This is a genomic window from Pseudomonas sp. 5P_5.1_Bac1 (genome assembly GCF_025466015.1).
Lineage (GTDB): Bacteria > Pseudomonadota > Gammaproteobacteria > Pseudomonadales > Pseudomonadaceae > Aquipseudomonas.
Window position 1 is genome coordinate 1 of record NZ_JANLNX010000008.1, and the last position, 45,494, is coordinate 45,494.

41 protein-coding genes and 2 pseudogenes are annotated in these 45,494 nt (G+C 64.2%); 22 read left to right on the forward strand and 21 right to left on the reverse strand.

Annotated elements, in window-relative coordinates:
* The 3 genes from NTD82_RS01650 to lexA form a co-directional block, all read right to left on the reverse strand.
* On the reverse strand, window positions 1-1,138 hold a 1,138-nt coding region (locus NTD82_RS01650; protein ID WP_262127535.1), incomplete at its 3' end, for a Y-family DNA polymerase.
* Between the two features lie 6 nt (window positions 1,139-1,144).
* Window positions 1,145-1,765: a translesion DNA synthesis-associated protein ImuA gene (gene imuA, locus NTD82_RS01655; RefSeq protein ID WP_095157221.1), complete on the reverse strand. Its 621-nt coding sequence runs from the start codon at window positions 1,763-1,765 to the stop codon at window positions 1,145-1,147.
* Window positions 1,765-2,382: a transcriptional repressor LexA gene (gene lexA / locus NTD82_RS01660; protein ID WP_177454448.1), complete on the reverse strand. Its 618-nt coding sequence runs from the start codon at window positions 2,380-2,382 to the stop codon at window positions 1,765-1,767. The genes imuA and lexA overlap by 1 nt, the downstream gene beginning before the upstream one ends.
* Before the next feature lie 91 nt (window positions 2,383-2,473).
* On the opposite strand from lexA, the gene NTD82_RS01665 reads away from it, so the two are divergent.
* The 3 genes from NTD82_RS01665 (at window position 2,474) to NTD82_RS01675 (ending at window position 4,554) form a co-directional block, all read left to right on the forward strand.
* Window positions 2,474-3,130 (forward strand): HAD family hydrolase, encoded by a 657-nt coding sequence (locus NTD82_RS01665; protein ID WP_262127536.1) that lies wholly within the window; start codon window positions 2,474-2,476, stop codon window positions 3,128-3,130.
* A 99-nt stretch (window positions 3,131-3,229) separates the two neighbouring features.
* Complete coding sequence (locus NTD82_RS01670; protein ID WP_095157219.1) at window positions 3,230-3,631, forward strand: MerR family transcriptional regulator; 402 nt, start codon at window positions 3,230-3,232, stop codon at window positions 3,629-3,631.
* A 23-nt stretch (window positions 3,632-3,654) separates the two neighbouring features.
* Window positions 3,655-4,554 (forward strand): hydroxymethylglutaryl-CoA lyase, encoded by a 900-nt coding sequence (locus NTD82_RS01675; RefSeq protein ID WP_262127537.1) that lies wholly within the window; start codon window positions 3,655-3,657, stop codon window positions 4,552-4,554.
* A 559-nt stretch (window positions 4,555-5,113) separates the two neighbouring features.
* Here NTD82_RS01675 and NTD82_RS01680 read toward each other — a convergent pair.
* On the reverse strand, window positions 5,114-5,629 hold the full coding sequence (locus tag NTD82_RS01680) for an MgtC/SapB family protein (protein WP_262127538.1): 516 nt from the start codon (window positions 5,627-5,629) through the stop codon (window positions 5,114-5,116).
* Between the two features lie 170 nt (window positions 5,630-5,799).
* On the opposite strand from NTD82_RS01680, the gene NTD82_RS01685 reads away from it, so the two are divergent.
* The 5 genes from NTD82_RS01685 to NTD82_RS01705 all read left to right on the forward strand — a co-directional run bounded on the left by NTD82_RS01685 (window position 5,800) and on the right by NTD82_RS01705 (window position 12,971).
* Window positions 5,800-6,039, forward strand: coding sequence for a DUF3203 family protein (locus NTD82_RS01685; RefSeq protein ID WP_095157216.1), 240 nt, complete (start codon window positions 5,800-5,802; stop codon window positions 6,037-6,039).
* A gap of 121 nt (window positions 6,040-6,160) precedes the next feature.
* Entirely contained in the window at window positions 6,161-7,573 is a 1,413-nt protein-coding gene (ccoG, locus tag NTD82_RS01690; RefSeq protein ID WP_262127539.1) for a cytochrome c oxidase accessory protein CcoG, read from the forward strand.
* 40 nt (window positions 7,574-7,613) lie between these two features.
* A complete protein-coding gene (gene mapR / locus NTD82_RS01695; RefSeq protein WP_095157214.1) occupies window positions 7,614-9,023 on the forward strand; it encodes a GntR family transcriptional regulator MpaR in 1,410 nt (469 codons plus the stop codon).
* A 56-nt stretch (window positions 9,024-9,079) separates the two neighbouring features.
* Window positions 9,080-11,164: a PAS domain-containing sensor histidine kinase gene (locus NTD82_RS01700; protein WP_262127540.1), complete on the forward strand. Its 2,085-nt coding sequence runs from the start codon at window positions 9,080-9,082 to the stop codon at window positions 11,162-11,164.
* 28 nt (window positions 11,165-11,192) lie between these two features.
* The gene (locus NTD82_RS01705; protein WP_262127541.1) at window positions 11,193-12,971 is read left to right on the forward strand and encodes an AAA family ATPase; all 1,779 of its coding nucleotides are present in this window, start codon (window positions 11,193-11,195) and stop codon (window positions 12,969-12,971) included.
* On the opposite strand, the gene NTD82_RS01710 is transcribed toward NTD82_RS01705, so the two are convergent.
* Window positions 12,968-13,714 (reverse strand): SDR family oxidoreductase, encoded by a 747-nt coding sequence (locus tag NTD82_RS01710; RefSeq protein WP_110972257.1) that lies wholly within the window; start codon window positions 13,712-13,714, stop codon window positions 12,968-12,970. The two genes, NTD82_RS01705 and NTD82_RS01710, sit on opposite strands and share 4 nt — an antisense overlap.
* A gap of 163 nt (window positions 13,715-13,877) precedes the next feature.
* Here NTD82_RS01710 and NTD82_RS01715 point away from each other — a divergent pair, with 163 nt between their 5' ends.
* From NTD82_RS01715 to NTD82_RS01735, 5 genes are all read left to right on the forward strand, one after another.
* Window positions 13,878-15,590, forward strand: coding sequence for a copper resistance system multicopper oxidase (locus NTD82_RS01715; protein WP_262127542.1), 1,713 nt, complete (start codon window positions 13,878-13,880; stop codon window positions 15,588-15,590).
* Window positions 15,583-16,488 (forward strand): copper resistance protein B, encoded by a 906-nt coding sequence (locus NTD82_RS01720; RefSeq protein WP_262127543.1) that lies wholly within the window; start codon window positions 15,583-15,585, stop codon window positions 16,486-16,488. Before NTD82_RS01715 ends, NTD82_RS01720 begins: the two co-directional genes overlap by 8 nt.
* 43 nt (window positions 16,489-16,531) lie before the next feature.
* Window positions 16,532-16,963, forward strand: coding sequence for a DUF411 domain-containing protein (locus tag NTD82_RS01725; RefSeq protein WP_110972254.1), 432 nt, complete (start codon window positions 16,532-16,534; stop codon window positions 16,961-16,963).
* A 133-nt stretch (window positions 16,964-17,096) separates the two neighbouring features.
* Window positions 17,097-18,884 (forward strand): monovalent cation:proton antiporter-2 (CPA2) family protein, encoded by a 1,788-nt coding sequence (locus NTD82_RS01730; protein WP_262127544.1) that lies wholly within the window; start codon window positions 17,097-17,099, stop codon window positions 18,882-18,884.
* A gap of 75 nt (window positions 18,885-18,959) precedes the next feature.
* Entirely contained in the window at window positions 18,960-19,871 is a 912-nt protein-coding gene (locus NTD82_RS01735; protein WP_262127545.1) for a LysR substrate-binding domain-containing protein, read from the forward strand.
* 253 nt (window positions 19,872-20,124) lie between these two features.
* Here the strand turns inward: NTD82_RS01735 and NTD82_RS01740 are convergent, their stop codons facing one another.
* Window positions 20,125-20,943: an alpha/beta fold hydrolase gene (locus tag NTD82_RS01740; RefSeq protein WP_262127546.1), complete on the reverse strand. Its 819-nt coding sequence runs from the start codon at window positions 20,941-20,943 to the stop codon at window positions 20,125-20,127.
* Window positions 20,944-21,001: 58 nt separating this feature from the next.
* Window positions 21,002-21,568, reverse strand: a complete 567-nt coding sequence (locus NTD82_RS01745; RefSeq protein ID WP_175649541.1) for an antibiotic biosynthesis monooxygenase — start codon at window positions 21,566-21,568, stop codon at window positions 21,002-21,004.
* 233 nt (window positions 21,569-21,801) lie between these two features.
* Between NTD82_RS01745 and NTD82_RS01750 the strand changes: the two genes are divergently transcribed.
* The gene (locus NTD82_RS01750) at window positions 21,802-22,236 is read left to right on the forward strand and encodes a YqaA family protein (protein WP_095157204.1); all 435 of its coding nucleotides are present in this window, start codon (window positions 21,802-21,804) and stop codon (window positions 22,234-22,236) included.
* 18 nt (window positions 22,237-22,254) lie between these two features.
* Here NTD82_RS01750 and zapE read toward each other — a convergent pair whose 3' ends face one another.
* The 7 genes and pseudogenes from zapE to NTD82_RS01785 all read right to left on the reverse strand — a co-directional run bounded on the left by zapE (window position 22,255) and on the right by NTD82_RS01785 (window position 29,514).
* Window positions 22,255-23,394 (reverse strand): cell division protein ZapE, encoded by a 1,140-nt coding sequence (gene zapE / locus NTD82_RS01755; protein ID WP_262127547.1) that lies wholly within the window; start codon window positions 23,392-23,394, stop codon window positions 22,255-22,257.
* A gap of 85 nt (window positions 23,395-23,479) precedes the next feature.
* Window positions 23,480-24,628: a PQQ-dependent sugar dehydrogenase gene (locus NTD82_RS01760; protein WP_262127548.1), complete on the reverse strand. Its 1,149-nt coding sequence runs from the start codon at window positions 24,626-24,628 to the stop codon at window positions 23,480-23,482.
* Window positions 24,629-24,651: 23 nt separating this feature from the next.
* On the reverse strand, window positions 24,652-24,933 hold the full coding sequence (locus NTD82_RS01765; RefSeq protein ID WP_410017017.1) for a hypothetical protein: 282 nt from the start codon (window positions 24,931-24,933) through the stop codon (window positions 24,652-24,654).
* Between the two features lie 178 nt (window positions 24,934-25,111).
* Window positions 25,112-27,553 (reverse strand): TonB-dependent siderophore receptor, encoded by a 2,442-nt coding sequence (locus NTD82_RS01770; protein ID WP_262127549.1) that lies wholly within the window; start codon window positions 27,551-27,553, stop codon window positions 25,112-25,114.
* Window positions 27,554-27,671: 118 nt separating this feature from the next.
* Window positions 27,672-28,544: a FecR family protein gene (locus NTD82_RS01775; RefSeq protein WP_262127550.1), complete on the reverse strand. Its 873-nt coding sequence runs from the start codon at window positions 28,542-28,544 to the stop codon at window positions 27,672-27,674.
* Window positions 28,545-28,548: 4 nt separating this feature from the next.
* Window positions 28,549-29,055 (reverse strand): annotated as a pseudogene (locus NTD82_RS01780) (RNA polymerase sigma factor); the annotation flags it as partial.
* A 192-nt stretch (window positions 29,056-29,247) separates the two neighbouring features.
* Window positions 29,248-29,514: a hypothetical protein gene (locus NTD82_RS01785; RefSeq protein ID WP_095157150.1), complete on the reverse strand. Its 267-nt coding sequence runs from the start codon at window positions 29,512-29,514 to the stop codon at window positions 29,248-29,250.
* 132 nt (window positions 29,515-29,646) lie between these two features.
* Between NTD82_RS01785 and NTD82_RS01790 the strand changes: the two genes are divergently transcribed.
* Window positions 29,647-29,967, forward strand: a complete 321-nt coding sequence (locus tag NTD82_RS01790; protein WP_095157149.1) for a YqjD family protein — start codon at window positions 29,647-29,649, stop codon at window positions 29,965-29,967.
* Between the two features lie 64 nt (window positions 29,968-30,031).
* On the opposite strand, the gene NTD82_RS01795 is transcribed toward NTD82_RS01790, so the two are convergent.
* Together NTD82_RS01795 and NTD82_RS01800 are read right to left on the reverse strand one after the other, a co-directional pair.
* Window positions 30,032-30,658 (reverse strand): response regulator transcription factor, encoded by a 627-nt coding sequence (locus NTD82_RS01795; protein ID WP_262127551.1) that lies wholly within the window; start codon window positions 30,656-30,658, stop codon window positions 30,032-30,034.
* A 14-nt stretch (window positions 30,659-30,672) separates the two neighbouring features.
* Complete coding sequence (locus NTD82_RS01800; RefSeq protein WP_262127552.1) at window positions 30,673-32,469, reverse strand: PAS domain S-box protein; 1,797 nt, start codon at window positions 32,467-32,469, stop codon at window positions 30,673-30,675.
* Window positions 32,470-32,675: 206 nt separating this feature from the next.
* Between NTD82_RS01800 and NTD82_RS01805 the strand changes: the two genes are divergently transcribed.
* The 3 genes from NTD82_RS01805 (at window position 32,676) to NTD82_RS01815 (ending at window position 37,298) form a co-directional block, all read left to right on the forward strand.
* A complete protein-coding gene (locus NTD82_RS01805) occupies window positions 32,676-34,298 on the forward strand; it encodes an acyl-CoA synthetase (RefSeq protein WP_262127553.1) in 1,623 nt (540 codons plus the stop codon).
* Window positions 34,299-34,328: 30 nt separating this feature from the next.
* Window positions 34,329-36,098: an acyl-CoA dehydrogenase C-terminal domain-containing protein gene (locus NTD82_RS01810; RefSeq protein WP_262127554.1), complete on the forward strand. Its 1,770-nt coding sequence runs from the start codon at window positions 34,329-34,331 to the stop codon at window positions 36,096-36,098.
* A 186-nt stretch (window positions 36,099-36,284) separates the two neighbouring features.
* Entirely contained in the window at window positions 36,285-37,298 is a 1,014-nt protein-coding gene (locus tag NTD82_RS01815; RefSeq protein WP_095157144.1) for a FecR family protein, read from the forward strand.
* 31 nt (window positions 37,299-37,329) lie between these two features.
* Here the strand turns inward: NTD82_RS01815 and NTD82_RS01820 are convergent, their stop codons facing one another.
* Window positions 37,330-38,649, reverse strand: coding sequence for a Na+/H+ antiporter family protein (locus NTD82_RS01820; RefSeq protein ID WP_095157143.1), 1,320 nt, complete (start codon window positions 38,647-38,649; stop codon window positions 37,330-37,332).
* Window positions 38,650-39,238: 589 nt separating this feature from the next.
* Between NTD82_RS01820 and NTD82_RS29190 the strand changes: the two are divergent.
* Window positions 39,239-40,207, forward strand: a pseudogene (locus tag NTD82_RS29190) (HAMP domain-containing protein); the annotation flags it as partial.
* Window positions 40,208-40,309: 102 nt separating this feature from the next.
* Window positions 40,310-41,065: a methyl-accepting chemotaxis protein gene (locus tag NTD82_RS29195; RefSeq protein WP_371864307.1), complete on the forward strand. Its 756-nt coding sequence runs from the start codon at window positions 40,310-40,312 to the stop codon at window positions 41,063-41,065.
* 24 nt (window positions 41,066-41,089) lie between these two features.
* Here the strand turns inward: NTD82_RS29195 and NTD82_RS01830 are convergent, their stop codons facing one another.
* From NTD82_RS01830 to NTD82_RS01845, 4 genes are read right to left on the reverse strand one after another with little or no spacing between them, the layout of a single operon-like run.
* The gene (locus NTD82_RS01830) at window positions 41,090-42,412 is read right to left on the reverse strand and encodes a sensor histidine kinase (RefSeq protein ID WP_262127557.1); all 1,323 of its coding nucleotides are present in this window, start codon (window positions 42,410-42,412) and stop codon (window positions 41,090-41,092) included.
* Window positions 42,409-43,074 (reverse strand): response regulator transcription factor, encoded by a 666-nt coding sequence (locus NTD82_RS01835; protein ID WP_095157140.1) that lies wholly within the window; start codon window positions 43,072-43,074, stop codon window positions 42,409-42,411. Before NTD82_RS01835 ends, NTD82_RS01830 begins: the two co-directional genes overlap by 4 nt.
* Window positions 43,074-43,388, reverse strand: a complete 315-nt coding sequence (locus tag NTD82_RS01840; RefSeq protein WP_095157139.1) for a PepSY domain-containing protein — start codon at window positions 43,386-43,388, stop codon at window positions 43,074-43,076. Before NTD82_RS01840 ends, NTD82_RS01835 begins: the two co-directional genes overlap by 1 nt.
* Window positions 43,388-43,696: a PepSY domain-containing protein gene (locus NTD82_RS01845; protein WP_095157138.1), complete on the reverse strand. Its 309-nt coding sequence runs from the start codon at window positions 43,694-43,696 to the stop codon at window positions 43,388-43,390. Before NTD82_RS01845 ends, NTD82_RS01840 begins: the two co-directional genes overlap by 1 nt.
* Window positions 43,697-43,865: 169 nt before the next feature.
* On the opposite strand from NTD82_RS01845, the gene NTD82_RS01850 reads away from it, so the two are divergent.
* Together NTD82_RS01850 and queD are read left to right on the forward strand one after the other, a co-directional pair.
* Entirely contained in the window at window positions 43,866-44,948 is a 1,083-nt protein-coding gene (locus NTD82_RS01850) for a hypothetical protein (RefSeq protein WP_095157137.1), read from the forward strand.
* Between the two features lie 50 nt (window positions 44,949-44,998).
* Complete coding sequence (gene queD, locus NTD82_RS01855; protein WP_095157136.1) at window positions 44,999-45,355, forward strand: 6-carboxytetrahydropterin synthase QueD; 357 nt, start codon at window positions 44,999-45,001, stop codon at window positions 45,353-45,355.
* Window positions 45,356-45,494: the final 139 nt, after the last annotated feature.

A 45,494-nucleotide genomic window follows, 5' to 3' on the forward strand; every position in this document is an offset into this window, starting at 1 on the left:
GGTGGTCGGCCACCAGCCCGACACCGCGCACGGCTTCGTCACCGAGCCGCGCACGCAGGCGTTCGCGCAACTGCTCCCAACTGTGCTGCTGTTGAGGGCGGGCCGAAAACAGTTCGCTGGCCTGGGGCACGAATGTCGGCAGTTCTTCGGCGGTCAGACGCAGGGTACGTACCGGGGCTCTCAGGGTCAGTTGCTCAAGACGGCCGCGCGCCAGTTCCAGCAAACGCCCGGCATCGCGTTCGGCGGCGAGCAGGCCGACCTGCAACAAGGTGTCCGGGCCTTCGGCGTGTTGCAGAAACAGGTTGAAGCGCTGCACGCCAGCATCGCGCCCGGCGAGAAAGGCCGCCAGATCGCCGACCAGACGACGCAACGGAAACAGCAGCGCCTGGCTGGATTCCACATCGAAATTCAGCTCCAGGCGGGCCTCGAAACGGTCGGGCGGCAGGTAACAGTCAAGGGCCATGGCGCGCTGCCCCAGCAGCCGGTCAAGGTGCAACTGCACGGCTGCGGCGAAACGCCGGGCCAGGGTTTCGCGGGGCAGCGCCAGCACTTGGTCGAGCTGGCGCAGGCCCATGCGGCCGAACGCCGTGGCCGCCTCCGCGGGCAGGCCGAGGCGGTCAATGGGCATGGCAGCCAGGGCGGCGCGTGTCGTCTCGGCATCGGTCGCGGCCAGACCGTCGTAGGCATTGGCCAACATGCGCGCCGCCACCGGGTTGCTGGCCAGCACGATCCGGTGACGAAAGCCAAGCGCCGTCAGCTCCGCCCGCAAGCGCGCCTCGAATTGCGGCCAGGGGCCGAACAGGCCGAGGCTGGATTCGACCTCCAGCAACACGGCCCGCGGGTAATGCAGGCTGACCTGGGAACTGAAGCGGTAGGCCCAGGCGGCGAGCAGTTGTTGCTGCTGCTCGGTGGCCGCCGCGTCGTGCTCGACCATGTTGAAGCCCTGGGCCAAGGCCTGCGCGGCAGTCAGGCTCTGGCCTGCACGCAGGCCAAGGGCGCGGGCGGCCGGGTTGACCGCCTGCAGAACCCGGCGCGTGGCCGGGCCGCTGAGCAGCACCAGCGGCTGCTCGGCGTCGTCACGTCCGCGCAGCACGCAGTCGAGCGCCAGTTGTGGCAAGAGAATGCAGGCCCAGAGCATGGCACGTCAGCCCACACGGCCGGGTGCGGCAATCGGGGTATTCGGCGCCAGCCCGCCACGGCACTTGAGCACCCGCCAGCGTGCCGGACTGGCATCGATGGCGATCCGCAAGGCAGCGGGCGACGGGTTGAGCGCCGCCGACTGATCGCGACAGGCGAACGCCAGCGCCTGGCCGGTTTCCGCCGCCACCTGCAACCGCCGCAGCGCACGGTCGTCAGCACGCCGGGGCCAGCACAGCACGGCGCCACAACTGCCGGAGCGCAGGCATTGCTCCGCGGCCCAAAGACTTTCCGCGGTGCTCGCCTCAACCACCGACAGCCAACGCAGATCGACACCCGCCGCCTGCCAGGCCGGTGGATAGGGAATGAAGGGCGGCGCCACCAGGACGATACGCTCGCCCGCCGAACTCAACCGCGCAAGGCTGGGCCAGAGCAGGTGCAGTTCGCCCGCGCCCTCTTCACTCAGCAGCAATTCGCTGAGCGCCGCCGGTGGCCAGCCGCCGCCCGGCAACAGCGCATCCAGGGCGGCATGCCCGGTGGGCTGCAGGCCGTGGGACTCGGCGAGCGGCCGGCCCTTCCAGACCCGCCGTGTGTCGAGCAGCCCGTCGAGACTGACCACCGCGCCCATCAGTCGCGCCTCACCAGGCCGCAGAACACGCCTTCGATGACGAAGTCGCGATCCGGGCCGACCTCGATCGGCGCATAGGCCGGGTTGCGAGGCAGCAATCGGTAGTGACCGCCCGCCTTTTCGAAGCGCTTGATGGTCACCTCGCCATCGAGGCGGGCGACGACGATCTGGCCGTCACGGGGGTCGGTCTGCCGGTAGATACCAACCAGGTCGCCGTCGAGGATGCCGTCGTCGATCATCGAGTCGCCGCGAACCTTGAGCAGGTAATCCGGGGTGCGGCTGAACAGGTGGGCGTCGAGCATCAGTTGTTCGTGGATGCCCACGTCCGGGCCGATCGGCCGACCCGCCGCCACCTGGCCCAGCACCGGGATTTCCAGCACTTCGGGACGGCGCAGCCGGCCGACGAGGCGGATGCTGCGGGCCTGGTTGGGGGTGATTTCGATAAGGCCGGCCTCGCACAGCGCCTGGATATGCTTGCGCGCCACGCTGCGCGAGGCGAAACCGAAGGCCTGGGCGATGTCCGCGAGGCTGGGGGGCTGCCCTTTATCGGCGATGCGGTCGCGGATGAAGGTGAGGATGGCAGCGCGTTTTGGAGATAGAGTCGTCATGGAGCACATTTGTACTCTTTTCGTTTCCGGCTGACCAGCCCCGCTGATCGGCGTGCCGTTGCGGTTATCATGGCCGCCTCCTGATTCACGGATGTTCTCCATGCTCGATGCCCTGCTGTTCGACCTCGATGGCACCCTCGCCGATACCGACAAGCTCCACCTGCTGGCCATGCAGCAACTGCTGAGCGAAGAAGGCCGCACCCTTACCGAAGAAGACTTCGACGCCCATGTCAGTGGTCGGGCCAATGCGGATTTGTGCCGCTACCTGTTTCCTGATCGCCCGCTGAGCGAGCACCTGGATTTCGCCGACCGCAAGGAAGCGCGCTTTCGCTCGCTGTCGCCGACCCTGCAGCCCACCCCCGGGCTATTGGCCTTGCTGGCGCATGCACAGAAAAACGCGATCGGCATGGCGGTGGTCACCAACGCGCCGCGGGCCAATGCCGAGCACATGCTGAATGCCCTGGGCCTGGCCGGGCGCTTCGAGCATGTGCTGGTGGCCGAGGAACTGGCCCGGGCCAAGCCCGACCCCCTGCCCTACCTCACCGGTCTGCACAGGCTGGATGCACGGGCCGCGCATTCGCTGGCGTTCGAGGATTCGTTGCCGGGGGTGAAGGCGGCGAGCGGCGCGGGGATCTTTACCGTGGGCTTGTCCACCAGCCAGCGGCCCGAGGCGTTGCTGGAGGCCGGGGCGCAACTGGTGGTGGCGGATTTCGAGGATCCACGGTTGTGGCAGGTGATTGCGCGGATGCAGGGGTAACGGCCATTCGCGAGCAAGCTCGCTCCTACGCCGACCTTGACGTAAACGTAAACCTGCCTATAGGTTAGGCCCATTGCCTTCATCATCGAGCCCCGCGCAATGAGCAGCCAGACCTACAGCATCTCCGACCTGTCCCGCGAGCTGGACATCACTACCCGGGCGATCCGCTTCTACGAGGAACAGGGGCTGCTCAGCCCCGAGCGCCGCGGTCTGGAGCGTATCTATTCGGCCCGCGACAAGGTCAGCCTCAAGCTCATCCTGCGCGGCAAGCGCATCGGTTTCTCCCTCGCCGAATGCCGCGAGCTGATCGAGCTCTACGATCCCTCCGGCGGCAACACCAAGCAGCTCAACAGCATGCTGGCCAAGATCGCCGAGCGCCGCGCCCAACTTGAACAGCAACTGCTCGACATCCAGCAGATGCAACTGGAACTCGACACCGCCGAAGAGCGCTGCATGCTGGCGCTGACCAACACCCTGAACAATCAGAAGAACGGCCACTGAGCCCACACAGGAAACCCGAAGCCATGCCATTGCCCGCCACAGTTCGTCTGGTCGAAGTCGGTCCTCGCGACGGCCTGCAGAATGAAGCCCAACCCATCAGCGTCGCGGACAAGGTCCGGCTGGTCGACGACCTGACCGCCGCTGGCCTGTCCTACGTCGAAGTCGGCAGTTTCGTCTCGCCGAAATGGGTGCCGCAGATGGCCGGGTCGGCCGAGGTCTTCGCCGGAATCCAGTACAAGCCCGGTGTCACCTATGCGGCCCTGGCACCGAACCTGCGCGGTTTCGAGGACGCGCTCGCCGCCGGGGTCAAGGAAGTGGCGGTGTTCGCCGCAGCGTCGGAGGCCTTCTCCCAGCGCAATATCAACTGCTCCATCAGCGAGAGCCTGCAACGCTTCGTGCCGATCATGGAAGGTGCGCGCCAGCACGGTGTGCGGGTGCGCGGCTATGTTTCCTGTGTGCTGGGCTGTCCTTATGAAGGCCAGGTGGATGCCAGCCAGGTCGCCGCAGTCGCCCGCGAGTTGTACGAGATGGGCTGCTACGAAGTCTCGCTCGGTGACACCATCGGCACCGGCACGCCCGGCGCGACCCGTCACCTGTTCAACGTGGTCGGCGCCCAGGTGCCGCGCCCGCAACTGGCCGGGCACTTCCACGACACCTATGGCCAGGCCCTGGCCAATGTCTATGCCAGCCTGCTGGAAGGGATCAACGTATTCGACAGCTCGGTCGCGGGCCTCGGTGGCTGCCCCTACGCCAAGGGCGCCAGCGGCAACGTCGCCAGCGAAGACGTGCTGTACATGCTCCAGGGCCTGGGCATCGAGACCGGCATCGACCTGGAAAAACTCATCAATGCCGGCCAGCGCATCAGCGCGGTGCTGGGCCGCGCCAATGGCTCCCGTGTGGCGCGCGCCCGTAACGCCGGCTGAGGCCCGGCGGTAACACCTCCCTCACTGACACAAAGTGTTACCGCCTTCACACTTCACAGGGAAATTCCGGGTAACACGGAAACAAATCAGCAGAATTCCCCGTGCCAGCTTTTCCCCTGAAATCACTAAACCATTGATTTTATTAGGTTTTAAAAAGTTGGCACGGCACCTGCTATATCTTCCGTACAACAACAATAAGAAATGCGGCAAACCCAATAAAAATAAGACGTAACGGCTCTCGAACAACAAGAACAAAACGGTAGAGGCGAAGCTAACTGATTTTTTTGGAGAGGATGGCTTTTCGGGGGCGTGCCCCGCAACCAGACAGAGAACAATAAAACTACCTCAAGGTAGCGCCCGTCACGGTTGGATCAGCAATGATGAAGGTCTATCAGCGCTCAAAAAAATACGTTTGCTCTTGATCCCGAATGGGGATCGCACATGCACCAAAGAGGCAACGGCTGCCAAAAACAACAATAGGCCGCCCTCCAATAACAAAAAAAGAGCACGCAACAATCTTTGAGGGGAGCTTCGGCTCCCCTCAGTGCATTCCGGCCTTTCAGTTTTTCTCCTCGCGTTCCTCGTCCTTGCCTTCCAGGCGATTCACCACCAGCGGCATCACTCCCAGTACCGCCAGCGCCAGCAGCGTGCTGACCAGCGCCGTGGCTTCGCGTCCCATACCGGCGGCCACGCCGATCGCGGCGGTCATCCACAGGCCGGCTGCGGTCGTCAGGCCCTTCACATGGCTGGCGTCCTGATCGTGGCCTTTGAGAATGGTCCCGGCACCGAGAAAGCCGATCCCCGCAACGATGCCCTGCACCACCCGGCTCAACGCCGCATCGTCGGCCCCGGCCATGCGCGGCACCAGCACGAACAGCGCCGCGCCGATCGCCACCAGCATGTGGGTGCGCACCCCGGCGGCCTTGCCCTTCATCTCTCGCTCGAAACCCAGCACCGCGCCCAGCAGCGCCGCCATCAGCAGGCGCACCGAAACCTGCGTCAGTTGCTTGGCATCAGTAATGTCGGCGAATTCCGCCACCAGCGTCACCCACACCTCATGCCACCAAGCGTCCATGGCCGTGTCCATCGTCAGGGAAGTTATGGGATGGACAACGGCGGGCTCGGCAAAGTGCGATATGACCGCTGATCGGTCGGGGCCAGTAACCGGACGCTGGGAGGGGTCTCTACTGTAAGGGCCGTTGCAGCCCGTTCGCGAGCACGCTCGCGCCTACCGAGGACACCGTCATGCCTGTAGAAATCAACGAACAGACCCAACGCTGCACCCTGATCGGCGAAGACCTGAATATCGAAGGCGCCGCCAGCGAAGTACAGGTCACCACCGATGAAGACCTGCGCATGTCGGTCGCCGAACTGGCCGGCAAGCGTGTGCCCATCACCGAAGCCGAGGCCGATGCGCTGACTGTAGCGGGTGCGGTGGATGGTCGCAGGCACCTGAAGAGTAGCGTTCCGGGCTCGATAATCTAAGGCCCGGAGCCGTTTCGAAGACGATCTGATACGGTTTTTATAGAAATACCTGAGCCTGTTATGCAAACAGATGGGTCGCCATAGTGCTCTGGCCTGATCGAGGCCTGATGAGCGACGAACCATGAGCGAACATATTCCCGTCCAGATCGTTGAAATTGCCGAGCCGCCCCACAAGAAGAAGGCCGCCAACAGCAGCGACGGACACATCTACACCCGCAGCTTCACCGGTCTGTACCGCAACCTGCGCCTGGGTGGCGCGGGTTTCCTTTTCCTGCTGTTCTTCGCCACCGCCTGGCTGACCTGGGACGGCCGCCAGGCCGTGCTCTGGGACCTGGCGGATAGCAAGTTCCATATCTTCGGTGCGACCTTCTGGCCGCAGGATTTCATCCTGCTCTCGGCCCTGCTGATCATCTGCGCCTTCGGCCTGTTTGCCATCACCGTGTTCGCCGGCCGCGTCTGGTGCGGTTACACCTGCCCGCAAAGCACTTGGACCTGGCTGTTCATGTGGTGCGAGAAGGTCACCGAAGGCGACCGCAACCAGCGCATGAAGCTGGACAAGGCGCCGTGGGGCGTCAACAAGCTGGCCCGGCGCGCCACCAAGCACACCCTGTGGGTCGCCATCAGCGTAATGACCGGCCTGACCTTCGTCGGTTACTTCACGCCGATCCGCCCCCTGGCCGAAGAGCTGTTCACCCTGCAGGCGGGTGGCGTCAGCCTGTTCTGGATTCTGTTCTTCACCGGCGCCACCTACATCAACGCCGGCTGGATGCGCGAAGCCGTGTGCATGCACATGTGCCCGTACGCCCGGTTCCAGAGCGTGATGTTCGACAAGGACACCCTGGCCGTGGCCTACGACCCGCGCCGCGGCGAATCCCGCGGACCGCGCAAAAAGGACGTGGACCACAAGGCCAGTGGCCTCGGTGACTGCATCGACTGCACCATGTGCGTCCAGGTCTGCCCCACCGGCATCGACATCCGCGACGGCCTGCAAATGGAATGCATCGGCTGCGCAGCGTGCATCGACGCCTGCGACAGCATCATGGACAAGATGAATTACCCCCGCGGACTGATCGGCTACAAGTCCGAGCACAGCCTGCAAGGTGGCCACACCCATTGGCTGCGCCCGCGCCTGCTGGGTTACGTCACGGTGCTGGTGGTGATGATCGGCGCGCTGGCGATCGCCCTGCACGAGCGGCCGATGGTGTCGATGGACGTGATCAAGGACCGTGGCCTGTTCCGCGAGAACGCCCTCGGCCAGATCGAGAACATCTACATCCTCAAGGTCATCAACAAGACCCTGCAACCGCAGAACTACGACCTGCGCCTGCTCAACGCCGAGGGCTTCGAGCTGCACGGCAAGACCCACTTCAGCATCCCCGCCGGGGAAATGGCCGAGCTGCCGGTGTCGGTGGCGATGCTGAGCGACCGTCCCGCGAGCAGTTCGCTGGAGCTGGACTTCGAACTGGTGGACAGCGACGAGCCGAACATCCGCAGCGTTGCCCGCAGCCGTTTCGTCGCGCCGCTGAACCGCTGATCACATACACTGCGTTGCAGTCCGACCGTGCAGAGCCATGATGAAACGCTACGAGAAATTCGCCGACGACATTGCTGAACTGATCTACTCCGGGGTCCTCGGCCCCGGCCAGCGGGTGCCGTCGGTGCGCTATGCCAGCCAGACCCACGGGGTCAGCCCGTCCACGGTGTTCCAGGCCTATTACCTGCTGGAGCGGCGCGGGCTGATCCGCGCCCGGCCGCGCTCGGGCTACTTCGTCAACGCCCATGCTCCGCGACCGTTCAGCGAGCCGCAGATCAGCGAGTCGGCCAACGAGTCCACCGAGGTCGATGTCAGCGAGCTGGTGTTTTCCATTCTCGAATCGATCAAGGACCCGCACACCGTGCCGTTCGGCTCGGCCTTCCCCAGCCCGGCGCTGTTCCCGCTGCCGCGCCTGGCCCGCTCGCTGGCCAGCGCCAGTCGCGACATGGACCCGCGCATGGTGGTCACCGACCTGTCGCCGGGCAACCCGCACCTGCGCCGGCAAATTGCCCTGCGCTACATGGTCGGCGGGCTGATGTTGCCGATGGAAGAACTGCTGATCACCAACGGCGCGCTGGAAGCCCTGAACCTGTGTTTGCAAGCCGTCACCGAGCCAGGCGATCTGGTAGCCATCGAGGCGCCGGCCTTCTATGCCTGCCTGCAGGTGCTGGAACGGCTCAAGCTCAAGGCCGTGGAAATTCCCGTGCACCCGCGTGACGGCATCGACCTCGGGGTGCTGGCACAGACCCTGGAGCGCCACCCGGTAAAAGCGGTCTGGTGCATGACCAACTTCCAGAACCCGGTCGGCGCGAGCATGCCGGAAGACAACAAACAGGCGCTGGTGGAGCTGCTGCGCCAGCATCAGGTGCCGCTGATCGAGGACGATGTCTACGCCGAGCTGTATTACGCCCAGCAAGCGCCCAAACCGGCGAAGGCGTTCGACACGGAAGGGCTGGTGATGCACTGCAGTTCCTTCTCCAAGAGTCTGGCGCCCGGCTACCGCATCGGCTGGGTCGCGGCCGGACGCTTCGCACAGAAAATCGAGCGTCTGAAACTGATGACCTCGCTGTGCGCCTCGATGCCGGCCCAGGCCGCCATCGCCGACTACCTCCAGCATGGCGGCTACGACCGTCACCTGCGGCGCCTGCGCTATGCGCTGGAAGAACAGAAAAACGCCATGCTCGCCGCCATCGCCCGGCACTTTCCGGCGCAAGTGCGGGTCAGCCAGCCATCGGGCGGCTACTTCCTCTGGCTGGAACTGCCCGAGCGCATGGACTCGCTGAAGCTGTTCCAGATGGCCCTGGCCCAGGGCATCAGCATCGCACCCGGGCCGATCTTTTCGCCGACCCGGCGTTTTCGCAACTGCATCCGCCTCAACTACGGCAGCCCGTGGAGCGATCAATCGGAAAAAGCCATGGAAACACTCGGACGGATCGTGCGCTCGTTCTAGCCGCCGCCCCGCCCGTCAGGCTAAAGTTCCGCCATGGTTCACCTCCGGAAGACTTCATGCCCGCCAGCGAATTGAACGCCCTGCGCCAGCAACTGCGCGAACTCCAGGAACGCAATGCCGTGCTGGAGCAGCAACGGGTGCAGCAGCAACCGCTGAACGAGGCGTTCTATCGCTTTCTGTTCGACACCATGGACGACGGGTTCTGTGTCATCGAATTCTTCGACGGCCCACATGGCCCGCTCAGTGACTACGTCCATGTCTCGGCCAACGCGGCCTACGCCCGGCACACCGGAATTCCCGACGTGGTCGGTCAGAAACTGCGGGAAATGGTGCCCGACGAAGCCGACGAGTGGGTCGCCCGCTACGGGGAAGTGTTGCGCACCGGTCGACCGCTGCAGTTCGAGCAGGAACTGGTAGCCACCGGCCGTATTCTCTCGGTCAGCACCTTTCGTATCGAGCCGGCCGAGCGCCGTCAGGTCGCCGTGCTGTTCAAGGACGTGACGGCACGACGCCACGCCGAACAGGCCCTGGTGCACCTCAACGAAGAACTGGAGCAGCGCATTCTCGGCGCCGTGGCCGAGCGCGAGCTGTTCGCCATGCTGGTGGACAACAGCGTGGCCTGTGTCCAGGTGGTGGACAACGACCTGCGCTGGCTGGCGATCAATCACCAGTCGCTGAAAGACTTTCACTTTCTCTACGACCATGTGCCCAACGTCGGCGATACCGTCGAGCAGACATTGGGTCGCTATCCCGCCGACTGCGAGCTGGGCCTGTCGCTGTGGCGCCGCGCCCTGGCCGGGGAAGTCTTTATCGAGAACGCGGCCTTCGGTGTCGGCGAGCGGCGCCGCCACTATGAACTGCGCTTCAACACCCTGTATGACAGCGAAGGCCTGCAACAGGGCGCGTACCTGTTTGCCTACGACATCAGCGCGCGCATCGAAGAACAGCAACGCCTGCTCAGCGCCGAGGAAGCCCTGCGCCAGGCGCAGAAGATGGAGGCGGTCGGCCAGCTCACGGGCGGCATCGCCCATGACTTCAACAACCTGCTCGGCGGCATCCTCGGCGCCCAGGAATTGCTGCGCCAACGCCTCCACCAGCAACGTTACGAAGACCTCACGCCGCTGCTGGATGCGGTCAGCAGCTCGGCGCAGCGTGCCGCGTCGCTGGTGCACCGCCTGCTGGCGTTCTCTCGCCGGCAGACCCTGCAACCGCAGGCGACCGATGTCGGCGGGCTGGTCAGCGGCATGCAGGACCTGATCGGTCGCAGCGTCGGGCCGTCCATCGACGTCCGCTGCCACTTCGCCGCCCACCTGTGGCCGACCCTGATCGACCCGCCGCAACTGGAAAGCGCCCTGCTCAACCTCTGCATCAACGCCCGCGACGCCCTGCCCGCCGGCGGCAGCATCGATATCGGCAGCGACAACCTGAGCCTCGACGACGAACAGGCCCGCGCCCTGGACCTCGCCCCCGGCGATTACCTGTGCCTGAGCGTCGAAGACAACGGCCAGGGCATGCAGCCGGAAGTGGTCGAGCGCGCGATCGACCCGTTCTTCACCACCAAACCGATGGGCCAGGGCACCGGGTTGGGACTGTCGATGGCCTACGGTTTCGTGCGCCAGTCCGGCGGCCAGTTGCGAATCTCCTCGACACCCGGCTCCGGCACCCGGGTCGAACTGTTCCTGCCTCGCCATCACCAGGCGCCAGCGCCCGGCGTTGCCGAAGCCGATGAAACACTCAGCGAGCGCGACAGCGGTCGGCGTATCGTCCTGGTGGAAGACCAGACCGCGCTAAGCATGGTGATCGCTGAAATCCTCGAAGACTCCGGTTACCGGGTCGAGTCGTTCGAAACCGCCGTCGCCGCCCTGCCCGCCCTCGAACACGGCCCGCGGCCGGACCTGCTGCTCAGCGATATCGGCCTGCCCGGCGGCCTCAATGGCCGTCAACTGGCCGAAAAAGCACGCCTTCTGCACCCGGACCTGCCGGTGCTGTTCATCACCGGCTACGACGAGAGCGCCGCCCTCAGCGACGGCCCGCTGGGCGCGGGGATGAGCGTGATGATCAAGCCGTTCAGCCTGGAAATGCTGGTGGAGCGGGTGGGTCAGATGCTGTGTGACACGGGCAGCGAAGGCCCCCTCAGATAACGCTATTTATTCAAGAGCCCACCCGTACATGACGGAACGCATTTATCTACCGGGCCTCGCCCTGGCCAGCTACAAGGGCTTCGGCCCCGATGTTCAGTTCATGGGGCCATTCAAGGCGATCAACTTTTTTGTCGGGGCGAATAATTCGGGGAAGTCGTCGATTCTGGAGTTCATTGATAGTCATGCCAGAGTCCACCTGAGTACCTCGTCTTTTCAGCCCCCTGAAATGGGCACTCTCGATTACAACGTGGACTGGCCTGGCGAAAAACTGTCGGCCGGCATCTGTATGCACAAGCAAGACATTCGCCGCGAAATACTGGAAAGATCACCAAGCCTGCAAGGTCCTCGGCTGTCCGCTACGGGCTTGTTCGATTGGCTTGATTTCATTGCGGACGAACAGGGGTTGGTCTGGAACAAGCGGAGCGAGCGGTTGATACGTCACCCGCTATGGGACAGCCGTACACCTGTGGCGGAAGATTCTCTCGGCCCCCTGGATGAATGGATCGAGATAAATGTAAAGACACGGAATTCGTACTTGTCGCGGGAGGCACGCCGCAACGAGGCCATCGCCCTTCATTTCACCGACTGGTTCGGCAAAGCAACGCGCCTGATACCCGCCATCAGAACGATCACCTATGAAGGCGACGGCACGTCCACTCCCGACGGCAAGGGGTTCATCAACCGTATCGAGGAAATCCAGAACCCTTCGGCCTATGGCCGGGACACCCACGCCAAATACGACAAGCTCAACGCATTCCTGCGCTATGTCACCGAGACCGAAAACCTCAAGGTCGAGGTTTCGTACAGGCACGAACTCTCGGTAATCATCGACGGCAAGAAGTTGCCCATTTCCTCCCTGGGCATGGGCCTCCAACAACTGATCGTCATCGGCATCAATTGCGCGATAGAAAGCGGCTCGATGATCTGCATCGAGGAACCGGAGCTGCACCTGCACCCGACCCTGCAACGCAGGCTGATGGATTATCTGCAGAACAACACGGATAACCAGTATTTCATCGCCACACACTCGGCTTCGCTGATCGACACCCCCGACGCGGCCATCTTCCAGGTCGAGCAACGTGAAGGCTTCACTCGCGTGCACGTGGCCCCCGACTCGGGCAAACGCTGGTCCACCCTGCAAGACCTTGGCTACCGCCAGTCGGATCTGATCCAGAGCAACTGCATCATCTGGGTTGAAGGCCCTACCGACCGCCTGTACATCAGGCACTGGCTGAACAGCGTGGACGACACACTCCGCGAAGGTATCGACTACGCCATCATGTTCTATGGCGGGCGGCTGCTCTCGCATTTGAGCGCCGAGCTATCGGAAAGCCAGCAGGATATCGAGGCGCTGATCGTGTTGCGCAATCTGAACCAGAACCTTGCGTTCCTGATCGACAGCGACAAGGACCATGAAGCCAAAGCACTGAACGGCACCAAGACACGCATCAAGGAGGAGATCGAGAAATCCGGGGGAATCTGCTGGATCACCGAAGGGCGAGAAATAGAAAACTACGTGACGCCCCCTCTTATGCAGCAGGCCCTGAATGACAGTTACCCGGACAGCTTCGAGCAGCAACTCGACGTCAGCCAGTACGGGAAGGTGCTGCCATTCATGCGCAAGGACGGGGAAGTACAGGACGTTATCGACAAAATGAAGGTTGCCCAGCAGGTGTGCACCCGCGAAGCAGACTTGAGCATCCTGGACCTGAGCCAGCGCATCCACGAACTGGCCGCATTCATTCACCGCTGCAACGGCCAGTGCAGCAACAACTTCATTGCAGCGGCAACAGATGCGGGCGCTTAGCGCCCGCCCCCAAGATCAATGAAGCTCCCCGTCGAATACGACGCCTTGTCCGACAGCAGCCACAGGATCGCTTCGGCCACTTCCTCGGCCTGACCGCCGCGGCCCATGGGAATGCCGGGTTCCAGCTTGCTGACGCGGTCCGGGTCGCCGCTCAGGGCGTGGAAGTCGGTGAAGATGTAGCCCGGACGCACGGCGTTGACCCGCACGCCCTCGCCCGCCACTTCCTTGGCCAGGCCAAGGGTGAAGGTGTCCAGCGCGCCCTTCGAGGCGGCGTAGTCGACGTATTCGTTGGGCGAGCCCAGTCGCGCGGCCACCGAGGAGACGTTGACGATGCTGCCGCCGCTGCCGCCGTGGCGGGTCGACATGCGCGCCAGCGCATGCTTGGCGCAGAGCATCGGCCCGACCACGTTGGTCTTCATCAGCTTCAGCAGACGGAACTCGGACATTTCCTCGACCCGGCTTTTCTGGCCGATGGTGCCGGCGTTGTTGACCAGCGCGGTGACCCGCCCAAGCTCGTGGTCGACCCGCTGGAACAGGTGGATCACTTCGTCCTCGACGCTGGCGTCGGCGCGCACGGCGATCGCCTCGGCGCCCAGTTCGCGCACTTGCGCCAGCACGCGGTGCGCCGCGTCATCGTCGGCGAGGTAGTTGATGCAGATCCGATAACCCTGACGCGCCGCCAGCAGCGCGGTGGCGGCGCCGATGCCACGACTGGCACCGGTGATGATGATGACTTTGTCCATTGCTACTCCTGGTACAACCGACCATTCAAATCCTGTGGCGCAAAAAAACCCGCGCGTGAAGCCCGCTATTTTCTCGCTGACAAATCTGTAATTCAAACCTCAGTTTTCTGACAGCACCCTGCGACTAAGGTCAGCCCATCTTTGCTGATGGACAGACGACCCCATGCCCCACCTTCCGACCCGACGCACCTTCGTCAAGGGCCTGGCCGCAGCCGGCGCCTTTGGCGGCCTCGGCCTCTGGCGTCCGCACGCCTGGGCCCGCGAGCGCACCGCCGGCGAACTGACCGGCCAGCACTTCGAGCTGTTCATCGGCCAGACGGCCGTGAACTTCACCGGCACGCCGCGCACCGCGCTGACCATCAACGACAGCCTGCCCGGCCCGGTGCTGCGCTGGCGCGAGGGCGACACCGTGACCCTGCGGGTGCGCAACCGCCTCGCCGAACCCACGTCGCTGCACTGGCACGGCATCATCCTGCCCGCCAACATGGACGGCGTGCCCGGCCTGAGTTTCGCCGGTATCGAACCCGGTGGCGATTACCTCTACCGCTTCACCCTGGAGCAGCACGGCACCTACTGGTACCACAGCCATTCGGGGCTGCAGGAGCAGGCCGGCGTCTATGGCGCCATCGTCATCGAGCCGAAAGAGCCGGAACCGCATGTCTATCAGCGCGACTGCGTGCTGCTGCTCAGCGACTGGAGTGACCAGCCACCCGCCGAGCTGCTGACGACCTTGAAGAAGCAGTCCGACTACTTCAACCGACAGCAGCGCACCCTGGGCGACTTCGTTGACGATGTTGCCCGCGACGGCTGGCGCGCGACCCTGGCCGAACGCACGGAATGGGCGCAGATGCACATGACCCCGACCGATATCGCCGACATCAGCGCCGCCACCTACACCTACCTGCTCAACGGCCAGGCGCCCGAGGGCAATTTCACCTGCCTGTTCCAGCCCGGCGAAACCCTGCGCCTGCGCTTGATCAACGGCTCGGCGATGACCTATTTCGACTTCCGCATCCCCGGCCTGAAGCTCACCGTGATCGCCGCCGACGGCCAGCCGGTGCAACCGGTAACCGTAGACGAACTGCGCCTGGCGGTGGCGGAAACCTATGACGTGCTGGTCAGCGTCGGCGACCAGCCGGCCTACACCCTGTTCGCCCAGAGCATGGACCGCAGCGGCTACGCCCGCGGCACCCTGGCCCGAGCGCCGGGGCTACAGGCCGAGGTTCCAGCGACCGATCCGCGCCCGCGACTGCGCATGGCCGACATGGGCATGGACCACGGTGCCATGGCGGGCATGGGCGGCATGGACCACAGCCAGATGAGCGGCATGGACCACGGCAACATGCCCGGCATGCAGCAGCACCCCGCGTCGGAAACCAACAACCCGCTGGTGGACATGCAGACCATGACACCGCAGGCCAACCTCGCCGACCCCGGCCTCGGCCTGCGCAACAATGGCCGCCGGGTGCTGAGCTACGCCGACCTGCGGAGCACCTTCGCCGACCCCGATGGCCGCGAGCCGGGCCGGGAAATAGAACTGCACCTGACCGGGCACATGGAGCGCTTCGCCTGGTCGTTCAACGGCGTGCGCTTCTCCGACGCCGAGCCCTTGCGCCTGAAGTACGGCGAGCGCCTGCGCATCACCCTGGTCAACGACACCATGATGGCCCACCCGATTCACCTGCACGGCCTGTGGAGCGACCTGGAGGACGAACACGGCCGGTTCCAGGTGCGCAAGCACACCATCGACATGCCGCCGGGCAGCCGCCGCAGCTACCGGGTCAGCGCCGATGCCCTGGGCCGCTGGGCCTACCACTGCCACCTGCTCTATCACATGGAGACCGGCATGTTCCGCGAGGTGCGCGTCGATGAATGAACGACTCAACCGGCCGCTGCTCGGCGGCATGGCCCTGGTGTTGCTGCTGGGCAGTGAAGAACTGCGGGCAGCGGCGATGAACCACGCGGGCATGGATCACGGCAGCATGAATCATGGCGCGATGAATCACGGCAACATGAACCATGGCGGCATGGACCACGGCAGCCCGCCGTCCAACGTCGATCAGCCGCGCACGCCACTGAAGCCCATCACCGACGCCGATCGCCAGGCCGCCTTCCCGCCACTGCCGGGCCATCAGGTGCATGACCGGCAGATCAACTGGGCGGTGACCGTCGAGCAACTCGAATATCAGGACGTCGAGAACAGCAGCGCGCTGAACTGGAATGCCAACGCCTGGGTCGGCGGCGATATCGACCGGCTGTGGCTGCGCACGGAAGGCGAGCGCGAACAGGGCAAGACCCACAAGGCCGAACTGCAGGCGCTGTGGGGCCATGCGATCAGCCCGGGGTGGGAAGTGGTCGCTGGCCTGCGCCAGGACTTCAAGCCGGGCAGCGGGCAAACCTGGGCCGCCCTCGGCATCCAGGGCACGCCGCTCTACGGCATGGAGCTGGAAGCCACGCTGTACGCGGGCGAGCGACATCAGACCGCGCTGCGCCTGGAGGCCGCGTACGCTATTCTCCTGACCCAACGCTGGCGGCTTGAGCCGAACGTGGAAGTGAACCTTCACGGCCGCGATGACCCGGGCCGCACCCAGGGTTCCGGGCTGTCGGACAGCGAGGTCGGACTGCGCCTGCGCTACGAAATCACGCCGTGGTTTGCGCCCTATGTCGGGGTGTCGTTCAACCGGGTGTATGGCGACACGGCCGAGATGACCCGGGATGAAGACGGGGATGTCGGACAGACACGCTGGTTGGCTGGGGTGAGGTTCAGGTTTTAGCCCCCGCCGCCCGCAAGCAAACAGAATTCCAAGGAGACAACCCATGCTGAAAAACAACCTCGCCGCCCTCGGCCTGCTGGCCATGAGCACCCTGGCCCAGGCCGGCCAGACCATCGATGTCTACCGCGATCCCAACTGCGGCTGCTGCAAGGAATGGATCACCCACCTGCGCGACAACGGCTACACCGTCAACGACCATGTCGAGCCGAACATGAGCGCGGTCAAGCAGCGCCTCGGCGTGGCGCCGCGCCTGGCTTCGTGCCACACCGGCGTGATCGACGGCAAGTTCGTCGAAGGCCATGTGCCGGCGGAGCAGATTTCGGTCCTGGCCAAGCGCCCTGACCTGCGCGGCCTGGCCGTGCCGGGCATGCCGATGGGCTCGCCCGGCATGGAAATGGGCGACCACAAGGACGCCTACCAGGTGATCGGCCTGACCACTGACGGCAAGGACGAAGTGGTCGCGCAGTACAAGTAAGCCACAAGCCGCTTACTGTCCCTCTCAGGTGGACGATCTGTCGCCATTCAGACAGATTGTCCGACCCTGAGTCCGACGCCAAAATGCAGGCTCTTTTTAAACGCTGCCTCATGCAGCTCATGGAGTCCGAGCGATGCCACACGAAGGCAGCCTGCTGCAAACCGCAGTGATTTTTCTCGTCGCCGCAGTCATCACCGTCCCCCTGGCCAAGCGCCTGCAACTCGGCGCCGTGCTCGGCTACCTGCTGGCCGGCGTGGTCATTGGCCCGCAGGCGCTGGGGCTGATTCGCGACACGCAAAGCGTCGCGCACATTTCCGAGCTGGGCGTGGTCCTGCTCCTGTTCATCATTGGCCTGGAGCTGTCGCCGCGTCGGCTGTGGCTGATGCGCAAGTCGGTGTTCGGCGTCGGCCTGGCGCAAGTGCTGCTGACCGGCGCGGTGATCGGCGCCATCGCCCTGTTCGGCTTTGCCCAGTCGCTGCCGGCCGCGCTGGTGCTTGGCCTGGGCCTGGCGCTGTCGTCCACCGCCTTCGGTCTGCAAAGCCTGGCCGAAAGCAAACAGCTCAACGCGCCTCATGGCCGGTTGGCGTTTGCCATCCTGCTGTTCCAGGACATCGCCGCGATTCCGCTGATCGCCCTGGTGCCATTGCTGGCCGCCAGCGGCCCGGACACCAGCCACGGCGACAGCCTCGAACACGGTTTGAAAGTGTTCGGCAGTATCGCGATTGTCATCGTCGGCGGTCGTTACCTGCTGCGCCCGCTGTTCCGCACCGTGGCGCGCACCGGCTTGCCGGAAGTGTCCACCGCCACCGCGCTGCTGGTGGTCATCGGCACCGCCTGGCTGATGGAAGAAGCAGGAATTTCCATGGCGCTCGGCGCGTTTCTCGCCGGGCTGTTGCTGGCCGATTCGGAATACCGGCATGAGCTGGAATCGCAGATCGAACCGTTCAAGGGCCTGCTGCTGGGGCTGTTCTTCATCAGCGTCGGCATGGGCGCCAACCTCAGCCTGCTGGTGCAGATGCCGCTGGTAGTGCTTGGCCTGACCCTGTTGCTGGTGGGGGTGAAGTTGCCGTTGTTGATGCTGGTCGGGCGCCTTGCCGGTGGGCTCAGCAACGTCAGCGCCCTGCGCCTCGGCGTGGTGCTGGCGGCGGGCGGCGAGTTCGCCTTCGTGGTGTTCAAGCTGGGCCGCGACCAGGGCCTGTTCGACGCCCAGACCTTCGACCTGCTGCTGATGACCATCACCTTGTCCATGGCCATCACCCCGCTGTTGCTGCTGGGCTGCGCCCGCCTCGGCAAACGCCCGCAGGCGCCCCGCGAAGTGCCGGAGCAGTACAAGGACATCGCCACCGATGCACCACGGGTAGTGATTGTCGGCATGGGCCGCATGGGCCAGATCATCGCGCGTATCTTGCGCGCGCAGAAGATTCCCTTCGTTGCCCTGGAAACGTCGGTGGATGCCATCGAAATGACGCGCATGTTCGAACAGGCGCCGGTGTTCTACGGCGACCCGCAGCGCCCCGAAGTGCTGCATGCGGCCAAGGTCGGCGAGGCCGAATACTTCGTCATCACCACCGACGACCCGGAGATCACCACCCGAACCGCCGCACGGGTCAAGCAGTTGTATCCGCACCTCAAGGTCATCGCCCGGGCGCGTAACCGCCAGCATGTGCACAAGCTGGTGGACGTGGGCGCCGAACCGATCCGCGAGACGTTCCACTCCAGCCTGGAAATGAGCCGGCTGACGCTGGTGGGGCTGGGTTTGAGCGAGGCGCAGGCGGCTGATCGCATACAGCGCTTTACCCGGCATGACGAGGAAGTGCTCAGCGTCCAGGGGCGGGTCCGCGACGACAAGGCCAAGGTGATGCAGACCGCCCAGGAGGCGCGGCTGGACCTGGAGCGGCTGTTCAAGGCGGATGTGGATTGAACCGGGCCTGAAAGATCACCTTTGCTGAGATAGACTCCCCGGTTTTCCACTAGCGTTCCAGCCGGAGAACGATCCTTGGAAGACCTCAACTCCCTCTATTACTTCACCCAAGTGGTCGAACACGGCGGCTTCGCCCCGGCCGGGCGGGCGCTGGACATGCCCAAGTCAAAGCTCAGCCGGCGCATCGCCGACCTTGAAGAGCGGCTGGGCGTTCGCCTTTTGCACCGCACCAGCCGCCATTGCTCGCTGACCGAAATCGGCCAGGAGTATTACCGCCGTTGCACGGCCATGCGGGTCGAGGCCGAAGGCGCGGCGGAAGTCATCGCGCGCAACCTCAGCGAACCCCGCGGCCTGGTGCGAATCAGTTGCCCCACCACCCTGCTCAACTCCTGGGTCGGCCCGATGCTGACCCGCTACATGCTCAAGTACCCACGGGTGGAACTGTTCATCGAGAGCACCAACCGCCGCGTCGACCTGCTCCACGAAGGCGTCGACGTGGCGCTGCGCGTGCGTTTCCCGCCGCTGGAAAACACTGACATGGTGATGAAGGTGCTGAGCAACAGCACCCAGTGCCTGGTCGGCCAGCCGGCGCTGCTTGAACGTCTGCCGAAGGATTTCGACCCGCAGATGCTCAGCCAGTTGCCCAGCGTTCACTGGGGCAGCGTCCAGCGCGAATACCAGTGGGAGTTGTTCCAGGGCGAGGACATGAGCACCAGCCTGGTGATCCCGCACAAACCACGGATGGTCACCGACGACTTGTTCGCCTTGCGCCACTTCGTGGTTGCGGGGGTGGGCATCGCGCATTTGCCGCGGGTCGCGGTGCGTGAAGACCTGGCCGAGGGGCGGCTGGTGGAGTTGTTGCCGGAGTGGCAGCCACGTTGCGGGATCGTCCACGCCATCTTCCCGTCGCGACGTGGGCTGCTGCCGTCGGTGCGCTCGCTGATTGACCATTTGGCGGAGGAGTTTGCGCAGAGCGATATGGCGTGAGTGGGGGGATGCCTGAGAGTTTTCGGTATTGATGGGAACGAGCGCCGACTGAGCGACGCATCGCTGCATAAGTATCTACACATCTCGCAGACAATACAGAGCGTCAGGTCACCGCGAATGTGGATGAATCCACTCCCACAGGGTAGTGATGGCGCTCAATCTGAAGGGCGCCAAAACGATCGAGGCGAGGACCGGGCAGCCCTCGCCCGATCCTCGCCTCGAAGTATTTTGGCCTTGTGGCCGTAAACCCGACTTACCGCGACAAAAACGCCAGCAAATCGTCATTCAACTGCTGCGCATGGGTCACCGCGAACCCGTGCGGCGCACCGCTGTACACCGTCAGTTCCGCCCCGCGAATCATCTCCGCAGCCTTCTTGCCGGTGGTTTCGAACGGCACGATCTGGTCGTCGTCACCGTGGATCACCAGGGTCGGTACGTCGATCTTCGCCATGTCGGGGCGGAAGTCGGTTTCCGAGAATGCCGTCACGCAATCCAGCGTGCTCTTGAGCGACGCCATCAACGCGATGTTCAGCGTCTGGGCCTGCACGCCCTGCGACACCTGCTGCCCATGGTTGATGCCATAGAACGGCGTGGCGAAGTCGGCAATGAACTGGGCGCGGTCGGCGCGCAGGCCGGCCTTGATGCCGTCGAACACCGATTTGTCGACGCCATCGGGGTTGTCGGCGGTCTTGATGAACAGCGGGGTCACCGCACCCAGCAGTACCAGGCCGGCGACCCGCTCGCTGCCATGCCGGGCGATGTAGCGGGTGACATCGCCGCCGCCCATGGAGAAGCCCACCAGGGTGACGTCGCGCAGGTCGAGGTGCTCGATCAACTGGGCGATATCTTCGGCGAAGGTGTCGTAGTCGTAACCGTTCCACGGCTGGCTGGAGCGGCCGAAACCACGGCGGTCGAAAGCGATGGCGCGGTAGTCGCGGCTGGCCAGGAACTCCATCTGTACATCCCACATGTCGGCATCCAGCGGCCAGCCGTGGCTGAACAGCACGGGCTTGCCGCTGCCCCAGTCTTTGTAATAAATCGCGGTGCCATCACGGGTAACGAGGGTGCTCATAGGGGTATCTCCGGGAAACAGGGTGGTCAGAGTCTTGAGTACGGGGTGTGGGAAACGTTCAGGCGCGCAGCCAGGCGGCGGTGCGGCGGGTCAGCCAGGGCATGATGAAAAATACCACCGGCAAAATGACGAACAGGTTGCCAATCATGTTGCCGATGATCCGCCCACCGAGCAGCGGGAACTGCGCGAACAGCGGCGCCAGCAGCGCCGGGATCAGAAAGGTCATCGGGCAGATCACCAGGTACGTCAGCAGTGCCTGTTTCCAGCGCGGCGGTTGTGGCGCGCCGGCGCTGGGCGGGGTGAACCAGAATTCGGGGTCGTCATGGACCTGGGTGTTGTCGCCGTCTTCCAGCAGCGGCATGACCTCATCGATCATCGCCTGGCGCTCGGCGGAGTTGACCCACGCCTGCAACTGGCTCGCCTGGGCAAAGCGCACGACCGTGGTGAAGTGGCGCCCATCGGCGTCGGGACGGATCACATTGACGTCCAGGTGACCCGGCTGCTGGCGGGCGACGCTGACCGCGCGCTTGAGCCAGGCTTCGTACTGGGCGAGCGCGTCGGCGCGGGCCTTGTGCTGGATCACCAGTGTTACCACGTTGCGGTTGTCTTGATCGGCGCTGTTCATATGCAACATTCCCTGACGATTAGTAGGCCCGTGCCCCGATACTGAGGCCGCTCGGCTGCGTTTGCGTTGATGGGAGAAGATTAAATTCAGAACCTCATTGGCACTAGATAGCGAAAATTCGCTTTAGCGTTCTATTTTATGAACGATCATGTCAGCAAAGATTTCCTCGCTGGCCGCGGCGATATCCGGGAAATATCCTACGAGGCCTGTCGAACGATGATTGTGGCCATGCCGTGTTGAGTTACTGGGGTCTGTTTCTGGCGGCGTTTGGCGCCGCCACCTTGCTGCCGTTGCAGTCCGAGGCGGTGCTGGTCGGGTTGCTGCTCCACGACCCGGCCGCCGTGGCGAGCCTGTGGCTGGTGGCGACGGTGGGCAATGTGCTGGGTTCGATCGTCAACTGGCTGCTGGGGCGGGCCATCGAGCGCTGGCGCGACAAACGCTGGTTCCCCTTCTCTGCCGCGCAACTGGAAAAGGCCCAGCAGCGTTACCGTCGCCATGGGCAGTGGTCGCTGCTGTTGAGCTGGATGCCGGTGATCGGCGACCCACTGACCTTGATCGCCGGCATCATGCGCGAGCCGTTCTGGCGCTTCGTATTGCTGGTGACCCTGGCAAAAGGCGGGCGCTATCTGGTGCTGGTGGTCATCACCCTTGGCTGGCAGAGCCTGTGACAGGCCCTGCGCAAATCCTCAGCAGAAGCGCTGCAGTTGCATTTCCTGCAACCGGCTGAGGGTCCGGCGGAACGGGAACTCCAGATACCCTTGCGTGTAGAGAACTTCCAGCGGGACGTCGGCTTCGAGATACAGGGCCACGCGCTGGTCGTAACACTCATCGACCAGGGCGATGAAGCGCCGGGCGCCGTCGTCCTGTACCGACAGTTGCGGCAGTTCGCGGTCCCCCGCCACCACCCGCTCGGCGCCGTCCTCAGTGCCCCGGGCGATCTTGCCCGGCCGCGTCGGCGCGCCAAGGGCCGGCACGCCGCCCAGCAGGATGGCGTCGAAACGCTCGCACAGGGCCATGAACTCCATGGCCGCCAACGGTTGCTCGCAGAGTTGCGGGTAATCGCACCACAGCACCTTGTCACTGCGGCGCACCACCTGCAGGGTGCGATAACCGACTTCCAGGTCTTCGCTGGTCGCCGGTGCGTCACCGCTCAATTGCGCGAACACATTGGCCAGCGCCGCCGGATCGCGACCCCAATAACGCTGATGCAGCGCGCCGGGGTGCAGGCGGTGGTCCTGCTCGCCGTGAACCGGCACCACGGTCATGCAGCGCTCGATCGCCTCGATCGCCGGCAGGAAGCGCTCGCGGTTGAAGCCATCGGCATAAAGCTGCCGTGGCGGCTGGTTGGAGGTGGCGACCACCACCACGCCGGCCTCGAACAGCACCTGGAACAGACGGCCGAGAATGATCGCGTCGCCGATGTCGTTGACGAACAGCTCATCGAAACACAGCACGCGGATTTCTTCGGCCAGGGAGAAAGCCAGGGCCTGCAACGGGTCAGCGGTGCCGTTGAGCTGAAACAGACGCTGGTGAACCCAGCGCATGAAATGGTGGAAATGCTGGCGCCGGGCGGGAATGGTCAGGCAGCGATGGAACTGGTCCATCAGCCAGGTCTTGCCCCGCCCGACCGGGCCCCAGAGGTAAACGCCATTGGCCGGCTCACCGCGTTCGACCGCCTCGAAGCAGGCCTGCAGGGCTGCGGCGGCCTGTTGCTGGGCGGGGTCGGCGACGAAGCCTTGGGCAGTGATGGCCTGCTGGTAAAGGGCCAATGGGGTGTTGACGCTGGACATGCAGGCCCTCGGTGGGAAAAAGGGCACAGGGTACATCAGGGATGACGCGGATTGTGTAGGGATTTTCAGGGGCCTCATCACCGGCATAGTCGGCGATGAGGCCCGCACAAACGGCCGCGAATTACTCGGCCAGCCCGACCTTCAACAACTGCCCGTCTTCCTCGTCTGTCAGCACATACAGAAACCCATCCGGTCCGACCCGCACATCGCGGACCCGGGCATTCAACTGTCCGAGCATCCGTTCTTCGTGAACGATCTTGTCGCCGTTCAGTTGCAGGCGAATCACCTCCTGCGCCGCCAGCGCGCCGATGAACAGGCTGTGGTCCCAGGCCTTGAAGCGCTCGTTGTCATAGAAGGCCATGCCGCTGATGGCCGGGGATTTCTCCCAGACGTGGTGCGGCGGAACGGTCCCCTCCACTTCCTTGCCCTTGGCCTCGGGAATCGGCAGCAGCGAGTAGTTGATGCCATGGGTCGCCAGCGGCCAGCCGTAGTTCTTGCCGGGCTTGGGGATGTTGATTTCGTCGCCGCCACGCGGGCCGTGCTCGTGGGTCCAGAGCTGCCCGGTCCAGGGGTTGAGCGCCGCGCCCTGCTGGTTGCGATGGCCATAGGACCAGATCGCCGGCTGCACGTTTTTCTGCCCGACGAAGGGGTTGTCCTTGGGAATCTCGCCATCGGGCAGGATGCGCGCCACCTTGCCCTGGAGTTTGTCGAGGTCTTGCGATGTGGCTCGCTGATTGTTCTCGCCCAAGGCGATGAACAGGTAGCCATTGCGGTCGAACACCAGCCGCGAGCCGAAATGGTTGCCGGTCGAGAGCTTCGGCTCCTGGCGGAAGATCACGTTGAAATCCTCGATCCGGGCGAGGTCGGCGGACAGCCGTCCGCGCCCCACCGTAGTGCCCGCCGTGCCCCCATCGCCACCACCTTCGGCGTAGGACAGGTAGACCAGCCGGTCCTTGTCGAAGGTGGGTGACAGCACCACATCGAGCAAGCCGCCCTGCCCTTGCGCCCAGACCTCCGGCACACCGCTCAGCGGTGGGCCGACCCGCCCTTCCGCGCCGATCACCCGCAGGTTGCCCTGGCGTTCGGTGACCAGGATGCCCTGGGTTCCCGGCAGGAAGGCCAGGGCCCACGGATGCTTGAGGCCTTCGGCCAGGGTGTTGACCTTGAGGGTGCCGTCTTCGCTGGGGAAGGTACGTTCGGGCGCGGCCTGGGCGCCGAGCGGCAAGAGGACGGCGGCACCCAGGGCGAGCAGCCAGGAACGTGAAGTCATGCGGGATTCCTTTCGAGGGGCGATCACGGCGCGCGCTGTGAATCGCGGGGCGGACGGGAGGGTTCGAGGCGCGGCGTCTGTTGTTCGCGGCGCAGGTTGTCGCCGTTGCCGATGCCGCGGTTTTCGAGGGTCGGCGGACGCGGGTTGGGTGCAGTGGAAGGTCCAGGCATGGGCGGCGTGGCCGGCACCGTGCCTTGGCGGCTGTTGGGATTGGCCCGGTGGATCGGGCTGTTCTGCGGGTTGTCGGCAGTGGCGGCCAGCAGCGGGCCGCTGATCGAGAAGATCAGCGCGGCACCGATCAGGATGGAATGGGCGCGTTCGAACACAATCACCTCCGCACGTGGGCATCACCAAGCGTTGGATAGCCTACGGCCCGAGAGGTTCGCGACAAAGCCGCAAACCTCACGGAGGTAATTCATATTGTTACAGGGGGAACGATTGCCCTGATGGCACCCGGCGCGTTCACCGGGTGCCGTGGCCGGATCAGTAGGCCAGCGACCAGGTCAGGGTGTAGGTGCGGCCGCGCCCCTGGTAGTCGTAGAGGTAGGCCGGGCCGTAAACCGGCGAATAGAACAGCGTCGCGCGCTGGCCCCAGACGGTGCTGTATTGCTTGTCCAGCAGGTTCTGGATGCCGGCGCTGAAGGTGCCGAAGCCGGTGTCCTGGCTGCCCAGCAGGTCGAGGGTGGTGTAACCGCTGATCGTGTGGTCGGCGTCGTCCTTGAGGGTGAAGGCTTTGTTCGCCTGCAGGCGCGCGCTGCGGCCATCGCCCTTCCAGCCAACGAAGGCGGTGGACTTGGACAGCGAGGCGTAGCGCGCGTCGCGCTTGATCCAGTCGCCGCTGGCGTCTTCTTCTTCCGAGCGCACCAGGTGCAGGGTGGCGCCGGCTTCCCAGCCGCTTTCGAAGTGACGGGTCAGCGCGCCTTCGAGGCCGAAGTCGCGGCTCTTTTTCTCATCGACGTTGATGGTCAAGGTCTTCGAATCGACGTTGATGATCTTGTCCGACCAGATGTAATACACCGCCGCCTGGGCATCCCAGTCGAGGTCGGCATAGCGCCAGCCCATTTCCACCTGGCGGCTCTTGATCCCCGCCAGCGGGTTGTCCTCGACGCTCATGCCGGCCTTGCCGTAGTACTTGGCCGGGTCCGGCAGGTCGAAGCCTTCGCCGTAGTTGGTCCAGACCTGATGACCGTTCTTGAAGTCGTAGATGGCGCCGAGGTTATACAGGCTGACCTGATAATCGTTGCTGCCGCCGGGAACACCCTTGAAGTCGCTGACATCCACGTCCATCTGCTGACGCCGGGCGCCGCCGGACAGGGTCAGGGTTTCAGTGAGGTGCCAATCCAGTTGCGCGTAGGCGGAAATACCGTCGACGCGGTAGCTGGGATAACGCGCCGCCTTGCTCGCCTCGTTCAAGTCCAGGCCGCCGCTGCTCGATGACGCGCGCGCGTCGAAGGTGGTCTGCTCGGCGTTGAAGCGCTCGCGGTCGAGGTCCACGCCGTAGGTCAGCTTGAGGCTGTCCCATTGCTTGGCGAACAGCGCCTTCAGGCTGCTGACCTCGAAGTTCTGTTGCGAAGCGGCGAAGTACACGCCGCGGGAACCGGCTGGCGTGCCCGCGTTGTAGTAGGGAAACGGGTAAAAGTTGTCGTCTTCCTTGCGGTAGGACGCTTGCAGGTAGAAGTCCTGGCCGAGCACATCGGCGTGGTGGTAGTTGGCGTTGAGCAACAGGCGCTTGGTGCGCGGTTCCAGGTCGGTGGAGTAGCCGCTGCGCAGTTCGGCGTTTTCCAGGTCCGACGGGGCGTTGTAGTTCAGGTGGGGAAAGAAGATCCCGGTGCTGCCGTGATTGCCAGAGTCGTAGTACTGGGCGAGCAGGTCGAGGCTCTGCTGCTCGTTGAACTGCAGGCCAAGGCTGCCCATCACGTCGATGGTGCGGTTGTATTGCAGGTCGGTCTGGGTGTTGTCGATGAAGATCTGGTTGCCGGCGCCGTCGTAGAAGGCTTCGTTCTGCTCGGCGGAAACGCCCAGGCGGCCGTTGATGCGCTCGTTGCCGCCGCTGATGGACTGGGCGACGCGGGTCGACAGGTCATCGCTGTTGTTGAAGCCGCTGCTGGCACCGACCTGGGTTTCGAAGCGCGCCGGCCCCGGTTCACCTTTCTTGGTGACGATGTTGATGATGCCGCCGGTGGCGCCGCCGCCATAAATGGCGCTGGCGCCAGACAGCACTTCGACGCGCTGGACGTTGAACGGCGAGATACTGTCGAACTGCCGCGACAGGCCGCGAGAGCTGTTCTGGCTGACGCCGTCGATCATCACCAGCACGTTGCGACCGCGCATGTTCTGGCCGTAGTTGGTCCGCCCTTCCGGCGCCAGGTCGAGGCCCGGCACCAGCTTGCCGATGGCTTCCTTGAGGCTCACGCCGCTGCTGATCTGTTCTTTCAGTTGCTCCTGGTCGACCACCCAGACAGTGCTAGGGATTTCACTGATGGAAGTGCTGGTACGCGAGGCGACGCTGACTTCGATCGGCTTGAGGCTGACGCTGGCCTGCGGTTCACCCTTGCGCAGGATCACCGTGCGCGCGTCGCTGAATTGCCAGCTCATGCCGCTGCCGGCCAGCAGCCGCTGCAACGCGTCTTCGATGCTGAAGGTGCCGCGCAGCCCGGAGCTGGACAGCCCGGCGACATCGCTGGTGGTGAACAGCAGGTGCAGGTCGGCCTGGTCGGCGAAGCGGGTCAGGGTCTGGTCGAGGCTTTGCGCTGGCAGGTCGAGGCTGACCTGGCGGGCCTGCGAAGCGGCGGCCTGTACCGGGGCGACGGCTTCGGCGGCCTGCACGGCAACGGCGCCGAGCAACGCGGCGGCAACGGAGGATGCCAGCACGGCATGCTTGAAATAGTCGGTGGAACGCGCGGCGGAGTTGAACGGACCTTTCACTGTTTTCTTCCAGACAGGTAAACGTAAATGAGAACGGATTGCTGATCAGTCCCACTACGACGATCTGGCGTCGAAGAACTTGCAGTGACTTTCCGAAATTATTTTCGCCCGGAAAAAATCAGTAGAGCACGGCCAACCACGGCAGGTAGGTGACCTTCAGCGCATAGCGCTGTTCGAGGGTGCGCAGCAGCGCATGGGGATCATTGAGGTCGAACACGCCGCTGACCTGCAGCGCGCCCACCTGGCTGTCGGAGATCAGGATGCGCCCGTGCTGGTAGCGCTCAAGTTCAGCGATCACTTCGCGCAGCGGCCGGCCATTGAAGATCAGCTTGCCGCGTTGCCAGGCGGTCTGGGCCTGGGCGTCAGGACTGACCGCCACGCGCCGCTCGCCAACCTGCGCCTCGCCACGGGTGACCACCACGCTGTTGCCGCTACCGTGCCGCCGCACGCTGAACACCGCGTCGCTGCCCTGCACCGCCTCGGCGCCGCTGTCTACCACGAAGGGGCGCGGGTCCGCGGCCGGTTCGAACAACGCCTCGCCCGCCTTGAGCGACACCGTGCGGCGCTCGCCGCTGAAATTCACCGACAGCGCGCTGGCACTGTTGAGGGTGACCTTCGAGCCATCTTCCAGGGTGATGGTGCGGCGCTCGCCGGTGCTGGTGTGGTAATCGGCCAGCAGCGCCGGGGCCTGCTGCCAGCCACCGTAGCCGAGCATAGCCGCCAGCAGCGAGGCGGCGATGGCCGAACCCCAGTGGCGACGACGGGGGGCCTTTGGCAGTTGCGCCGCGGCCTGGGTGTGACCGAGATCGCCCCACAGCGCTTCGGCCTCTTCGGCGGCGGCCAGATGCTCGGCGCTGAGCCCGCGCCAGCGCTGGTAACGGTCGCGATCGGCCTGAGTGGCGTTGCCCGAATGCAACAGGACCTGCCAGTCGATGGCATCGTCGGAGAGGTCGGTCAGTGGCTGCGGTTCGGGCATGGAGGTTTCAGTCATGGTTGTGCTTGAGCCAGTCCCGGCAATGGCGCAGGGCCTGGCCGATGTATTTTGCCACCATGCTCTCGGAAACGCCCAGTCGTTGTGCAATCTGCGCCTGGGTCAGGCCCTCGACGCGATTGAGCAACAGCGCCTGACGGGCGTTTTCCGACAGTTGCAACAAGGCTTCATCGAGGATTTCCAGACGCTCCCGGGCCAGCAGCGCCGCCTCGGGTGCCGGTGCCGGACAGGCCATCTGCGCTGCGGCGTCGCTGTCGCCGAGGTTGCTCTCCTGGCGTTGTTCGCGACGCAAGGTGTCGATCGCCAGATTGCCGGCGACGCGGAAAATGAAACTGCGCGCATGCAGCACCGGCAGCGCCTGCTGCTCGATCTTCACCAACTTGAGGTAGGTTTCCTGGGCGACATCGGCCGCGCGCTGGCGGTCGTTCATGCGCCGGGTCAGGAACTGCAGCAGCTCATCGTAGTGTTCCTGGAAACTGGCCAGCAGCCCGGACACGGGAGACGTCAGCATGGGAAGGAGGATCGCCGGTGGGAGAAGTTATCGGACGTTAATGAGAAACAGTATCTTTCATAATGTGTCCGAATTTCAATCCTGAGCGAGGCGGTCTGGCTTTTTTGTCGGATGTCAGGAGGGGTGTCGAGACCGATCGCAGGGCGCGCCCGGTCTCAAGAGTGCTGAATAGCCTGAGGCATGTGGCCTGGATCAGGACTTCCCGGCGCTGGCCGCGGCCATCAGCTTGTTGATCTCGCTGCGCACCATGTTGGCGAATTCCGGCGGCGTCATGCTGTCCAGCTCCGCGCGTACCCACTCGGCCCACTTGCCCTTGCGCCGCGGCTTCTCGCCAATCATGCGGGCCGCTTCGCCCTTGGCCTTGGCCAGGTTGGTCTGCCACAGCTCGAACAGCCGCGCTTTCTCATCCTCGATCTCCGCCCGCTCGGCGAAGCTCTTGTTGGCCAGATTGAAACTCATGGGGTAATTCCTGCCGCGTGAAAATGGCCGCTATCTTACACTGTAGCCGCCGACGCCCGGCAAACCACTGCAACTTTCCGTACAGACGGACACTCCATTCAGTAGGTCCATCACTTACCCGAGGAAGTATTCATGGCGAGGAAAAGCACCCTGCACAGCGAAAGCGAGCAAATCAAGGATCAAGCGTTCAGTGACTTGCAGGCACTGATCGAAGAATCGGAAAAGCTGCTCAACGAGAGCGCTGCGCTGGTCGGCGAAGAAGCCGAGACCCTGCGCGCGCAATTGCAGCTCAAACTCAAGCAGGCAAGTAACGCGGTAGGCAGCGTGCGCGACCAGGTCAAGCCGGTGGTGGACGCCACCGAGACCTACATTGGCGGCCATCCGTGGCAGACCGTGGCGATTTCGGCGGGCTTCGGGCTGGTGGTGGGGTTGCTGCTGGGTCGCCGGCCTTGAGCTGAAGATCGTTTCTGACTATTCGGGCCTTATCGCGGCAAAACCGCGATGAGGCCCTGATGTCTCACCGCAACTGCAACGGATCCACCAGCGAACAGGCAATCGCCATCCCCACCAGATCGGGCAGATGCTCGGCCTGCATTCGCTTCATCACCCGCGACCGGTACAAATCCACGGTTTTCACGCTGACCTCGAGTTGCTCGGCAATCTCGCGGTTGGTGTAGCCCTGCACCAGCGGCAGGAACACGTCCCGCTCGCGCGGGGTGAGGCTGTCGATCCGCGCCTGCACCGTGTCACGCTGGCGGCTTCCCACCTGGACTTTCGATGACCGGCCCAAGGCGTCCTGGACGCTGTCCAGCAGCAACTGGTCGTTGTAGGGCTTTTCGATGAAATCGCAGGCGCCGGCCTTGAATGCCCGCACCACGATGGGCACGTCGGCGTGGCCACTGACGAAGATCACCGGCAGGTCAACGCCACGCGCGCGCAGCGCTTCCTGAACACTCAACCCGCCCATGCCGGGCATGCGCACGTCGAGCAGCACGCAGGCCGGCAGGTCGCCTTCGCAAGCATCGAGAAACGCTTGGCCACTGGTGAAGGGCAGCGCCTTGAGGCCGACGGATTCGAGCAGCCAGACCGTGGAGTCGAGCATGCCCTGGTCGTCGTCGACCACATAGACCTTCGGATCCTGCATGAAAATCCCCTTGTTCAAACACTTGCCGCCGGCGCCAGCCGACAGCTCAAAATCAATCCGCCGCCCTCGCTCGGGCCGGCCTGCAAGGTGCCGCCGAAACCTTCGACGATGCTGCGGCTCATGCTCAGGCCGAGGCCCAGCCCTTCGGGCTTGCTGGTGGTGAACGGAGTGAAGATCCCGTCCAGTCGGTCCAGCGCCACGCCCGGTCCCTGATCGATCACCTCGATCAGCAGCCAACCGCCCTCCTGCTTACCGCTGAGCACGATCCGCGACGGCTGGCCCGGCTGTTTCTCGCGGTTGGCGTCGATGGCGTTGCGCAGCAGATTGAGCAGCACCTGCTCCAGCAGCACCCGGTCGGCGTAGACCGGCGGCAGATTGTCCGTCATTCGCTGCTCGATCGTCACCTGCGCGTGATTGGCTTCCCAGGCACACAGGCGCACCGCCTCGCGCGCCACCTGCGCGACCGACAGCGCCTGCAGGCGCCGCGGCTCCTTGCGCAGGAAGGCGCGCAGGCGCTTGATCACTTCGGCGGCGTGGGTTGCCTGTTCGCTGATGCGCTGCAAACCCTGGGCAACCCGGCCCGCCGCCTGTGGATCACGGTCCAGCGCATGCAGGTAGCGCTGGCTGGCAGCGGCGTAATTGAGCACCGAGGCCAGCGGCTGGTTGATCTCGTGGGCGATACCGGAGGCCAGTTCGCCAAGGGTCACCAGCCGCGCGGTGTGGGCCAGTTCGTCCTGGTGGCGACGTTGCTGGGTTTCGCGCAGCTCGCGCTCGGTCATGTCGCGGGCGACCAGCGAGTAATAGCGCTCGCCACCGGCGGCGGTGTGCGCGAGCAAGACCAGCGACACCGGAAACGCCGCGCCACCGTCGTATGGCGCCAGCCGCGCCTCGCACTGCCAGACACCGTCGCGCTCGGCGCACAGCCAGCCTTCATCATCCAGGCGCTGCTGGGCGTCTTCGTCGAGCAGTTGGCGCAGCAGCGGCACCGCGTCCACGTCCATCAAGCCGAGGGCGCGCCGCGCGGAACGATTGAGGTAGGTCAGGCGCCCGTCCGGGTCGGTGAACAGCACCAGGTCGGTGTTGGCCTCGACAACTTCAGCCAGCCGCCTGCGGTTTTCCTGCGCCTCGATGCGCACGCTGATGTCCCGCGAGACGCTGACGATTTCCACCACCGCGCCGGTGTAGGTTTCGCGGATCGCCCGGCTGGCTATCTCGAACCACAGGTCGCGGCCATCGCGGTGGCGTACCCGGCAGGTCATGGTCTGGTAGCCGTCTTTCTCCAGCGCTTGCGCCGCCTGTTGCAGGAATTGCTGGCGGTCCTGGGGATGGAACAGCGACTGCACCGCAACCCCGCGCAGCTCTTCCGGCCAGTAGCCGAGCAGGCGATAAGACGCCGGCGACGCGTCGAGAAAGCAGCCGTCGGGCGTGTGCCGGGAAATCAGGTCGGTGGTGTTCTCGGTGATCAGCCGGTACAGGCGGCGGGCCTGGCTGGCCTCGCGTTCGGCACGGCGTTCGACGGTGGCGTCGCGGCACCGGGCAATAACCAGATCGGCGCTGGCGGGGATAAAGGTCCAGAGCAGAATGCGCTCGCCGGCCTGGCTCTCGACATCGCTGATCGCCCGCTGCTGACTGAGGCAGGCACTGACCAGCGCGGCATGATTAGCCGGCAGCAACACGGCCAGGCTCTGCGGTGGCCAGCCGTTGAGCTGTTCGAGCATGGCGGGGTTGGCCGCGCGCAAGGTGGCACCGGCATCGAGCAGCAAACTGGGCTGCGGGTCCTTGTCGAGCAAGGCCGAGGGGATGGCGATCAAAGCGTCTGCTCCGGGATTTTTATAGTATTTGTACCATATTGCTATAGTCTATCTTCCAGGTAACATGGCGAACAGCGTAAAAATGCACCACCGGAGCAGTCCCCGTGAATCTGCTCCATGAAACCTGATCAGAGCTAACAATCAGCCATCGGAGGTTTCAGCATGCGTCCCGACGCGGCTGCCTCCTGCACAGGACCATGCTTTCCATGTCGATCTTCTCCCAGGGCCTGCAGCCCGCCCCCGTCAACCACGTCGCCCTCACCCCCCTGAGCTTCATCGAACGCACCGCCGCGGTCTACGGCCAGTACCCCGCCGTGATCCACGGTTCGATCCGCCGCAACTGGCAGGAAACCTACCAGCGCAGCCGCCGCCTGGCCAGTGCCCTGGCGGGCCGCGGCATCGGCCAGGGCGATACGGTGGCGGTCATGCTGCCGAACATCCCGGCCATGCTCGAAGCGCACTTCGGCGTGCCGATGATCGGCGCGGTGCTCAACGCCCTCAACGTTCGCCTCGACGCCGAGGCCATCGCCTTCATGCTCGAACACGGCGAAGCCAAGGTGCTGATCACCGACCGCGAATTCCACAAGGTCATCAGCGCCGCGCTGAAACTCATGGCTCATCCGCCGTTGGTGATCGATGTCGATGACCCGGAATACGGCGAAGGCAGCGCCGTCAGCGAGCTGGACTACGAGGCGTTTCTGGCCGAGGGCGACCCGGCGTTCGCCTGGCACTGGCCCGAGGACGAGTGGCAGGCGATTTCGCTGAACTACACCTCCGGCACCACCGGCAACCCCAAGGGCGTGGTCTATCACCACCGCGGCGCCTACCTCAACTCGCTGGGCAACCAGATGACCTGGGCGATGGGCAACCATCCGGTCTACCTCTGGACCCTGCCGATGTTCCACTGCAACGGCTGGTGCTACCCGTGGACCGTCACCGCGCTGGCCGGCACGCATGTGTTCCTGCGCCGGGTCGATCCGCAGAAGATTCTTACGCTGATCCGCGAACACCAGGTCACTCACCTGTGCGGCGCGCCGATCGTTCTCAATGCGCTGATCAACATGCCTGACTCGGCCAAGGCGGCGATCGATCACCCGGTCAACGCCATGGTCGCCGGCGCCGCGCCGCCGGCCAAGGTGATTGGCGCCGTGGAAGAAATGGGTATCAAGGTCACCCACGTTTATGGCCTGACCGAGGTGTATGGCCCGGTGACCGTCTGCGCCTGGCATGCCGAATGGGATGAAAAGCCGCTGCAGGAACGGGCGCGGATCAAGTCACGCCAGGGCGTGCGCTACGCCACCCTCGAAGGCCTGATGGTCGCCGACCCGGAAACCCTCGAACCGGTGGCCCGCGACGGCAACACCCTGGGCGAGATCTTCATGCGCGGCAACACGGTGATGAAGGGCTACCTTAAGAACCCCGAAGCCACCGCCGAAGCCTTCCGCGGCGGCTGGTTCCACACCGGCGACCTCGCCGTCTGCCACCCGGACGGCTACGTCGAGATCAAGGACCGACTCAAGGACATCATCATTTCCGGCGGCGAGAACATCTCCACCATCGAAGTCGAAGACGTCCTCTACCGTCATCCCGCGGTGCTGGAAGCCGCGGTAGTGGCCCGGCCGGACGAAAAATGGGGCGAGACGCCGTGCGCCTACATCACCCTCAAGGCCGGCTGCGAAGACACCCGCGAGGCCGAGATCATCGCCTTCTGCCGCGAACACCTGGCCGGCTTCAAGCTGCCCAAGACGGTGGTGTTCCGCGAGCTGCCGAAGACCTCCACCGGCAAGATCCAGAAGTACCTGTTGCGCGACTGGGCCAAGGCGCTCTGATCCCTCTTACTCATTCCAACGAGAACCACGATGCCTGAATTCAATGCCCCGCTGCGCGACATGCGCTTCGTCCTCCACGAGGTGTTCCAGGGCCCGGCCCAATGGGCACGGCTGCCCGCGCTGGCGGCCAGTGTCGATGGCGAGACCGCCGACGCGATCCTTGAAGAGGCGGCGAAAATCACCGGCCAACTGATCGCCCCGCTCAACCGCAGCGGCGACGAACAGGGGGTCGGCTTCGAGGCGGGCCAGGTCACCACGCCCGAAGGTTTCAAGCAGGCCTGGCAGACCTACCGCGAAGGCGGCTGGGTCGGCCTCGCCGGCAACCCGGAACACGGCGGCATGGGCATGCCGAAGATGCTCGCGGTGCAATTCGAAGAAATGCTCTACGCCGCCAACTGCAGCTTCAGCCTCTATTCGGCGCTGAGCGCCGGCTGCTGCCTGGCGATCGACGCTCATGCCAGCGACAACCTGCGCGCCCTGTACCTGCCGCAGCTGTACAGCGGCGAGTGGGCCGGCACCATGTGCCTGACCGAACCCCACGCCGGCACCGACCTGGGGATCATCCGCAGCAAGGCGGAGCCGCTGATCGACGGCAGCTACGCCATCAGCGGCACCAAGATTTTCATCACCGGCGGCGACCAGGACCTCACCGACAACATCATCCACCTGGTGCTGGCCAAGCTGCCGGACGCCCCCGCCGGACCGAAGGGCATCTCATTGTTCCTGGTGCCCAAGCGCATCGTCGCCGACGACGGCAGCCTGGGCGTGGACAACGCGGTCAGTTGCGGCTCGGTCGAGCACAAGATGGGCATCAAGGCATCGGCCACCTGCGTGATGAACTTCGACGGCGCCGTCGGCTACCTGGTCGGCGAGCCGAACCGTGGCCTGGCGGCGATGTTCACCATGATGAATTACGAGCGTCTGTCCATCGGCATCCAGGGCATCGGCTGCGCCGAGGCCTCGTACCAGAATGCCGCGCGCTATGCCCGCGATCGCCTGCAAAGCCGCGCCGCCACCGGCCCGCAGGCGAAGGACAAGATCGCCGACCCGATCATCGTCCACCCCGACGTGCGCCGCATGCTGCTGAGCATGCGCGCCCTGACCGAAGGTGGCCGCGCCTTCGCCACGTACGTCGGCCAGCAACTGGACACCGCCAAGTACACCGAAGACGCCGCCGAGCGCGAGGCGGCGCAACGCCTCGTCGCACTGCTGACGCCAGTGGCCAAGGCGTTCTTCACCGACACCGGTCTTGAGAGCTGCGTGCTCGGCCAGCAGGTGTTCGGCGGCCACGGCTACATCCGCGAGTGGGGCCAGGAGCAACTGGTGCGGGATGTGCGTATCGCGCAGATCTACGAAGGCACCAACGGCATCCAGGCGCTGGACCTGCTGGGGCGCAAAGTAGTGGCTGATGGCGGTCAGTCGCTGGCGTTGCTGGCGGCGGAAATCCGCGCTTTCTGCGAAAGCGAACCGCCCTTCGCCGCGCAGGTGCTGGGCGCCTTGGAGCGGCTGGAAAGTACCAGCCAGTGGCTGCGCGAGCAGGCCAGCCAGGACGCCAATGCCGTGGGTGCGGCGTCGATGGAGTACCTGCATTTGTTCGGTTACGTCGCCTACGCCTACATGTGGTCGCGCATGGCCGCTACCGCCCGCGCGCATCACGCCGACGAGCCGGACTTCTATGGCGCCAAGCTGGCCACGGCGACGTTCTACTTCGAACGTTTGCTGCCACGGGTTCTGTCGTTGCAGGCGAGCATTCAGGCGGGCAGCGACAGCCTGTTCCAACTGGCCGCCGAACAGTTCTGAACTGCACGCACTACGGCAAGTGGCGGCTTGCCGTAGTCTTGCGACCGTTGGTCGGTTTGTGCGGAGAAAATCGTTTTTGTAGGTGATTTCCTGCGAATAAATCTCACAACTGATAGTGATTCGCCATGATCTCGGTTCTCCCCGCCTACCCGGCGGGGTTAGAATTGCGCAAAACCGGGAGTATCAATGAATCAGGTCAGCCCCAGCGACGCCGAATTGAATGCCATCACCGATGCCGCCGCGCATTGGTGCATGCGCTTGCACGCTGAGGACTGCACCGCGCAAGAACTCGCCGAATTCGAACAATGGCTGGCCGCCAACCCGCTTCACCTGCAGGAATACGAAGCTATGCAGGAGATCTGGGTCACTGCCGATCACCTGCCGCGAGCCACCCCCGCACAGATTCTGCACCTGCCGATCAAGCCCAGACCACAGCCCCAGCGCATGCGTCACTACGCGTCGGCAGCAGTGATCACCCTGCTGGCGCTGCCGGTCGGCGCCTGGATCGGCTGGGAACAAGGCTGGTTGCCCAACGACTACCAGTCGGAAAAAACCACCGACGCCCGCAGGACCGTCACCCTGGGCGACGGCAGCGAAGTCGAACTGAACCTCGGCACCTCACTGCGCTACACCCATTACAAGGACGAGCGCCGGGTGACCCTGGTCAAGGGCGAGGCGTTCTTCAAGGTCCATCACGACACCGGCCACCCGTTCATCGTCCGCGCCGGCAACGGCCAGACGCAGGTGACCGGCACCCAGTTCAACGTCTGGAAATACCGTGACCAGGTCAAGGTGACACTGGTGGAAGGTTCGGTGCTGGTCAGTAGCGAGAGTTTCAAGCCCGGCAGCGGCTACCGCCTCGGCCCGGGCATGCAGGCCAGCTATACCACCGGCGATCTCGAACCGAGCCTGAACCAGACCTACGCCAACGACTCCAGCCTGTCGTGGCGCAGCGGCAAGCTGGTGATCGACAACCTCACCCTCGACCAGGCCCTGCCGCTGATCAACCGCTACCTGGAAAGCCCGCTGCGCCTGGCCGATGCCAGCACCGGCAACGTGCGCATCAGCGGCATCTACAACACCAACGACGTCAACCGTCTGGTGCGCAGCCTGCCCAAGGTACTGCCGGTCTACCTGACCCAGGACAAGGACGGCAACACCGTCCTCAACCGCATCTCCCCGCCGCCGAAAAAGGGCTGAGCCTCGCGCCCCGCCCTGTTCCGCTTCCTGCTTACAAGACCATCGCCGCCACCCATCCCGCCGCCAGCAATGGCAGGTTGTAATGGATGAAGGTCGGTACCACCGTGTCCCAGATGTGGTGGTGCTGGCCGTCGACGTTCAGCCCCGAGGTCGGGCCGAGGGTCGAGTCGGACGCGGGCGAGCCGGCATCACCCAAGGCGCCAGCGGTGCCGACGATGCACACGGTGGCGATCGGATCGAAGCCCAGTTGCACGCACAGCGGCACGAAGATCGCCGCGAGAATCGGCACGGTGGAGAACGACGAACCGATGCCCATGGTCACCAGCAGGCCCACCAGCAGCATCAGCAACGCGCCGACACCCTTGCTGTGGTCGATCCACGCCGCGGACGCCTCCACCAGCGTCTTCACCTCCCCGGTCGCCTTCATCACCTCGGCGAAACCGGACGCGGCAATCATGATGAAGCCGATCATCGCCATCATTTTCATGCCTTCGGTGAACAGGTCGTCGGTGTCCTTCCAGCGCACGATGCCGGAGGCCGAGAAAATCAGGAACCCGGCCATGGCGCCGATGATCATTGAGTCCAGCCACAACTGAATGATGAACGCCGCGGCGATGGCACAGCCCGCTACCAGCAGGGTCAGCGGGTTGTAGCTGACCGCCACCTGCTCCACCTGCTCGATCTTTTCCAGGTCGTAGACGCGCTTCTTGCGGTAGCTGAAAAACACTGCGATCAGCAGGCCAGCGAGCATGCCCGCCGCCGGAATCGCCATGGCATGGGTGACATTGACGCCACTGACGTCCACGCCGCTGCGGGCCACATTGGCCAGCAGGATTTCGTTGAGGAAGATATTGCCGAAGCCCACCGGCAGGAACATGTACGGCGTGATCAGGCCGAAGGTGATGACACAGGCCACCAGCCGGCGATCGATCTGCAGGCGCGTCAGCACATAGAGCAGCGGCGGCACCAGCAACGGAATAAAGGCGATGTGGATTGGCAGAACGTTCTGCGAGGAAATCGCCACCACCAGCATCAGGCCGACCAGCAGCCACTTCACCCGGGCACCGTTGCCTTCGCTCTGCCCGTGGAACATCGCCAGGGCGCGATCGGCCAGGGCGTGGGCCAGGCCGGATTTGGCGATAGCCACGGCGAAAGCGCCGAGCAAGGCGTAGGACAGCGCCACGGTAGCACCGCCACCCAGACCGCCGTTGAAGGCCTTGAGCGTGGCCTCGATACCCAGCCCGCCCACCAGGCCGCCGACCAGCGCGCCGACGATCAGGGCAATGACCACATGCACGCGGGACAGACTCAGTATCAGCATGATGCCGACCGCGGCAATGACTGCATTCATTCTGTGAACCTCTTGAAACGGACAAAAAGCGGGTACGTCGGCGACAGTTTTGCCCTCAGGCACTGACCGAATGACGGTATGTTTTTGGAAGGCGCACACTCTGACGGAGGCCCCCCCGGATGTCAAAGCGCGGCGCCTCATCCTGGTGCGAGGGTCGCCTGAATGAACGAAAACGGCGCATTTCAATTGAACGTTTGAATAAAGAAAGTTCACACATTGCCGTTACAGTCGGCAGTGTCTATCTCTTTTGGTCCAAAGGATTTCGCCGATGTTGTTCAGACAACTTTCCATTCAATGGAAGATCACCTCGCTGGCCGGATTGTGCCTCGCGGGCATCGTCACACTGCTGGTGGGTCTTTCGTTGTACCGCATGGAACACACAACGGAGCTGGTCAAGGCCAGCAGCATGCACATGCTCACCGAGGCGGCCCAGGGCCGTATCGAGTCCCAGGGCGAAGTCCAGGCACTGAACATCCGCCGCCAGTTCATGGACGCTTATCAATATGGCGCCGGCTTCTCGCGCCAGGTGCTGTTCCTGCGCGAACAGGCAGAAAAGCGCTTCCTCGACGCCTTCGACCTGCGCGAAGACATGACCCGCCAGGTGCGCTCGGCGCTGCAGGCCAACCCCGACCTGCTCGGCCTGTCGCTGGTGTTCGAGCCCAACGCGCTGGATGGCAAAGATGAACTGTTCGCCGGCCAGGAGGCCATCGGCGGCAACGAAACTGGCCGCTTCGCCCTGTACTGGTCGCAACCGACCCCGGGCAAGCTGACCTCCATGGCACTGCCCGAGCGTGACATGGCCGACACCACCATCGGCCCGAGCGGCGAGCCGGCCAACACCTGGTCGGTGTGCCCGCGCACCACCCGCAAGACCTGCGTGACCGAACCGTATTTCTACGAAATCGACGGCCAGCAGGTGCTGATGACCAGCATCGTGTTCCCGCTGATCGTCGCCGAGAAGGTGATCGCCACCCTCTCCATCGACATCAACCTGAACAGCCTGCAAGCCATGAGCAAACAGGCCAGCGCCAACCTCTACGGCGGCCAGACCCAGATCGGCATCCTCAGCCCCGCGGGCCTGCTGGCCGGCTACAGCCCGGACGCCAGCAAGCTGGCCCAGCGCTACGAACAGATCGACTCCCGCAACGGCGCCGAACTGGTGCGCCTGATGGCCGACGGCGCGGTGCTGCACAGCATTCAGAACGACGGCCGCTTGAAAATCCTCGCCTCCTTCGCCCCGACCCCGGGCGCCAAGCCTTGGGGCGTGCTGCTGGACGTGCCGGAAAGCGCACTGATCGGTCCCGCCGAAACCCTCAAGCAGGAACTCGACCAACGCAACACCAACGGCACGCTGATCGAACTGGCGCTTGGCGTGCTGGCCGCGGTGGTCGGCCTGCTGTTGATCTGGCTGATGGCCCGCGGCGTGACCCGGCCGATCCTCCACGTCGCCCACCGCCTGCGCGAAATCGCCAGCGGCGACGGCGACCTGGCCAGCCGCCTGGCCTACAACAAGCAGGACGAACTCGGTGAACTGGCCGGCTGGTTCAACCGCTTCCTGGACAAGCTGCAACCGACCATCGCTGAAGTGAAACGCTCGGTGCACGCCGCGCGCAGCACCGCCGACCAATCTTCGGCAATCGCCAGCCAGACCAGCGCTGGCATGGAACAGCAATACCGCCAGGTCGATCAGGTGGCCACCGCATCCCACGAAATGAGCGCCACCGCCCATGACGTGGCCCGCAGCGCCGCGCAGGCCGCGCAAGCCGCCCGCGACGTCGATCAGGCCACCCGCCAGGGCCTGGCGGTGATCAACCAGACCACCAGCAGCATCGACGCCCTGGCCGCCAACATGAGTACCGCGATGAATCAGGTCGAAGGCCTGGCGGAAAACAGCGAGAAGATCGGTTCGGTACTGGAAGTGATCCGCTCGATCGCCGAACAGACCAACCTCCTCGCGCTCAACGCCGCCATCGAGGCGGCCCGCGCCGGCGAGGCCGGGCGCGGCTTCGCGGTGGTCGCCGACGAGGTCCGCAACCTCGCGCAGCGCACCCAGGAATCGGTGGAAGAAACCCGCCATGTGATCGAGCAGTTGCAGGCCGGTACCCGCGAAGTGGTCGGTGCGATGGACAGCAGCCATCGCCAGGCCCAGGGAAGTGTCGAGCAGGTCGGTCAGGCGGTGAGCGCGCTTCGGCAGATTGGCGAAGCGGTGACGGTCATCACCGACATGAACCTGCAGATCGCCAGTGCCGCTGAAGAACAGAGCGCGGTGGCCGAGGAGATCAGCAGCAACGTCGCGACCATCCGTGACGTCACCGAGTCGCTGTCTCATCAGGCCGATGAATCGGCCCGGGTCAGCCAGTCACTGAACAGCCTGGCCAACCAGCAGCAAAGCCTGATGGACCACTTCCAGGTTTGATCTGTATGCCGCGCCGGCAGGGCCTCAGCGCCCAGCCCGGCGCGGCAGCTCGATACGCACCCGCAACCCGCCAAGCGCACTCCCCTCCAGGTCCATCCGGCCATGCCAGGCTTCGACGATGTCGCGCACGATGCCCAGGCCGAGGCCGTGGCCATCGATCTGCTCATCCAGCCGCGCACCGCGCTCCAGCACGCCCTGCCGAGCGTCCTCGGGAATACCCGGGCCGTCGTCATCGATACACAGCCGGTAGTGATCCGGCGTCTGGCTGATGCTCAGGCAGACTTCGCTGTCCGCCCATTTGCAGGCGTTGTCCAGCAGGTTGCCGAGCAGCTCCAGCAGGTCTTCACGGTCCCAAGGCAACGACAGGCCGGCTGGCACATCCTGCCGGATCGACAGCCCGTCGCCATGGATCATTCCCAGTGTGGACAGCAGGCCGGGCAGTTCCGCATCGCAATCGAAATGCGCGCCCGGCAACGCATCACCGGCCAGCCGGGCGCGGTTCAGTTCGCGGCTCAAACGCTGCTGGATCTGCTCCAGTTGCTCGCGCATCTGCGCGGACAACCCCGGCACTTCCCGCAGACGCTCACTGGCAGCGAGGCTGAGCAACACGGCGAGCGGCGTCTTCAAGGCGTGCCCGAGATTGCCCAGCGCGTTGCGGGAACGGCGCAGGCTGTCTTCGGTATGGGCCAGCAGGTGGTTGACCTGCGCCACTAGCGGCTCGAGTTCGCTTGGCACCTCGGTGTCCAGTTGCGAGCGCTTGCCCTGCTGCAACTGCGCGATCTGCTCGCGGGCGCGCTCAAGCGGCTTCAGCGAGCGCTTGACGATGACGCGCTGCAGCACCAACACCAGCACCAGGGCCAACAGCCCGAGGCCGAGGCCGATCTGTTGCAATCGCCGGAAGCTGTCGCGCATCGGCGTGTAATCCTGGGCGACGCTGATGGACATCGCCTGACCTTGACGCCGGTAGTCAGCCCGCAACACCAGCAACTGCTGGCCTCGCGGGCCGAGTTCGAAGCCGTCGTGCAGCCCGGGTGTCTCCGGTTTGGGCATCTCCATATCCCACAGCGAGCGGGAGCGCCAGGTCTTGCCGTCGAAATCGATGCGGAAGTAATAGCCGGAGAATTGCCGGTTGTAGGCGGCGGAAATCCGCTGCTGATCCAGCTCGACACCGTCGTGACCGTGGACCAGGGCGACCAGCAGGTTCTCGCTTTCCTTACGCAGCCCGGCCTCGAGATAACGCTGCAAGCCCACCTCGAACAGCCAGAGGCTGACCTGGGCCAGGGCCAAGCCCACGACGATCAGCACCCCGGCCAGGCCGAGGCTGAGGCGCGACTGAATGGACCTCACGCCACCCCACCGAAGCGGTAGCCCTGGCCCCGGTGGGTTTCGATCACGCCGCGGCCCAGCTTGCGACGCAAGTGGTTGACGTGAACTTCGAGGACATTGGAATCACGTTCGGTCTCGCCGTTGTACAGGTGTTCGGCCAAATGGCTTTTTGAAAGGATCTGCTGCGGGTGCAGCATAAAGTAGCGCAACAGGCGAAATTCAGCGGCGGTCAGTTGCACGTCCTCGCCTTCACGGGTCACACACTGGCGCCCTTCGTCGAGATGAAGGCCGGAGGCTTCCAGGGTCGGCTGATTGGCCAGGCCTCGTGCTCGGCGCAGCAACGACTGGATACGCAATTGCAGCTCTTCGGGGTGGAAGGGCTTGCTCAGGTAATCATCGGCGCCGGCCTTGAGTCCTTCGATACGGTCGGCCCACGAGCCGCGCGCGGTGAGGATCAGCACCGGTATCACCAGGCCACCGGCGCGCCATTGCTTCAGCACTTCAAGACCGGGGATGCCGGGCAGGCCGAGGTCGAGCACGATCAGGTCATAGGGCTCACTGCTGCCCTGATACACCGCGTCACGGCCATCGGCCAGCCAGTCCACCGCGTAGCCTTGGCGTTGCAGGCTGTCGGTCAGTTCGTCAGCCAGCGAGACGTTGTCCTCGACCAGTAGCAAACGCATCAATCATCTTCCTCATCTTTGAGCAGGACACCGCTGGCGGCATGCAACTTGATTTCCCGCACCACGCCTTCGACAGTCAGCAACTCGACCTCGTAGACGTATTCATCGTCGTCCTCTTCCAGCTCCGCCTCCAGCAAACGCGCCCCGGGATAGCGTCCCAGGGCCGATTGCAGCAGTTGCTCGAGCGGGAGGATCACCCCTTCTCGACGCAACTGCAGGGCTTCATCCTGGTCAAGGTCGCGGGCCATGGCCAGCGAGCAGCAGGCCAGTAGCGCAAGCAGTGTCCAGCGTGCCGTTTGCGAAAGCCGGATCATCAGCGGTCCTGAACATCCTTGAGCACTTCACCGGTCTTGGCGTCCAGATCCACATCCCACTCGACGTTCTGCGCATCACGCAGTTCGACCTTGTAGACGTAACGGCCGTAGACATCTTCCAGCTCGGTGTCTTTGATCGTGGCGCCGGGGTGCTTGGCGAGCGCTTTCTGGTTGAGTTCGTCCAGCGACTGGATCTGCTTGGTCTGGACCAGTTTCACCACTTCGTCGGTGCGCACATCCTTGGCCATCGCGACGTTGGCGCTCAGGGCCAGGGCAGCGGTTGCGAACAGGGCAGTCAGGGTCTTCATCGTATTTCTCCATTGAGGTTCGGTGGGGTACGTGGGAAATGTTACCCAGTCGAACTTAATTGAACCTGAAAACAGCTGGCGACATGATAGCGCCGCTTGGACGCACCGTCTTGGCGCGCAAGGTCGCAGCGATTCTCTATACTCGCACCCTCGACACAGAGAGACCCGCATGACCGCCATCCAGATCAAATACCCCGCACTGACCCTGAAGGCCGGTAAACGTGCCCTTGCCCGCATCCGTCAACGCGGCCTGGCGCCCGCTGACGTCGGTGTGCTGCCCGGCGCTGCTGGCGGGCCAAAGGCACTGGGCATACAGGGGCTGGATCTGGCGTTGTTCGGTCAGTGGCTGCCAAGTGCGCCACGCGAGCGCGCGCTGATTGGCGCCTCGATCGGTTCCTGGCGCTTCGCCAGCGCCTGTCTGCCCGACCCGGCCCAGGCCCTCCGCCGACTCGGCGACCTCTATACGGCCCAGGACTTCGCCAAGGGCGTGACTCAAGGCGAAGTCAGCCTGAGCTGCCAGCGCATGCTCGACGACCTGCTGGAGGGCCGTGATGCCAGCATCCTCGATAACCCGCTTTACCGGCTCAATATCGTTGTGGTGAAGAGCCACGGCTTACTTGCCGATGACCATCGCGGGCGGCTGGGTATCGGCTTGTCCTCGGTGATCGCCGACAACCTTATCGGCCGACCACGGCTGGCGCGACACTTCGAACGCATCATCCTGCACGACGCCCGCAGCGCGCCGCCGTTGCAGCCGCTGATAGATTTCCCGTCACGTTATCTGCCGCTGGCCAGCAGCAACCTGCGCCATGCATTACTGGCGTCGGGCTCGATCCCGATGGTCATGGAAGGTGTACGGGACATCCCGGGCGCAGGGCCAGGAACCTATCGCGACGGCGGCCTGCTCGACTATCACCTCGACCTGCCCTACAGCGGCGAAGACATCGTTCTGTACCCGCACTTCACCGACAAGGTGATCCCGGGCTGGTTCGACAAGGCATTGCCATGGCGACGCGGCGACGCTGACCGACTGCAAGACGTCCTGCTGCTCGCTCCATCAGCGCAATACCTGGCGCGCCTGCCATACGGCAAGCTGCCAGACCGCAGCGACTTCAAACGTTTCATGGGCGATGCTTCCAGTCGCCAGCGTTACTGGCACACAGCAATGAGCGAGAGCCAACGGCTGGGTGACGCGTTTCTCGAACTGGTGGAGACCGGCAGGTTGGGCGACCATCTGCAACCACTGAAGTGACCTTGCTGGTAAACTGCGCTCCAGCATTGGTTCTCAGAGTTATAGATACCTTGGAAATCTTCAAAGAGTTTACGTTTGAATCGGCACACCGCCTGCCGAACGTCCCCGCCGGTCACAAATGCGGTCGTCTGCATGGCCACTCCTTCAAGGTCGCCCTGCACCTCACCGGCCCGCTGGATCCTCATACCGGCTGGATTCGCGATTTCTCCGAAATCAAGGCCATCTTCAAGCCGCTTTATGAGCAGCTGGATCACAACTACCTCAACGACATTCCTGGCCTGGAAAACCCGACCAGTGAAGTGATCGCCAAATGGATCTGGGAACAGGTCAAACCGCTGCTGCCGGAGCTGAGCAAGGTTCGTATTCACGAGACCTGTACCAGCGGCTGTGAGTACACCGGCGACTGATTACTTCGCGCCATACGAAAAGGGCTTGCCTCGATACGAGACAAGCCCTTTTTATTTGACCTGTTTTTTCGGCCATATAAAGACAAAACCCCTACCTGCATACGCAGATAGGGGTTTCGGAATTTAATCTTGACGATGA

Bases quoted from the DNA above. Each gene is read 5' to 3' on its own strand.
- lexA (WP_177454448.1), bottom strand. From the start codon at position 2,382: ATGTGCTCCATGACGACTCTATCTCCAAAACGCGCTGCCATCCTCACC.
- NTD82_RS01775 (WP_262127550.1), bottom strand. From the start codon at position 28,544: ATGACTGAAACCTCCATGCCCGAACCGCAGCCACTGACCGACCTCTCC.
- NTD82_RS01725 (WP_110972254.1), top strand. From the start codon at position 16,532: ATGCTGAAAAACAACCTCGCCGCCCTCGGCCTGCTGGCCATGAGCACC.
- NTD82_RS01820 (WP_095157143.1), bottom strand. From the start codon at position 38,649: ATGAATGCAGTCATTGCCGCGGTCGGCATCATGCTGATACTGAGTCTG.
- NTD82_RS01715 (WP_262127542.1), top strand. From the start codon at position 13,878: ATGCCCCACCTTCCGACCCGACGCACCTTCGTCAAGGGCCTGGCCGCA.
- imuA (WP_095157221.1), bottom strand. From the start codon at position 1,765: ATGGGCGCGGTGGTCAGTCTCGACGGGCTGCTCGACACACGGCGGGTC.
- NTD82_RS01785 (WP_095157150.1), bottom strand. From the start codon at position 29,514: ATGAGTTTCAATCTGGCCAACAAGAGCTTCGCCGAGCGGGCGGAGATC.
- NTD82_RS01795 (WP_262127551.1), bottom strand. From the start codon at position 30,658: ATGCAGGATCCGAAGGTCTATGTGGTCGACGACGACCAGGGCATGCTC.
- NTD82_RS01845 (WP_095157138.1), bottom strand. From the start codon at position 43,696: ATGAAGACCCTGACTGCCCTGTTCGCAACCGCTGCCCTGGCCCTGAGC.
- NTD82_RS01710 (WP_110972257.1), bottom strand. From the start codon at position 13,714: ATGGACAAAGTCATCATCATCACCGGTGCCAGTCGTGGCATCGGCGCC.
- NTD82_RS01835 (WP_095157140.1), bottom strand. From the start codon at position 43,074: ATGCGTTTGCTACTGGTCGAGGACAACGTCTCGCTGGCTGACGAACTG.
- NTD82_RS01685 (WP_095157216.1), top strand. From the start codon at position 5,800: ATGCCTGTAGAAATCAACGAACAGACCCAACGCTGCACCCTGATCGGC.
- NTD82_RS01680 (WP_262127538.1), bottom strand. From the start codon at position 5,629: ATGGACGCTTGGTGGCATGAGGTGTGGGTGACGCTGGTGGCGGAATTC.
- NTD82_RS01745 (WP_175649541.1), bottom strand. From the start codon at position 21,568: ATGAACAGCGCCGATCAAGACAACCGCAACGTGGTAACACTGGTGATC.
- NTD82_RS01705 (WP_262127541.1), top strand. From the start codon at position 11,193: ATGACGGAACGCATTTATCTACCGGGCCTCGCCCTGGCCAGCTACAAG.
- NTD82_RS01740 (WP_262127546.1), bottom strand. From the start codon at position 20,943: ATGAGCACCCTCGTTACCCGTGATGGCACCGCGATTTATTACAAAGAC.
- NTD82_RS01760 (WP_262127548.1), bottom strand. From the start codon at position 24,628: ATGACTTCACGTTCCTGGCTGCTCGCCCTGGGTGCCGCCGTCCTCTTG.
- NTD82_RS01810 (WP_262127554.1), top strand. From the start codon at position 34,329: ATGCCTGAATTCAATGCCCCGCTGCGCGACATGCGCTTCGTCCTCCAC.
- ccoG (WP_262127539.1), top strand. From the start codon at position 6,161: ATGAGCGAACATATTCCCGTCCAGATCGTTGAAATTGCCGAGCCGCCC.
- NTD82_RS01790 (WP_095157149.1), top strand. From the start codon at position 29,647: ATGGCGAGGAAAAGCACCCTGCACAGCGAAAGCGAGCAAATCAAGGAT.
- NTD82_RS01840 (WP_095157139.1), bottom strand. From the start codon at position 43,388: ATGATCCGGCTTTCGCAAACGGCACGCTGGACACTGCTTGCGCTACTG.
- NTD82_RS29195 (WP_371864307.1), top strand. From the start codon at position 40,310: ATGGAACAGCAATACCGCCAGGTCGATCAGGTGGCCACCGCATCCCAC.
- zapE (WP_262127547.1), bottom strand. From the start codon at position 23,394: ATGTACCCTGTGCCCTTTTTCCCACCGAGGGCCTGCATGTCCAGCGTC.
- NTD82_RS01720 (WP_262127543.1), top strand. From the start codon at position 15,583: ATGAATGAACGACTCAACCGGCCGCTGCTCGGCGGCATGGCCCTGGTG.
- NTD82_RS01665 (WP_262127536.1), top strand. From the start codon at position 2,474: ATGCTCGATGCCCTGCTGTTCGACCTCGATGGCACCCTCGCCGATACC.
- mapR (WP_095157214.1), top strand. From the start codon at position 7,614: ATGAAACGCTACGAGAAATTCGCCGACGACATTGCTGAACTGATCTAC.
- NTD82_RS01730 (WP_262127544.1), top strand. From the start codon at position 17,097: ATGCCACACGAAGGCAGCCTGCTGCAAACCGCAGTGATTTTTCTCGTC.
- NTD82_RS01805 (WP_262127553.1), top strand. From the start codon at position 32,676: ATGTCGATCTTCTCCCAGGGCCTGCAGCCCGCCCCCGTCAACCACGTC.
- NTD82_RS01850 (WP_095157137.1), top strand. From the start codon at position 43,866: ATGACCGCCATCCAGATCAAATACCCCGCACTGACCCTGAAGGCCGGT.
- NTD82_RS01670 (WP_095157219.1), top strand. From the start codon at position 3,230: ATGAGCAGCCAGACCTACAGCATCTCCGACCTGTCCCGCGAGCTGGAC.
- NTD82_RS01815 (WP_095157144.1), top strand. From the start codon at position 36,285: ATGAATCAGGTCAGCCCCAGCGACGCCGAATTGAATGCCATCACCGAT.
- NTD82_RS01700 (WP_262127540.1), top strand. From the start codon at position 9,080: ATGCCCGCCAGCGAATTGAACGCCCTGCGCCAGCAACTGCGCGAACTC.
- NTD82_RS01675 (WP_262127537.1), top strand. From the start codon at position 3,655: ATGCCATTGCCCGCCACAGTTCGTCTGGTCGAAGTCGGTCCTCGCGAC.